Source organism: Enterovibrio norvegicus DSM 15893 (assembly GCF_900115495.1).
Taxonomy (GTDB): Bacteria; Pseudomonadota; Gammaproteobacteria; order Enterobacterales; family Vibrionaceae; genus Enterovibrio; species Enterovibrio norvegicus.
The window spans coordinates 1-41,276 of sequence record NZ_FOWR01000044.1; the positions used below are offsets into that span (position 1 = coordinate 1).

General features: G+C 47.8%; 31 protein-coding genes and 2 pseudogenes. 15 read left to right on the forward strand and 18 right to left on the reverse strand.

Translation table 11 applies throughout. The annotated features are described in order from the left end of the window. Nucleotides 1-332, forward strand: a pseudogene (locus tag BM082_RS20730) (IS4 family transposase); the annotation flags it as partial. A gap of 111 nt (nucleotides 333-443) precedes the next feature. Here the strand turns inward: BM082_RS20730 and hpt are convergent. Next, nucleotides 444-977: a hypoxanthine phosphoribosyltransferase gene (gene hpt, locus BM082_RS20735; protein WP_017014310.1), complete on the reverse strand. Its 534-nt coding sequence runs from the start codon at nucleotides 975-977 to the stop codon at nucleotides 444-446. A 243-nt stretch (nucleotides 978-1,220) separates the two neighbouring features. Here hpt and BM082_RS20740 point away from each other — a divergent pair, with 243 nt between their 5' ends. After that, a complete protein-coding gene (locus tag BM082_RS20740) occupies nucleotides 1,221-1,823 on the forward strand; it encodes a TetR/AcrR family transcriptional regulator (RefSeq protein ID WP_017008082.1) in 603 nt (200 codons plus the stop codon). A 64-nt stretch (nucleotides 1,824-1,887) separates the two neighbouring features. Here BM082_RS20740 and BM082_RS20745 read toward each other — a convergent pair whose 3' ends face one another. The 6 genes from BM082_RS20745 to BM082_RS20770 form a co-directional block, all read right to left on the reverse strand. Beyond that, nucleotides 1,888-2,916, reverse strand: a complete 1,029-nt coding sequence (locus BM082_RS20745) for an ABC transporter ATP-binding protein (protein ID WP_017008081.1) — start codon at nucleotides 2,914-2,916, stop codon at nucleotides 1,888-1,890. Continuing rightward, on the reverse strand, nucleotides 2,913-4,544 hold the full coding sequence (locus BM082_RS20750) for an ABC transporter permease (RefSeq protein ID WP_017008080.1): 1,632 nt from the start codon (nucleotides 4,542-4,544) through the stop codon (nucleotides 2,913-2,915). The genes BM082_RS20745 and BM082_RS20750 overlap by 4 nt, the downstream gene beginning before the upstream one ends. Before the next feature lie 73 nt (nucleotides 4,545-4,617). Beyond that, nucleotides 4,618-5,637, reverse strand: a complete 1,020-nt coding sequence (locus BM082_RS20755; RefSeq protein WP_017014311.1) for a Fe(3+) ABC transporter substrate-binding protein — start codon at nucleotides 5,635-5,637, stop codon at nucleotides 4,618-4,620. Nucleotides 5,638-5,820: 183 nt separating this feature from the next. Beyond that, nucleotides 5,821-7,050: an ammonium transporter gene (locus tag BM082_RS20760; RefSeq protein WP_017014312.1), complete on the reverse strand. Its 1,230-nt coding sequence runs from the start codon at nucleotides 7,048-7,050 to the stop codon at nucleotides 5,821-5,823. A gap of 21 nt (nucleotides 7,051-7,071) precedes the next feature. Beyond that, nucleotides 7,072-7,410: a P-II family nitrogen regulator gene (gene glnK / locus BM082_RS20765; protein WP_017008077.1), complete on the reverse strand. Its 339-nt coding sequence runs from the start codon at nucleotides 7,408-7,410 to the stop codon at nucleotides 7,072-7,074. A 283-nt stretch (nucleotides 7,411-7,693) separates the two neighbouring features. After that, nucleotides 7,694-8,071: a YacL family protein gene (locus tag BM082_RS20770; RefSeq protein ID WP_074928450.1), complete on the reverse strand. Its 378-nt coding sequence runs from the start codon at nucleotides 8,069-8,071 to the stop codon at nucleotides 7,694-7,696. A 150-nt stretch (nucleotides 8,072-8,221) separates the two neighbouring features. Between BM082_RS20770 and BM082_RS20775 the strand changes: the two genes are divergently transcribed. The 3 genes from BM082_RS20775 to BM082_RS20785 all read left to right on the forward strand — a co-directional run bounded on the left by BM082_RS20775 (nucleotide 8,222) and on the right by BM082_RS20785 (nucleotide 12,000). After that, a complete protein-coding gene (locus BM082_RS20775; RefSeq protein WP_244276065.1) occupies nucleotides 8,222-9,370 on the forward strand; it encodes a sugar diacid recognition domain-containing protein in 1,149 nt (382 codons plus the stop codon). A gap of 110 nt (nucleotides 9,371-9,480) precedes the next feature. Then, a complete protein-coding gene (locus BM082_RS20780; protein ID WP_017008074.1) occupies nucleotides 9,481-10,839 on the forward strand; it encodes a GntP family permease in 1,359 nt (452 codons plus the stop codon). Between the two features lie 27 nt (nucleotides 10,840-10,866). Next, complete coding sequence (locus BM082_RS20785) at nucleotides 10,867-12,000, forward strand: glycerate kinase (RefSeq protein ID WP_017016586.1); 1,134 nt, start codon at nucleotides 10,867-10,869, stop codon at nucleotides 11,998-12,000. A 187-nt stretch (nucleotides 12,001-12,187) separates the two neighbouring features. Here BM082_RS20785 and acnB read toward each other — a convergent pair whose 3' ends face one another. Together acnB and BM082_RS20795 are read right to left on the reverse strand one after the other, a co-directional pair. Beyond that, nucleotides 12,188-14,785 carry a bifunctional aconitate hydratase 2/2-methylisocitrate dehydratase gene (gene acnB, locus BM082_RS20790; RefSeq protein ID WP_074928467.1) on the reverse strand — a complete coding sequence of 866 codons (2,598 nt, stop codon included), beginning with the start codon at nucleotides 14,783-14,785 and terminating at the stop codon, nucleotides 12,188-12,190. A 227-nt stretch (nucleotides 14,786-15,012) separates the two neighbouring features. After that, entirely contained in the window at nucleotides 15,013-17,289 is a 2,277-nt protein-coding gene (locus BM082_RS20795) for a patatin-like phospholipase family protein (RefSeq protein WP_074928452.1), read from the reverse strand. An 85-nt stretch (nucleotides 17,290-17,374) separates the two neighbouring features. Between BM082_RS20795 and BM082_RS20800 the strand changes: the two genes are divergently transcribed. After that, nucleotides 17,375-19,279, forward strand: coding sequence for a methyl-accepting chemotaxis protein (locus tag BM082_RS20800; protein WP_074928454.1), 1,905 nt, complete (start codon nucleotides 17,375-17,377; stop codon nucleotides 19,277-19,279). 90 nt (nucleotides 19,280-19,369) lie between these two features. Here the strand turns inward: BM082_RS20800 and BM082_RS20805 are convergent, their stop codons facing one another. The 6 genes from BM082_RS20805 to ampD all read right to left on the reverse strand — a co-directional run bounded on the left by BM082_RS20805 (nucleotide 19,370) and on the right by ampD (nucleotide 29,373). After that, nucleotides 19,370-21,013 carry a methyl-accepting chemotaxis protein gene (locus BM082_RS20805; RefSeq protein ID WP_017014318.1) on the reverse strand — a complete coding sequence of 548 codons (1,644 nt, stop codon included), beginning with the start codon at nucleotides 21,011-21,013 and terminating at the stop codon, nucleotides 19,370-19,372. 377 nt (nucleotides 21,014-21,390) lie between these two features. Continuing rightward, complete coding sequence (gene lpdA, locus BM082_RS20810; protein WP_017009888.1) at nucleotides 21,391-22,821, reverse strand: dihydrolipoyl dehydrogenase; 1,431 nt, start codon at nucleotides 22,819-22,821, stop codon at nucleotides 21,391-21,393. A gap of 218 nt (nucleotides 22,822-23,039) precedes the next feature. Continuing rightward, nucleotides 23,040-24,947 carry a pyruvate dehydrogenase complex dihydrolipoyllysine-residue acetyltransferase gene (gene aceF, locus BM082_RS20815; RefSeq protein WP_074928456.1) on the reverse strand — a complete coding sequence of 636 codons (1,908 nt, stop codon included), beginning with the start codon at nucleotides 24,945-24,947 and terminating at the stop codon, nucleotides 23,040-23,042. 13 nt (nucleotides 24,948-24,960) lie between these two features. Beyond that, nucleotides 24,961-27,624: a pyruvate dehydrogenase (acetyl-transferring), homodimeric type gene (gene aceE / locus BM082_RS20820; RefSeq protein WP_017015885.1), complete on the reverse strand. Its 2,664-nt coding sequence runs from the start codon at nucleotides 27,622-27,624 to the stop codon at nucleotides 24,961-24,963. A 105-nt stretch (nucleotides 27,625-27,729) separates the two neighbouring features. Next, nucleotides 27,730-28,503: a pyruvate dehydrogenase complex transcriptional repressor PdhR gene (gene pdhR / locus BM082_RS20825; protein WP_017008201.1), complete on the reverse strand. Its 774-nt coding sequence runs from the start codon at nucleotides 28,501-28,503 to the stop codon at nucleotides 27,730-27,732. Nucleotides 28,504-28,812: 309 nt separating this feature from the next. Continuing rightward, the gene (gene ampD, locus BM082_RS20830; protein WP_017014322.1) at nucleotides 28,813-29,373 is read right to left on the reverse strand and encodes a 1,6-anhydro-N-acetylmuramyl-L-alanine amidase AmpD; all 561 of its coding nucleotides are present in this window, start codon (nucleotides 29,371-29,373) and stop codon (nucleotides 28,813-28,815) included. Between the two features lie 287 nt (nucleotides 29,374-29,660). Between ampD and nadC the strand changes: the two genes are divergently transcribed. The 8 genes from nadC to yacG all read left to right on the forward strand — a co-directional run bounded on the left by nadC (nucleotide 29,661) and on the right by yacG (nucleotide 36,730). After that, nucleotides 29,661-30,566 (forward strand): carboxylating nicotinate-nucleotide diphosphorylase, encoded by a 906-nt coding sequence (gene nadC / locus BM082_RS20840; RefSeq protein ID WP_074928459.1) that lies wholly within the window; start codon nucleotides 29,661-29,663, stop codon nucleotides 30,564-30,566. Between the two features lie 215 nt (nucleotides 30,567-30,781). Then, the gene (locus BM082_RS20845) at nucleotides 30,782-31,213 is read left to right on the forward strand and encodes a pilin (RefSeq protein ID WP_074928461.1); all 432 of its coding nucleotides are present in this window, start codon (nucleotides 30,782-30,784) and stop codon (nucleotides 31,211-31,213) included. Continuing rightward, nucleotides 31,214-32,908, forward strand: coding sequence for a type IV-A pilus assembly ATPase PilB (gene pilB, locus BM082_RS20850; RefSeq protein WP_074928463.1), 1,695 nt, complete (start codon nucleotides 31,214-31,216; stop codon nucleotides 32,906-32,908). 12 nt (nucleotides 32,909-32,920) lie between these two features. Next, on the forward strand, nucleotides 32,921-34,144 hold the full coding sequence (locus BM082_RS20855) for a type II secretion system F family protein (protein WP_074928465.1): 1,224 nt from the start codon (nucleotides 32,921-32,923) through the stop codon (nucleotides 34,142-34,144). Nucleotides 34,145-34,281: 137 nt separating this feature from the next. Then, nucleotides 34,282-35,151: a prepilin peptidase gene (locus BM082_RS20860; protein WP_017008194.1), complete on the forward strand. Its 870-nt coding sequence runs from the start codon at nucleotides 34,282-34,284 to the stop codon at nucleotides 35,149-35,151. After that, nucleotides 35,152-35,766: a dephospho-CoA kinase gene (gene coaE / locus BM082_RS20865; protein ID WP_017014328.1), complete on the forward strand. Its 615-nt coding sequence runs from the start codon at nucleotides 35,152-35,154 to the stop codon at nucleotides 35,764-35,766. Beyond that, entirely contained in the window at nucleotides 35,763-36,503 is a 741-nt protein-coding gene (zapD, locus tag BM082_RS20870; protein WP_017014329.1) for a cell division protein ZapD, read from the forward strand. Before coaE ends, zapD begins: the two co-directional genes overlap by 4 nt. 29 nt (nucleotides 36,504-36,532) lie before the next feature. After that, nucleotides 36,533-36,730, forward strand: coding sequence for a DNA gyrase inhibitor YacG (gene yacG, locus BM082_RS20875; protein WP_017014330.1), 198 nt, complete (start codon nucleotides 36,533-36,535; stop codon nucleotides 36,728-36,730). 109 nt (nucleotides 36,731-36,839) lie between these two features. Here yacG and mutT read toward each other — a convergent pair whose 3' ends face one another. Continuing rightward, nucleotides 36,840-37,244 (reverse strand): 8-oxo-dGTP diphosphatase MutT, encoded by a 405-nt coding sequence (gene mutT, locus BM082_RS20880; protein ID WP_017015888.1) that lies wholly within the window; start codon nucleotides 37,242-37,244, stop codon nucleotides 36,840-36,842. A gap of 86 nt (nucleotides 37,245-37,330) precedes the next feature. Next, nucleotides 37,331-40,051, reverse strand: coding sequence for a preprotein translocase subunit SecA (gene secA, locus BM082_RS20885; protein WP_017008189.1), 2,721 nt, complete (start codon nucleotides 40,049-40,051; stop codon nucleotides 37,331-37,333). A gap of 474 nt (nucleotides 40,052-40,525) precedes the next feature. Between secA and BM082_RS20890 the strand changes: the two genes are divergently transcribed. After that, entirely contained in the window at nucleotides 40,526-40,990 is a 465-nt protein-coding gene (locus tag BM082_RS20890; RefSeq protein ID WP_026024937.1) for a DUF721 domain-containing protein, read from the forward strand. A gap of 160 nt (nucleotides 40,991-41,150) precedes the next feature. On the opposite strand, the pseudogene lpxC reads toward BM082_RS20890, so the two are convergent. Beyond that, nucleotides 41,151-41,276, reverse strand: a pseudogene (lpxC, locus tag BM082_RS20895) (UDP-3-O-acyl-N-acetylglucosamine deacetylase); the annotation flags it as partial.

Here is a 41,276-nt window from a genome sequence, read left to right on the forward strand (position 1 = left end):
TGAAAAGCGAGGGCATCTATCAGGAGTTGTGGGGGATCCTGACGTCTTACAATATCGTCCGTTTAGAAATGGCAGCGATGGCGAAAGAGCACAAAGTTGAGCCGCTTAGGATAAGCTTCCTCAATGCGCTATATCTCATCCAAGATGAGTTTATCTGGGCGAGTGGCAGAAGTCCTGGTGCAATCCCAAATGCACTAAAAATGCTTAGAGAAAATGGCAAACGGCTGATATTACCTAACAAGAGAAAGAGGAAAGCGTACCCTCGGGCAGTGTTGAAAAGACCCGCAAAATATCCAACCAGAACCAGAGAGAAAAAAGCCACTCGCTCTTAAGCGAGTGGCCTTAACCATGACGGTCGCTTTTTTTGTATCGGCAAGTTTGTCATTCCATCTCTCGTACCCAGTGACTCGAACCGGATACCAACATGTAATAACACACCAGAATCAATCTTCCAGTGGTACAACTTTGCCGATAAATGGCAGGTGACGATACTTCTGCGCGTAATCGATACCCACACCCACAACGAACTCGTCAGGGATTTTGAAACCATACCAATCAACAGGAACGTCAACTTCTCGACGCTCAGGTTTGTCTAGTAAAGTACAAATGCGGATAGAGTTAGGCTCGCGCAGCGATAGAATCTCACGCACTTTGTCCAGTGTATTACCTGTATCGATAATGTCTTCAACCAGCAAGATATCTTTGCCTTTGATATCATCATCCAGATCTTTCAGGATACGCACATCGCGGCTGCTTTCCATCGTATTGCCGTAGCTTGATGCAGTCATAAAGTCGACAGCGTGCGGTAAGTCAATGGCACGACAAAGGTCCGCCATAAACACAAATGAACCACGCAATAGGCCAACCATGACCAAATCATTGGAGTCTTTGTAATGCTCTGTGATTTCAGCGCCCAACGTTTTTACGCGTTGTTGTACTTCTTGCTCTGAAATCATTACTTCTACGGTATGTTTCATTTTCAACCTCGACGGTATTCCCGTCTAACTACCTGTGTCACTGAGGTCTGACATTCTATCACTGAGCAATCTACGATCCTACTCTCGAAAATTGTCAAAATTTCGTCGCATAACGTCGGGGATGACATTGTTAAGCAACCAGTTGCTGTTGTACACTTTACACACACATGTACATTTACATGTGCAAACAAATAAAAAATAAAGCAAAAACACTCAGTTACCGTAAAGTTGGCAGGAGCTAGGATGGCTACTTCAAGTGGACGTACACGTACCCGATTATCGCCCGAACAGCGAAAAGAACAGCTATTAAAGTTCGCCTTAGAATCGTTTTCTAAACGAGGAATTGGCCGAGCTGGACACGCTGATATCGCAGACATGGCGCATGTATCGGTGGCGACCGTCTTTAATTATTTCTCCACCCGCGAAGAGTTGGTTGATGCTGTTCTGAATGAAGCAGAGCGCGAATTTCACCAATTAATTCTCGAAAGCACCAACGCTGAATATCAAGATGTTAGGAGCGTGCTTTCTCACGTTGCTGTGCAACTCATTGATGCCGCTTTGGAAGACAAAGACTGGTTGAAAGTCTGGTTCGAATGGAGCACATCCATTCGTGACGACATTTGGCCAAACTTCGTTCAAGGTAAAAACGTGGTGCTTGATCGCTTCACTGTCTTGTTTGCCCAAGGCATTGAGTCAAAAGAGCTTGAAACGACACATACGCCACTTGAGTTGGCACGTATGTTCGATGGCATTTGCTACATTCTTTATCTGCAAACGCATCAGCAACCAGATAAAGATGCATTGGCGCGCCAAGCTGACGGCTACATCGATATGTTGTGCTCGTAGCTTTCAGTTGAGAAACATAAAAAAACCGGCGAATTCGCCGGTTTTTTCTTCTTCAAATTCAGGGTTATTCAACGCTAAACAAGATGGGAGGATGAGGGCGAATGTCCAGTTTTACTTTGTCACCTGTATCCAGTAATTGATTGGAATACACCATCAAAGTTTGACCGTTCACCTCCACCAAATAACGACAACTGTCGCCCATAAATTGGGCTTCAGATACCACACCATCACCCGTGTCATCAGGAAGGATCGTCAGGTTCTGAGGGCGAATCAACCATTCTAGATCATGGCCATTGGCTTTTTGTTCAACCGGCCAATCACCTAGCGGCGTCGTCATGCTCTCGTTATCATTCAAAGAAACAGGCACGTAAGAACCGTGGCCGAGAAAATCGGCAACGAAACGGCTGCTTGGACAGTAGTAAAGATCTGTGGCGCTACCGTACTGCTCAATCACACCTTGGTTCATCACCGCCAGTTTATCTGCAAAGGCAAACGCCTCTTCACGGCTGTGCGTAACGAAAATTGCAGTAACACCTTGCTGCTTAAAAATCTTACGGATTTCTTGAATTAAGCTGTGACGCACTTGCGTGTCGATGTTCGAAAAAGGCTCGTCCAACAGCAACAGATCTGGCTTACTGGCCAATGCGCGCGCAATCGCAACGCGTTGTTGCTGACCACCTGACAACTGATGAGGATAACGGTTTTCTAGGCCATCAAGCTTTACAAGCGACAGCATCTCTTTCACACGCGCAGTGACGTGGGATTTGTCCCAACCAGTCAGACCAAATGCAACGTTCTCTCCCACGGTAAGGTGCGGAAACAATGCATAGTCTTGGAAAATCATGCCGACATTACGAAGTTCTGGCGGCACATTGCACTTCTCATCAATGATCTTACGACCATTAATCGTCATCTTGCCGCCATCAAGCGGCAGTAAGCCTGCAATCGCTTTTAGTAGCGTCGTTTTACCGCAACCACTCGCCCCAAGAAGACAGACAATTTCGCCTTTTTCAACATCCAGCGACAGATCGCTCAGCACGGCTTGGCCGTTATAACGACAAATCAAATCACTGACGGAAAGCGCATTACTCATGAGTGGCTTTGCTCCAAAGAACGGTTAATCATGATAAGTGGAATCAGCCCCACGACGACCAACAATATAGCAGGCAGCGCCGCGTATTCCAGATGTTCATCAGATGCATAGTTAAAAACATAGGTCGCCAAGGTCTCGAAGTTAAAAGGTCGCAGCAACAATGCCGCATTGAGCTCTTTCATCGATTCGATAAACACCAGTAACATCGCAATCAAACAACCGCGACGAATTAACGGCAATTGCACACGTTTAATGATGCTTTTCGCATTACATCCCATGGTACGGGCTGCCATATCCAGAGACGGTGACACCTTGGCAAGGCTTGATTCAACACTACCAATCGCAACAGCACTGAAGCGCACCACAAATGCTGTCAGCAAGGCAAACATGGTACCTGAGAACAACAACCCCGGCCTTCCCCAATCCATGGCTTTTGCAACATCATTAATGGCATGGTCGATACTGGTCAGTGAGATCAACACGCCAATCGCAAGCACAGTGCCTGGAACGGCATATCCCAATGAAGACATGCGCAAAGGCACATTGCTCGCTGGTGTGGCCGAAAATCGGCGGTAGAAATTCACTAACAGCGCAATCGCCAGTGCAATAACAGCGGCAATTGATGACACATACAAGCTGTTAAAGCTGTATTGGATAAAGTCTTCAATCGAGCTAGACGAGTGATAATCCCACGCATAAATCAACAACTGGCCGAGTGGCGCAAGGAAGGCAATCGCAAAAAGCCCCCAACACCAAACGGTGGCAAGCACCTTGTACTTCCCTTGCAGTGGCGCTTTGGCAATTTTGTCGGCACTGACATTTTGACTAAAGAGTTTTTGTTTGCGGCGACTGTATCGTTCACTGCTGATAAGCAGGAATATCACTACCAGCATGATGGCAGAAATTTTCGCGGCTGCGTTCAGGTTGGAATAGCCAAGCCATGTATCATATACCGCCGTCGTGAGCGTACTGACCGCGAAATAATTCACGGTACCAAAATCCCCTAAGGCTTCCATCGCCACTAACGATGCGCCAACCGCAATCGCAGGTCTTGCCAGTGGAAGCGAAACACGCATGAAGCTTTGCATTGGCGAGCTGCCAAGTAAGCGGGCAGATTGTGTCAGCGTCAGGTTCTGTTCCATGAATGCAGCGCGTGCAAGCAGGTAAACATAAGGGTGCAATACTAACGCCAGAACAAAAGATGCTCCAGGAAGGGTGCGAAGATCGGGGAACCAGTATTGTGCAGCGCTCGTCCAGCCGGTGACATCACGTAAGAAGAGCTGAATGGGTCCCGCATAATCGAACCAATCGGTGTAGATATATCCGACGATGTATCCAGGCATGGCGAGCGGCAGAACAAGCGCCCATTGCAACCAACGGTCACCGGGAATGCAATAATTGGCCATAAGCCAAGCAGAGGGGATCCCCATCAGAAGGGATAAAAAGACGGTACCCGCAACCAGCAGGACAGTATTTAGCGTGTACGTTCCCATCACCGTAGACATCAGGTGACCAAACACATCATCACTTTCGCCGACTGCGGTGTAGAAGATCGCTAAAATCGGCAAAACCAGCAGCAGGGAAAACACCCAGCTACTGGTTTTCAAAAATCGGTTCTGTTCTAACATTGCCTACTACATCATGGCGTCAGATAGCATAAGGGGGAAAGTGATTCCCCCTTACTATTACAGAATGAAACGATTACAGGTCGAACTTCACTTCATCAAGAAGTTTCATCGCCTTGGTGTGATTCTCTGCAACAGTTTCTAGCGGCAAATCGTCTGCGGTGTATTCACCCCAAGAAGCAACAAGCTCAGAGCGTGCAACGCCCGGCTTAACTGGCTCTTCGAAGTTCACTTCCGCGTACATTTGCTGTGCTACGTCTGACGTCAAAAACTCCATCAGTTTTTGCGCGTTGTCTTTGTTCGGCGCGTATTTCGCCATTGCCATGCCGCTGATGTTTACGTGAGTACCGTTCGCGTTTTTGCCCGGGTAGTTCAGGTATACACTGTCAGCCCATGTTTTTTGCTCTTCATCTGCCAGCATCTTACCAAGGTAGTAGCTGTTGCCCAGTGACACGTCACACAGGCCTTCAGAGATTGCTTTCACTTGGCCACGGTCATTGCCTTGCGGCTTACGTGCTAGGTTAGCTTTTACACCTTCCAACCAAGCTTTTGCTTCTGCTTCACCGTGGTTTGCGATAACAGCAGAAACTAACGATACATTGTACGGATGCTTACCAGAGCGTGTACAGATTTTTCCTTTCCACTCAGGCTTTGCAAGATCCATGTAGTCGAAATCGTCGCCCAATTTACCCACACGATCACGTGAAGAGTAAACAGAACGAGAGCGTGTAGTCAGTGCGACCCAACGGTCTTCACTGTCACGGTATTGTGAAGGAACGTTCTCATCAATGATTTTGCTATCAACAGATTGAACCAAATCTTTGTTTACAAGTTCCATCAGACGAGAGATATCAACCGTTAGCAGAACGTCTGCTGGGCTGTATTCACCTTCCTGTTCAACCTTTTCAGCCATGCCTTTTTTCGCAAACTTCACGTTCACTTTAATGCCGGTTTCCTTGGTGAACTCGTTTAGCATCGGTTCAATCAAAAATGGTTGACGGTAAGAGTACACATTCACTTCTTCCGCAGCATTCGCAACACCACTAGTACCTACAACTCCAAGCACCAACGCAGATGCTGACAACAATTTTTTCATTTTCTTCCCTTCCTAAACCGAAACTGTAATGAGAACGTTTATCAGTATCGTTAGTATACATGTTACGGGTTTGTACGCAATACTCGCTTTTTCAGATAGATGAAAAAAGCCCCACATCTCTTCGATGTGGGGCTTTTTAGCTGTCGAAATTTGTAACGGTTTGTGTCTTATAACTGAGTAGTATTATTTCACGCTCACAAACTCAGGGTAAGCATCTACACCACAGTCGTGGAAATCCATGCCTTCCAGCTCTTCTTCCTCGCCTACGCGGATACCCATGGTGGCTTTCAGTACGCCCCATACCAGCAGGCTTGCACCGAATACCCAAGCAAAGATAACCGCCGCACCAAGAAGCTGCGCACCAAACGTTGCATCTGCGTTGCTAAATGGCACTGCCAATAGGCCGAACAAACCACAGGTACCGTGGACTGAAATCGCACCCACCGGATCATCAATCTTCACTTTATCCAGGGCAATAATACTAATAACAACCAAGGCACCTGATAGGCCACCAACAACCAATGCAGCAATCGGTGATGGAGATAATGGGTCAGCAGTAATCGCAACCAAGCCCGCCAACGCACCGTTCAATACCATGGTCAAATCAGCTTTACCCCATGTCGCTTTACAAACAAGTAAGGCAACAATTGCACCAGATGCTGCAGCTGCGTTTGTGTTCAGGAAGATTTGGCCTACCGCTGTGGCATTCTCAAAATCCGACACCATCAACTGTGAGCCGCCGTTGAAACCAAACCAACCAAACCAAAGGATAAACGTACCCAGTGTTGCCAGTGGCATGTTTGAACCTGGAATAGGGTAAATCTGACCGTTTTTACCGTATTTACCTTTACGTGCACCAAGCAAAAGGACACCCGCTAGCGCTGCTGAAGCGCCTGCCATATGAACAATACCTGAACCCGCAAAGTCGCTAAAGCCCGCTTCTGATAGGAAGCCACCACCCCAAGTCCAGTAACCTTCAACCGGGTAGATAACAGCAGTCAGTACGACCGAGAATACCAAGAAGGCCCATAACTTCATGCGCTCCGCAACTGCACCAGACACTACAGACATCGCAGTAGCAACAAAGACGACTTGGAAGAAAAAGTCAGATTCTAAAGAATGATCTGCGCCTTCGGCTTGTGAACCAATAAGGAAACCAATGGACGGTAACCAGCCTGCTTCAGCATTATCGACATACATAATGTTGTAGCCGACCAATAAAAACGTTGTACATGAAATTGCATATAAGCAGACGTTTTTGGTTAGAATTTCAGTGGTGTTCTTTGAACGCACGAGGCCAGCTTCTAGCATGGCAAAGCCCGCAGCCATCCACATGACCAATGCGCCTGACATTAGAAAGAAAAACGTATCGAGTGCGTATCGCAGCTCTGTCACAGTCGTTGTCAATTCCATCTCTATTACTCCCTTAATCCCTTAAATTGCTTCTGAATCCATTTCGCCAGTACGAATACGCACAGCCTGTTGGAGGTCATAAACAAAAATCTTCCCGTCACCAATCTTGCCGGTCTGCGCCGCTTTGCTAATGGCTTCGATAATGTCGTCAACGTTTTCAGAGTGTGCCGCGATTTCTAGTTTTACTTTTGGCAGAAAATCCACTTGGTATTCTGCGCCGCGATATAGCTCAGTGTGTCCCTTTTGACGACCAAAGCCTTTCACTTCAGATACTGTCATTCCATCCACGCCGACTTCTGCTAGTGCTTCACGCACGTCATCGAGCTTAAATGGCTTGATAATCGCATTGATCAATTTCATTCCCGTCTCCTTGAACCAAAAATAAGATGTTCTGAGAAAAGACATAACAATTCACGTGCCAAGTTTTATTTTCCAATAAATTCAATAATATAAGTTAAACAGGCAGGAAATCAAAAAATAGTTCGCACCAAAGTGGTGCGTATTTTCACTATTATTAAGCAGGTTTCATGCAAGGAAAGCGTAGTGCACCAGGATGTGGCGTACAGAAAATAAGACAAAGATTTTAGGCAGAATTAGACATGCGGTATTCCTTCACCGCAACAGGATGAAACAAGGAGAGTTTTTAGCGACCGTAACGACGAATAAAGTCTTGCCACGCCTCAAGAAGCACCATCAAATCTTCAGGCCCACAAAGCGATACACTCTCTTCTTCGTAAGCATGAAAGTCTTGCTCAGGCATTTCTTCATCCGTGCCCTCTAAAAGCGCATTGGCTTGCACAAGTGCTTCTTCTTGTGTGAGCTGAAGATGAAACACTTTGCCGGGGCGATTCCATTCACCACCCTGCTGCATCACGTCTTGTAGATTCCTCAGAACGTTGTCTATTTCAGCATGATCGGTGCCAAGCTCATCCACCAACCAACAACCTAATGCCTCGTGCCCCATGGACAATTCAGCATGAAAACTGTCGTCTAAAGTATTGCGTCGAAATTCATAATCCACGTGGTATCTCCTCAAAATTTTGAGTCTATTGTTTAAATTAAGCCGTAAATTACAATAGCGTTTAGAACTATGACCTTCACATTATCAGCACATTAGCTGCCACTCGATCTCTCCGCGGAGTAAGGTAAATAACATCTCCCATAAAAACACGTGTGGTCATTAGTATTTATGAAGATTACTCCAGAGCTTGCACAAGCCATTGTCCAACGCGCAATAAAAATCATAAATAACGTACTCAATGTTATGGATGAGCAAGGCTACATCATTGCGTCAACAGATTCTTCTCGTTTACATCAACGACATGAAGGTGCAATTTTAGCGATGTCTGAGCGACGCATCATTGAAATCAACAGTGACATGCAAAACAACATGCATGGTGTTAAACCAGGTGTAAACCTGCCAATATTTTTCAAAGAAAAAGCGATTGGTGTGATTGGTATTTCAGGCCAACTTGACGAAGTCAGACAATACGGTGAATTAGTTCGAATGGCAGCAGAAATGACAGTTGAGCATGCCTTCGAACTAGAGCAGCTTCAGTGGAGCGAGATGAGAAAAGAAGAACTCGTGCTTCAGTGGCTGCAATATAAACCTGATGCGCAACACCTCAGTGCCATTGCAACAAGACTCAAGGTTAACATTCAACAAACATTCGGTGTGGCCCTCTGCCATCATGACCTATCGGTCGACCAACATAAATTGATTAAGACATTAAAAAAGGATAACGACAATATTCTTACCGCTCGATTTAGTGAGTCATTATTGGTTGTTCTTATTCCACTAAAAGGGAAAAAGTCAGAATCAATTTGTCACTTTTGGGCTAATCAACAAGAAAAGCTAATCAGTCATTCTGCTCCATTCTCATCAAACCGCTGGGTCTTTAGCCAACCAGCATATTACCCGAATAGCGTAGCAACAGAATTTAGTGCCACTTGCTCATTGCTTAACGGCCTACCCAATGAGGTGCGCTCTGCTAATACTGAAGCACTTCGTTTTGCAGCGCTATTAAACCCCATATCAGAGCAGTGGCAGCAAGAGCATATTCAGAAAGTCCTAACGCCTTTATTTGCTAAAGGTGAAAATCTCCGCTCAACACTCGTATCATGGTTTGAACATAACTGTGATGCCGATAAAACCGCCATTGCGCTTTTTGTTCATCCCAATACTGTACGTTATCGACTGCGTCTTGCAGAGGAATGCACCGGCCTGACACTGAGCCATTTTCAAGATCGGGGCTTACTTTATGCCGCTTTGACAATAAGACCCTCATCACAGTGGATTGTTCAGAGAAACAAAAAATAATCAAAAACAAGGTTATTTTTTGTCTATCAAACCATAGAAGCGGAGAGATTAACGCTACAAAATAAACATGATGACAACATCCACTCACCCATTATCATGGAGAAGCAAACATGGAACTCGTTATCGTGCTTATTTTGGCTATAGCCTTTGTCGTGCTATCCACCTCAGTCTTCAAGATACACCCTTTCCTAGCACTTTTAGGCGCAGCCTTCATCACAGCATTGCTGTCTGGTCTCCCACTAGATGGCATTGCAAAAACAATCAGCGGCGGTTTTGGTGGTATCTTAGGATACATCGGCCTCGTTATTATGCTTGGTACCATCATTGGTGTTATTTTAGAGCGCTCTGGTGCTGCCATTACCATGGCCGATGCAATCATCAGGCTGCTAGGAGACCGTTTTCCACACCTCACCATGTCACTCATTGGTTATCTTGTTTCTATCCCCGTTTTTTGTGATTCTGGCTATGTCATTCTTAATTCTTTAAAACGTTCACTTACCAAGCGGATGAACATATCCGCAGTAGGTATGAGCGTAGCGCTTGCCACCGGCCTCTATGCTACTCACACATTTGTTCCTCCGACACCAGGTCCAATAGCGGCGGCTGGTAATTTGGGACTCACGAACAACCTTGGCCTCGTGATAGGTGTCGGTCTTTTTGTCGCTGCCGTCACAGCACTAGCTGGACTTGCTTGGGCAAGCTTTGCTGCTAAGCGCTATGAATGCGGTGAAGATGATGAAGTCACCCAAAGCTATCAAGATTTGAAGGAGCGTTACGGAACTTTGCCTTCAACGGCACAAGCATTCTCGCCAATACTGGTTCCTATCATCCTGATCTGCTTTGGCTCTGTCGCTAACTACCCTGATGCACCTTTTGGAGAAGGGATATTAAAAAGCATTCTGGCTTTCCTCGGTTCGCCATTAGTCGCACTTACTATCGGTTTATTTATTGCTTTTCCTTTGGTCAAAACTAATGAACAACACCCAAGTAAAGGAGAGGCATTAACGGCCCAAGTGACTGATGCAATAAAAACAGCAGCGCCTATTTTGCTGATCACTGGCGCAGGTGGGGCATTTGGCGCTGTGTTAAAAGCCACAGGTGTAGGCCCTCAATTAGGGGAAACCCTTTCAACGCTGGGTATTGGCTTATTTATGCCTTTTATCGTCGCAGCAGCGTTGAAGACAGCACAAGGCTCATCCACCGTCGCTTTGGTTACAACATCGGCATTGCTCGCACCAATGTTAGGAGATTTAGGCTTAGCATCTGAAATGGGACGCGTACTAACAGTAATGGCTATCGGCGCAGGTGCAATGACTGTTTCACATGCCAACGACAGCTTTTTCTGGGTTGTTACTCAATTCAGCAAAATGTCAGTGAGCACTGCGTACAGGGCACAAACTGCAGCGACCTTTGTGCAAGGCATCACAGGGATCATTACGGTGTATATCTTGAGCCTGTTTCTTTTATAAATACCATCATCTACTTGGAGCCCATAAATGTTAGTGGTTATCGCACCTGACTCATTTAAAGAAAGCCTCTCGGCCATGGAGGTTGCAACTGCAATCGAAACGGGCTTTAAACACATCATGCCAGATGCTCTCTACGTCAAACTTCCAATGGCAGATGGCGGTGAAGGCACCGTTCAATCCATGATTGATGCCACAAGTGGTCGACTGGTTGATGTGACAGTGACAGGTCCATTAGGTACACCGGTAGAAGGCTTCTTTGGCCTACTCGGTGATGGCGAAACCGCAGTCATTGAAATGGCGGCAGCATCAGGCCTTCAACTTGTTCCAACAGCATCGCGTAATCCATTACTCACCACCAGCTTCGGCACCGGTGAGCTCATCAAAGCCGCACTGGATTTAGGCGTGAAACACCTAATTGTCGGCATTGGTGGCAGTGCGACTAACGACGGCGGCGCTGGTATGGCGCAGGCATTGGGTGTAAAACTGCAAGACGAAGCAGGCAACCCTATCGCATTTGGTGGTGGCGCGCTGAGTACCCTACACACCATTGATACCTCTGACATTGACCCACGCCTTGCTCACGTTAAGTTGGAAGTGGCTTGTGATGTTGATAACCCGCTATGTGGTGAGAAGGGAGCATCTGCAGTGTTCGGCCCTCAAAAAGGTGCAACGCCAGAAATGGTAAGCACCTTGGACAGCAACCTCGCACACTACGCTCAGATCATGAAATCTCAGCTTAACATTGATGTGAGAAACCGAGCGGGCGTAGGCGCGGCTGGTGGTATGGGCGCTGCGCTATTAGGTTTGTTTGATGCAGACTTACGCTCAGGCATCGATATCGTGATGGATGCGGTGAACCTATCTCAGCATTTGAAAGAGGCCAATCTAGTGATCACCGGAGAAGGTCGTATAGACAGCCAAACCATTCACGGCAAAACCCCTATTGGTGTCGCACGTTGCGCGAAAACATTTGGCCTGCCAGTGATTGGTATTGCAGGCAGCATTACCCAAGACAGTGTCGTGGTGTACGACCACGGCATTGATGCCTTGTTTAGCGTGGTATCCGGCGCATGTACGCTGGAAGAGGCGCTTGCAAATGCGAAAGAGAACGTTGAACTGACTGCCCAGAACGTAGCGAGAACGATTAAGCTAGGGTGCTAGGAAAGCAGGTTCTGGTACCTAGGAAAAGCCCAAGAGCAATGAAAAATCTAGGCATTGCCTCAAAGCCCTAGGACCCAGGACCCAGGACCCATTTTCCTTAGATATAAAAAAGCCTCCAAATTTGGAGGCTTTCTCGTCTTTCAAGCTCTTATCTCGAAACTCAATGCTCGAGACTCGCTTCTAAGGCTTAAACCGCGGCTTGGATGATCACATCGTCCGCTTTCTTGGTGTACTGATCCATGCGGTGGAAGTTCAGGTAGCGATACGTATCGGCTGCTGTTGCATCGATTTGTTTCGCAAACTCTAAGTACTCTTCAACCGTTGGGATACGACCAATGATCGCGCCGACCGATGCCAGTTCCGCAGAAGACAGGTAAACGTTCGCACCTGTACCTAGGCGGTTCGGGAAGTTACGGGTAGAGGTAGACATTACGGTCGCTTTATCAGCAACGCGCGCTTGGTTACCCATACACAGTGAACACCCTGGCGTTTCGATACGCACACCTGCACGTCCGAAGATACTGTAGTAACCTTCTTCCGTTAGCTGGTCACGGTCCATTTTCGTTGGAGGGGCAACCCACAGACGTGTTTCTAGCGTACCACCAAATTTCTCAAGCAGTTTACCCGCAGCACGGAAGTGACCAATGTTGGTCATACAGCTGCCGATAAAGACTTCGTCAACCTTGTCGCCCGCAACATCAGAAAGCAGACGTGCATCATCAGGGTCATTTGGTGCACACAGAATTGGCTCTTTAATGTCAGCCAAATCGATTTCGATCACTTCTGCGTATTCTGCATCTTTGTCCGCTTCCATCAGTTCTGGATTCGCTAACCACGCTTCCATCGCTGAAATACGACGCTCGATGGTACGGCGGTCGCCATAGCCTTCGCTGATCATCCACTTCAACATCACGATGTTAGAGCTTAGGTATTCAGACACAGACTCTTGAGACAGCTTAACCGTACAACCTGCCGCTGAACGCTCTGCCGATGCATCTGACAATTCGAACGCTTGCTCAACCGTTAAGTGCTCAACACCTTCGATTTCAAGTACACGGCCAGAGAATGCGTTGATCTTACCCGCTTTCTCTACCGTTAGAAGGCCTTGTTTGATGCCGTAGTAAGGGATCGCATGTACCAAATCACGTAGCGTGATTCCCGGCTGCATTTCACCTTTAAAGCGCACCAAAATAGATTCAGGCATGTCCAACGGCATCACGCCTGTCGCTGCTGCAAACGCAACCAGACCAGAACCTGCAGGGAACGAAATACCTAGCGGGAAACGCGTATGTGAGTCACCACCAGTACCGACGGTATCAGGCAGTAGCATACGGTTTAGCCATGAGTGGATAACACCATCACCCGGACGCAGTGCAACACCGCCACGGTTTTGAATGAAATCAGGCAATGTGTGGTGAGTCACCACATCGACAGGTTTCGGGTATGCAGACGTGTGACAGAAAGACTGCATCGTCAAATCGGCTGAGAAGCCAAGACACGCAAGATCTTTTAGCTCATCACGGGTCATAGGGCCAGTGGTGTCCTGAGAACCGACGGTAGTCATCTTAGGCTCACAGTATGTGCCCGGACGAATACCTTCAACGCCACATGCTTTACCGACCATTTTCTGTGCCAGCGTAAAGCCTTTACCTGAATCGGCAACCGCTTGTGGACGGCGGAAGACATCAGAAGGCTCAAGGTTCAACGCTTCACGTGCACGATCCGTCAAACCACGACCGATGATCAATGGAATACGGCCACCTGCGCGCACTTCATCATAAAGCACGTCAGTTTTCAGAGAGAAGGTAGACAGCACTTCGTCTGATGCGTTGCTGCGTACTTCACCTTTGAATGGGTACACATCAATCACATCGCCCATGCCCAGCTTAGAGACGTCCAATTCGATTGGCAGCGCACCTGCATCTTCCATTGTGTTGAAGAAGATTGGTGCAATTTTACCACCGAGGCAGTAACCACCTGCACGCTTGTTCGGTACATTAGGGATATCATCACCCATGAACCAAAGCACGGAGTTAGTTGCAGACTTACGAGAAGACCCCGTACCCACAACATCACCCACATAAACAAGCTGGTGACCTTTTTCTTTCAGCGCTTCAATTTGCTTGATAGAGCCAATCACACCCGGTTGGTCAGGTTCGATACCATCGCGAGCATTCTTCAACATCGCCAGTGCGTGCAGAGGAATATCAGGGCGAGACCATGCATCAGGTGCTGGTGACAAGTCATCGGTATTGGTTTCACCAGTAACTTTAAATACGGTTAGCGTGACTTTTTCTGGCACGTTTGGCTTAGACAGGAACCATTCAGCATCTGCCCAAGATTGCATGATTTGCTTCGCGTGGACATTGCCCGCTTTTGCTTTCTCTTCCACATCATAGAAAGAATCAAACATCAACAGCGTATGGGACAACGCTTTTGCAGCAATTGGCGCTAGTGCTTCGTCTTCCAGCAAACCAATCAGCGATTCGATGTTGTAGCCACCTTGCATGGTGCCTAGCAATTCGACAGCTTTCTCTTTGCTAACCAGTGGAGAGCTCGCTTCACCTTTGGCAACCGCGGCCAAAAAACAAGCTTTAACATATGCAGCTTCATCAACACCTGGAGGGATGCGATTCTCTAGCAAATCAATCAGGATTTCTTCTTCACCAGCAGGCGGGTTCTTGAGCAGTTCGACAAGACTTGCGGCTTGTTCCGCGTCAAGCGGTTTAGGGACAATCCCCTGAGCAGCACGTTCTTCGACGTGTTTACGGTAGGCTTCAAGCACGACGTGTTTCCTCATATTGCGGTCCAACCATCACGGCCAGACATCCTTGGAATAAAGCTCAGCGTGCGGACACAAGATGACGTGTAGGGATGCGTTATCTTCCAGAGTGCCCTGCATGACGAGGCGGTTATGTTATCACTTTTTAACCAAATTTTAAATTACGGCCATGGGATGAAACATCAACTTCATAAACAAGATGCGGCCTGTGACCGCGTCTGGTTAACATTTTAAAAGGGCGATCCGACAATTAGGTACACTGCGTCATGGTCACTTTCCGTACGGCCATACGCGGCGATAATAGGCCCCAATGGGGAGTCGATCCCAGCAAATATACTTCCCGCAGCATAAAGCGGTACATTTTTGAGTGAAAAATCTGGGTCATTCCACACTCCGCCGTATTCCAATGAGGCGCCGATATATACAGGCGATTGGAACAGGCCAAAATCGTTATCAAGCAATCGGTAGCGATACACCATGGCACCAAAGGCCAAGTTATTACCAGACAGCGAATTCTTCGGTACACCAGAAAGGTTCAAGAAGCCACCGAGCTCCTTGGGTGCAATAACGAATCCATCAATTTCATGGTGCAATTCGCCATAACGCAATTTGCCATAGACCGTGTGTTTCCCCCAACTCGACGCATGCAATGCTTCGATATCAAATTGCGTTGAATGAGCTTTCTGCTCATCAAACGATCCGGACGTTTTATTGATGGCAGTGTCTCTGTTAAAACCAAAGGAGGTTTCAAAGAAGCTGCCAGAGCTTGGAAAAACATGGTTATCCAAGGTATCTAACGTCACTGACACATACGGAATGGATCGCGTATACGCCGTTTCATTGAAGTTGCCGAGTAAGTTCTCTTCCCCATCGACATACTGATAGCCGACTTTAAACTCACTCCACAATTGAGGCTGCCAACCGAACGAGACTTCCCCCTGCCATTCACTTCGTCTGACATTGGCACGGATACCTGAATTTTCAATGGTAGGCTCACCGCCGAAGCTCACACGATCTCTCACTTCATACGCGCCGCGTAACGTGGTAAAGAATTGTTGGTCTGCGGTATACGGCAGGTACAACTCCGATTGCACTAATCGGTCATTACCACCTTCAATGGTTGTACGCAGTTCTGCACCGTAATCAGATATACCCGTGGTATTAATACTCAACCCCACCGACATGTCAGTTTGAGAGTCAAAGTTATCTTCAATGGCAAAGCGGAAATCGATGAAGTTTGGCCCCCAGCTTTTCTCTTTCACATCCACAACCAGCACGGTTTCTTTACCAATGCTTTCTAGGTGGTAGCGCACGGTTTCAAAGCGATCTAACGCATAGAGATTTTGCACCGATTGCTCAAGCAGTTTGGAATCCATTTGCCCAGGTTCAAGCGCGAGGCGTTTCTCTAGCACTTCATCCGCAAAACTGGTGTCGTTATTGAGGATGATACGGTCTACTGCCATCTGATCACCGTAGCGCAGTGTGCGACGGCGAAGCTGTTTTTGCTCGATGTATTCTTGGTATTCGCCAGAAGTCATCACCAAGCCTGCAAGCTTGTCTTTTGACTGGAGCGTAATGGAGTAACCTTCATCAAATGCTTCAGGCATTCGGTCAAATTCAGTGGTCTCCATGTCACCAACATCAGGGGTCAGCAACACATCATCATCCGACATATTGGCGATCTGTTGGCGGGTACTGTTACGCACCATGAAGTTCACCAACTGATTCATCACCGATAAATACGACCCCAGCTCTTCTGCTGGGCTGTAATCGGTACTGATATCGACGGCAATGACAATGTCAGCGCCCAATGCTTTAGCAACATCGACGGGCATGTTGTTCACGGCACCGCCATCAACCAAGAATGCCCCGTTAAGCTCAACAGGGGGCAGCGCGCCAGGCACAGACATACTGGCAAGCATGGCTTCGGTTAACTGGCCATCACCAATCACCACGGGCACCAATTGCTCAATGTCTGTCGCCACCGCGCGAAAAGGGATCACAAGGTTATCAAAGGTAGAAAATGCGGGCATGTTCCCCGTGGAATCACGAAGAATGCGGATCATGTTTTGGCCTTGCACGATCCCTTGTGGCGTTTTGAGGCTTTTAAAGTCAAACCCAAGGTTGGTGGAAATGTTGTATTTGTCTTCGTGCGCTTTTTCTCTCACGCGACGATCACCACGATAAACGCGATCTTGATAGCCCGCGTTCCAATCAATGGATTCCATCATGGCTTCAATTTCGCCCGCACTCATGCCCGCGGCATACAGGCCACCTACATACGCGCCCATACTGGTTCCCGCGATGTAATCGACAGGAATTTTCATGTCTTCCAGTGCTTTAAGTACACCAACATGGGCAGCGCCTTTTGCACCGCCGCCGCCAAGCACCAATCCAACGGTTGGTCGAGAAGACTTTTCTTGTGCGATCACTAAAGAACTGGACAGTACTGCCGACACAACCAGTACTGCAGTTACCAACCTGCCTGCAATAAGCCTTATTAACATTTCTGCTGCCTTGCAAATTTGATGTTTTAAGCGCAAAAGTCACATCCGCAACAATCAGCGGCGCAACGGAAGAAGTACGAACTCCATGCAGTTAACCATTAAACAAAAGCTCATCATGGCGATGATCACCGCAGTTATCGCTTCCACGGCCATCATCAGTTATCAAAGCTTGACCAAAGCACACGCAATGGTAGAGCACCGCTTACTCGACAATGAACTTCCTATTCTGCTCTCAAACATCCGAAATGAAGTAGAACAATCTGTTCAACAACTTACATCAGCAGCAGAACAATTAGCAAACAATCCACTCACGATTGCTGCCGTCACAGAAGATGCAGAACCACAAAGCAAGCAAGAAATCGTCGCAACACTCGTGGCATTAAAACGACAATACCAGCTCACGGATGCGTCATTGGCGAACCGCAAAACAGGCGACTACTGGAACCAAGATGGTTTTTTACGCCAATTAAAGCCCGAAGACAGTTCCTGGTTTTTCAAACTCGTGAATAGCGGAAAAGCCCGTACAACCAGTGTTTACAGAGAAGACAACGGTGACCTGAAGCTTTTCGTGAACTACCAAGATCTTAGCGGTGCGACGCTTGCGGGCTTATCACGCTCAATGGACAACATGGTGCAGTTTCTCAACCAGTTTAAAATTGAACAAAGCGGCTTTGTCTACATGGTGTCGCCAGATGGAAAAGTCCAACTCCATCGAAACGCACAACACATGGGTGGCACTAACCTCTCACAAATGTATCAAGGAAATATCCAATCCTTGTTAAATCAACGTGATTTCAACTTGGTGTTCACCAAAACAAAAGAACGTGATGTGTTGCTGGCCTCTAGCTACATTCCTTCTCTTAATTGGTTTGTTGTCGCAGAAGTGCCATCAGGTGAGGTGTACGACGAACTCACCAATACCGCGCAGCAACTCATCATTATCTCCATCATTGTTTGTGCGCTATTTGCAGTTGGCGCTGTGTTTCTTGCCTCCACCATCACCCGTCCTATTTCAGATCTTGCGAAAGTATTCCGCGCTCTCGGTGATGGTGATGGCGATCTACGTCAGCGCCTGGATGCCTCTAGCCAGGATGAAATCGGTCAATTAGCACAAGGCTTTAACGGTTTTGTCAGCAAGATCCACAGCGTTGTGAGCGACGTTGCAACCACCAGTGATTCGCTCAGTCATTCAGCGAATTCCGTTGCTGAACATGCAAAAACCACGCAAGACAATAGCCTTTCTCAGCGCGACAGAACCTTGCAAGTTGTTGCCGCCATTAACCAAATGGGAGCGACCGTTAATGAGATAGCGGGCAATGCGGCACACGCAGCCGATTCTGCAAACCATGCAGCTAACGAAACAGCGGTTGGCCAAGACGTGGTGGCATCAGCCCATCGCACCATTAATCAACTCGCGACAGACATGAACGGCATGGCAGAGATCATCCGCAGCCTTGCCGATAATACTCAGCACATTGGCGGTATTTTGGATGTGATCCGTGGTGTGTCCGAGCAGACAAACTTATTGGCGTTAAACGCGGCCATTGAAGCGGCTCGCGCGGGTGAGCAAGGTCGAGGCTTTGCGGTTGTTGCCGATGAAGTGCGCAGCCTTGCTAGCCGCACAGCGGAATCAACCAATGAGATCCAAACCATGATCGACAAGCTTCAACAAGAAGCGCAAAACGCCGTCGACGCGATGGAAACCAGCCAATCTCTCACGGTTGAAGGCGCACATGCGTCTGAAAACGCCTCTGCCGCCTTAGCGCAGATCAACGATCAGATCGTGCGGATTTCCGACATCAACACGCAAGTCGCGACCGCAACCGAAGAACAATCCACCGTGGTGGCAGACATCAACCGCAACATTGAAGACATTAACGAGACCACCCAAAACACCGCTGACACCGCCGAACACATGGCGCGCGCCAGTGCTGAATTGCGTGAGTTGTCCAATGCCCTTGATACCTTGGTCAAACGCTTTACGCTATAAATACCGCGCCTGGGTATACACGTTTAATGAAACGAAAAAACGCCTCTATAGAGGCGTTTTTTTATGTCTACTGGACAGTCCATTTCCACGCTATACGCGGAAACCACTCACGACTTGGTCAAGCTGACGACTCTTCGCTGCCAGCTCCTGACAGGCATGTTGAACGCTGCCAAGGTTTTGGAAAATGCTTGCGCCGTTCTCCACAATACCGTGGATGTTACGGTTAATTTCTTCCGAGACCGTATTCTGTTGCGAGGATGCCGCTGCAATCTGGGTGTTCATGTCATTAATGGTAATGATCATGTTCGACACCCCATCGAGGTATTCAGACGTTTGCTGAACGCGAACCACGGTTTCATTGCTCGCCTCTGTGCTTTCATTCATCGACAACACTGCTTTTTGCGTTCCTTCTTCTAAACGCGCAATCATGTCTTGGATTTCTTCTGTGCTCTGTTGCGTCTTATTGGCTAATACACGCACTTCATCAGCAACCACGGCGAAACCTCTGCCTTGTTCACCCGCACGCGCAGCTTCAATGGCCGCATTCAGCGCCAACAAATTGGTTTGCTCTGCAATGCCGCGAATAACACCAATGATTGACGCGATACGCTCTACATCCTTGTTTAACGCAGTGATCATATCTTGGGATTGGTCGATACGCGTACGCAAGCCTGACATCGCCCCCACGGTATCAGCGATGCTATTTTGTGCAGAGCTCACTTCTTTCGTCGCACTCTTCGTAGCATTGGCAGCATCACCCGCGTTTTGGCTCACTTGCATGCTACTCGCACTCATTTCCTGCACCGCGGTGGCAATCAAATCACTCTCACGTTGCTGGCCTTCAGAATCTGACACGCTGTTGCGGATGGCTGATTCAATTTGCTCTGTTTGAAGGCGTAGATGATTTGCAGCGTCAACAACACCTTTAATGCTGGTTTGGATTTTGTCGACAAACAAATTAAAGGAATACCCCAACTGGCCAATTTCATCGTCAGAACGAACAGTTAAACGCTGTGTTAAATCACCATCTCCAGACGCGATATCATTCAGCGCATTCCCCATTTCATTGATCGGTGCTAACAGAAAACGTACTAAGATCAGGCTACCAAAAACAGCCAACAACACCGCAACGATGGAACCGCCAACAATCAAGCGTTCAGCGCGGATTGTTGACGCTTTAATGTCTGCAGATACCGTTTCTGATGAACTATTGATGGCTTTCGTCAGTGTCTTAATGTCTTTTCTCAGCACACCAAAATCACGTTCTAATGAACCATATTGAGACTTATAAACTTGAACAGCAGTACTCGGCGTCAAAATGATAGATTCAATATCATCAATCCAAGCCTGAGTGTTATTGGTCAAACGATTCAGATCCATTTGAAAGCGTTGATCAACAAGGTTAGCGTCAATCAGTGTTTGGAATGATTGCATTCTTGGCAGCGCTTTAGGTGCATTGTCATAGAATTCAAATTGCTGTTTTTCAACAATCTCTGCGGTAACGCCTTTTGCCAGCAAACCTTCTAAGCTCCCCAACACTTGATAAAGATCGCGGTAAGCATCTTCGACGTTCTCTAATGTTGGGCGAATTTTCGCGTTAAGCGTTTCATTGAGCATAACTTGACGCTCAAATGTCTGATAAGACAATGCCAAAACAGCAATGAATACCGTGCAGACAAAAGTGAGTGGTAAAAATAGTTTTGTTCGAAATGACAATTGATTAAGCAAGCGCATGACTTCCCTCATATGCGATTGAAAGATAATTCAGAAAAAGACAGAAAAACGGAGTCGAGAAGAGGTTCTTACAAGAAACGCTTTCACCACGAATGAATGGCGGTTGTTCGTATTTTCAGGCTCGGCACCAGAAAAACATTCATGCAGCAAAAATAAAATCAGATGCATATTGCCCGCAAAATAAAGATGTCAGGAAACATCGATAAATCCTCTGTATTTACGCTTATTTCTCGCCTTAAAGTCAAAAAGAACGATGTATTTTATTGATCTGGATTCCTACTTATTCAAACGTTTCGCCCTGGAACAATTCCTTACCTTTCAGACATAAAAAAACGCCTCTAAAAAGAGGCGCTTTTCATACTAAACAGTCAGAAGAATTACTTTTTCTTCTTCATCGCTTTTGCGTTTGGTAGGTCAGTAATTGAACCTTCAAACACTTCAGCAGCAAGACCTACTGATTCGTGCAGCGTTGGGTGAGCGTGGATAGTCAATGCGATATCTTCCGCATCACAACCCATCTCGATAGCTAGACCGATTTCACCTAGCAGTTCACCACCGTTAGTACCGACAACCGCACCACCGATTACGCGGTGAGTGTCTTTGTCGAAAATCATCTTCGTCATACCGTCTGAACAGTCAGAAGCGATTGCACGACCAGAAGCAGCCCACGGGAAGGTAGCAACTTCGTAGTTAAGGCCTTCTGCTTTCGCTTCTTTCTCGGTCTTACCAACCCAGGCAACTTCTGGCTCAGTGTACGCAATTGAAGGAATCACTTTAGGATCGAAGTAGTGTTTCTTACCAGAAATCACTTCTGCCGCTACGTGACCTTCATGCACACCTTTGTGCGCAAGCATTGGTTGACCAACAACGTCGCCAATCGCGTGGATGTGAGCAACGTTAGTACGCAGTTGTTTATCAACGTTGATAAAGCCACGCTCATCAACTTCAACGCCTGCTTTTTCTGCATCCAGAAGCTTACCGTTTGGTACACGACCAATCGCAACCAGTACTGCATCGTAACGTGTTGGCTCAGCAGGTGCTTTTTTGCCTTCCATCGTTACGTAGATGCCGTCTTCTTTCGCTTCAACCGCAGTCACTTTGGTTTCAAGCATCAAGTTAAACTTCTTGCTGATACGCTTAGTGAAGACTTTTACAATGTCTTTGTCGGCTGCTGGGATAACTTGGTCAAACATTTCAACCACGTCGATTTGTGAACCCAGTGCGTCATATACGGTAGCCATTTCTAGGCCGATAATACCGCCGCCCATTACCAACAGCTTCTCTGGAACTTCTTTCAGCTCTAGTGCGTCAGTTGAATCCCAGATGCGTGGATCTTCATGCGGGATGAATGGCAATTCGATTGGACGAGAACCCGCCGCAATGATTGCATTGTCAAAGGTGATGGTTGTTGGGCCATCAGCGCCTTCAACAACGATGGTGTTCGGGCCAGTAAATTTACCGTAACCGTTAACCACACTCACTTTACGCATCTTAGCCATACCGCCAAGACCGCCAGTAAGTTGGGTGACAACTTTGTCTTTCCAAACACGAATCTTATCGATGTCTGTTGTTGGCTCGCCAAAGACAACACCGTGTTCAGCCATTGCTTTAGCTTCTTCAATCACTTTAGCAACGTGGAGTAGGGCTTTCGATGGGATACAGCCCACGTTTAGGCATACACCGCCTAGCGTGCTGTATTTTTCTACCAGAACAGTTTCCAGACCCAAGTCTGCGCAACGGAAAGCGGCTGAATAACCAGCGGGACCTGAACCCAGTACCACGACTTGGGTTTTGATTTCTTTACTCATTCTGACCTCGTTGTAGTCTTATATCCCTGACAGGCTAAGAGTTTATTTTTATAGCGGAACAATAGTGTTTCACGATATGTCTCCCCTTAGGGAGTCACATTATTGGTCTGACATTTTACAACTGTGTTAACAAGCTGAAAAATAAAAACCCATAGCCTGTGAGCTATACATCAAATCAGTACCTGCCATATGCAGGCAGGCACTGACTGGGTGTCGTCTTACAGTACTAGACGGCGAATGTCAGAAAGACACTCGTTCAAGTAAGTAATAAAACGTGCGCCTTCTGCACCATCAACAACACGGTGGTCGTATGACAATGACAGCGGCAACATAAGGCGAGGAACGAAGTCCTTACCATTCCAAACCGGTTTCATTTCCGATTTAGATACGCCCAAGATGCCAACTTCTGGAGCATTAACAATTGGGGTAAACGCAGTACCACCCAAGCCACCTAGGCTAGAGATAGTAAAGCAGCCGCCCTGCATATCAGATGCTGTTAGCTTGCCTGAACGTGCCTTCTTAGACACTTCCATTAGCTCAGCCGACAACTCGTAGATGCCTTTCTTGTTAACGTCACGGAATACAGGAACAACCAAGCCATTTGGTGTATCCACCGCGATACCGATGTTCACGTATTTCTTCAAGATCAAGCTCTCACCGTCATCCGACAGAGAAGAGTTGAATGAAGGGAATGCTTCAAGTGCTTTTGCAGCGGCTTTCATGATGAACACCAATGGGGTGATCTTCATGCCAGTGTCTTTCTTCGCTTCAACCGCATTTTGCTCTTTACGGAAAGCTTCAAGCTCAGTGATGTCTGCGTTATCCCACTGTGTAACATGCGGGATCATTACCCAGTTACGGTGCAGGTTAGCGCCAGAAATCTTCTTGATGCGAGATAGCGGCTTGGTTTCAGTCTCACCAAACTTACTGAAATCAACTTTCGGCCAAGGTAGCAAACCAAGTGCTGCGCCATCGCCTTTGCCTGAAGCAGACGCTGCTGCGCCAGACTCAAGACGCTTAAGCGCTTCTTTCACGTAGTTTTGAACGTCTTCTTTCTGGATACGGCTCTTACGACCAGAACCCTTCACCTTAGAGAGGTTAACGCCAAACTCACGCGCCAGACGACGAACGACTGGAGATGCATGTGCATATTCGTTGTTTTCAACGAAATCAGCGGCGGCAGGTGCAGCTTGAGCCGCTGGTGCAGGAGTCGCTGCTTTTGCTGGCGCTGCTGCTGGAGCAGGTGCCGCAGCAACAGGAGCAGCCGGTGCTGCACCCGCAACAGGCGTGCCTGCCACTTCGAAGACCATGATCAAAGAGCCCGTAGACACTTTGTCGCCAGCAGCGATTTTGATTTCTTTCAGTACGCCAGCAAACGGTGCAGGCACTTCCATGGACGCCTTATCACCTTCAACAGTGATCAAAGATTGCTCTTCTTCAATGCTATCGCCAACCGCAACCATGATTTCAGTGACTTCTACTTCGTCGCCGCCGATATCAGGAACGTGCACTTCTTTCGCAGCAGACGCTGCTGGTGCCGCCGCAGGTGCTTGAGCTGCAGGAGCTGCAGCTACAGGCGCAGCGCCAGAACCCGCGATTTCGAAGACCATGATCAATGAGCCCGTCGATACTTTATCGCCCGCTGCTACTTTGATTTCTTTCAATACGCCAGCAAACGGTGCAGGCACTTCCATTGACGCTTTGTCGCCTTCAACGGTCAGAAGAGATTGCTCTTCTTCAATGCTGTCGCCAACCGCAACCATGATTTCGGTAACTTCAACTTCGTCACCACCGATATCAGGAACGTGAACTTCTTTCAGTTCAGCGGCCGCAGGTGCAGCAGCCGGCGCCGCTGCAGCAGGTGCTTCTGCCACTGGTGCTGGAGCAGCTGCGCCTTCCGCTTCAAAGATCATGATCAGAGAGCCAGTAGAAACCGTGTCGCCTTCAGCGATTTTGATTTCTTTCACCACACCCGCTTGTGATGCGGGTACTTCCATTGACGCTTTGTCACCTTCAACGGTGATCAGCGACTGCTCTTCTTCAACTTTGTCACCAACGCTGACGAGGATTTCTGTTACTTCAACCTCATCGGCACCGATGTCTGGAACATTAATTTCGATTGCCATTGATTTCTGCCTCTTACGCGTACAGTGGGTTCACTTTCTGAGTATCGATATCGAATTTCTGAATCGCTTCAACCACGACAGATTTCTCGATATCACCACGTTTTGCTAGCTCGCTTAGTGCAGCAACAACAACGTAGCCTGCGTTCACTTCGAAGTGACGACGCAGATTCTCACGGCTGTCTGAACGACCGAAGCCATCAGTACCCAGCACTTTGAAAGACTCAGAAGGCATGAACGCACGCACTTGTTCTGCGTAGTTCTTCATGTAGTCAGTCGCAGCGATTGCTGGTTCAGAACCCATCACTTGCGTGATGTAAGGCACTTTTGCCTCTGCTGCTGGGTTCAACATGTTGAAACGCTCAGCATCTTGACCTTCACGTGTTAGCTCGTTGAACGAGGTCACAGAGTAAACATCAGACGCCACGCCGTATTCCTCACTCAGAATTTGAGCGGCTTTACGCACTTCGTTCATGATGGTACCCGAGCTCATCAACTGAACTTTGTTCGCACCAGCGTAAGACTCAAGTTTGTAGATACCCTTACGAATGCCTTCTTCAGCGCCTTCTGGCATTGCTGGCATTGCGTAATTCTCATTCATCAGAGTTAGGTAGTAGAACACGTTCTCTTGTTCTGGACCGTACATGCGACGGATACCGTCTTGCATGATTACCGCCAACTCGTACGCGAACGTCGGGTCGTAAGAAATACAGTTAGGGACAGTGTTTGCCTGAATGTGACTGTGACCATCTTCGTGCTGTAGACCTTCACCGTTCAGGGTTGTACGGCCTGCCGTTGCACCCAACAGGAAGCCACGTGCTTGTTGGTCACCCGCCATCCACGCCATGTCGCCCACACGTTGGAAGCCGAACATTGAGTAGTAGATGTAGAACGGGATCATCGGCAAGTTGTTAGTGCTGTAAGAAGTAGCAGCTGCAACCCAAGACGACATTGCGCCCAGTTCGTTGATACCTTCTTGCAGTACCTGACCTGACGTTGCTTCTTTGTAGTAAGAAACAACACCACGGTCTTCTGGGGTGTAGTTCTGGCCATGAGGACAGTAGATACCGATTTGACGGAACAAACCTTCCATACCGAAAGTACGTGCTTCGTCCGCAATGATAGGAACGATGTTCTTACCAATGCCCTTATTCTTAAGCAAGATGTTCAGCGTACGAACAAACGCCATGGTGGTAGAGATGTCACGCTTTTGCTCATCAAGCAGAGGCTTAAACTCTTCCACTTCAGGAATAGCCAATTCTTCGGTGAACTTAGGCAGACGCTGTGGCGTGTAGCCATGCAGAGCGTTACGACGCGCGTGCATGTAATTGTATTCAGGTGAACCTTCTTCCAATTTCAAATATGGAAGTGCTTTCATTTCTTCGTCAGAAACAAGATCTTGCAGGCCAAGACGATCACGCAGGTGCTGAACATGCGTCATGTCCATTTTCTTCACCTGGTGCGCAATGTTTTTACCTTCCGCCGCTTCACCCATGCCGTAACCTTTTACAGTTTTCGCTAGGATCACCGTTGGACGGTCTTGAGTGTCTTGTGCATTTTTGAATGCGGCAAACAGTTTAGAAGACTCGTGACCACCGCGTTTCAGCGCGAAGATCTCTTCGTCAGTCATGTCTGCAACAAGTGCTGCTGTTTCTGGGTACTTACCAAAGAAGTGCTCACGCACGTAAGCGCCATCTTTAGATTTGAATGTTTGGTAGTCACCGTCGATAGTTTCGTTCATTAGCTGAAGAAGTTTACCTGTGGTGTCTTTTGCCAGAAGTTTATCCCAGCCACTGCCCCAAACCACTTTCACAACATTCCAGCCAGCACCTTTGAACAGACCTTCCAACTCTTGGATGATCTTGCCGTTACCCATTACTGGGCCATCTAGACGCTGAAGGTTACAGTTGATGAGGAAACAGAGGTTGCTCAGTTTTTCACGTGCAGCGAAAGAAATCGCACCACGTGATTCTGGCTCATCCATTTCACCGTCGCCCAAGAACGCGTAAACGCGTTGCGCGCCAGTTTCTTTCATGCCACGGCCTTCCAGGTATTTCAGGAAGCGAGCTTGATAGATAGCAGAGATAGGACCCAGACCCATAGAAACGGTAGGGAACTGCCAGAATTCAGGCATCAATTTAGGGTGTGGGTATGAAGGAATACCTTTGCCATCGACTTCTTGGCGGAAGTTATCCAGTTGCTCTTCAGTCAAGCGACCTTCAACAAACGCACGCGAGTAAATACCCGGAGAGATGTGGCCTTGGTAGTAAACCAAATCACCGCCATCCACCTCGTTAGGTGCGCGGAAGAAATGGTTAAAACAAACTTCATAGAAAGCAGATGCAGACTGGTATGACGCCATGTGGCCACCCAGATCCAAATCTTTCTTAGAGGCGCGCAACACGATCATGATCGCGTTCCAACGAATGATAGAACGAATGCGACGTTCCAGGTTTACATCACCAGGGTATGCAGGTTCTTTATCCGCAGGGATGGTATTTACGTAGTTGGTGGTGATGCCTGTTGGCATATCAACACCATCAAGACGCGCCTTTTCCATCACTTCTTCAAGTAGGAACTGGGCACGCTCTACACCTTCTTCACGGACGACTGATGCAAGAGCGTCTAACCACTCTTGAGTTTCAAGTGCGTCCACGTCATTTTTCATGACTTCAGACATGGCGATCTATCCTTTCGTTGATTGATTCGTACAAAACTAATGTTGTCGCAGCTGAAAAAAACGCATCCTGACAGCTCTAATACGTAAATGAGCTGTCAGGAAGCGTTATTCCAACTCGTCCTTGCGTTGCTGAATTCGGCGAAGCGAGCGCTCTCGGCGGCTGGCCTCTCGACCCAAATCTAGCAAAGTTTCCTCAATAAAAGCTAAATGCGCATGTGATGCCTGACGGGCCTGTTCAGGTTCCCCAGCAGTTATCGCCTGCACAATGTTAGCTCTGTGTTTACTCACCTTCTCAACCACATCTACACGACGATTGAGTAATTCAAAGTTTTGTAAAATATTTTGCTCAAGCAAGGGGGCCAAACTGCGCATAATGTGCAGCAGAACCACGTTGTGTGATGCCTCAGTCACCGCAATCAAATACTTCATGACGGCACTGGCTTCGGCTTCTATATCACCCAGTTGCTGAGCTTCTCGAATGTTATCGTGACACTTGCACACTCGAGTTAAATCTTCATCTGTGCCCCGTAGCGCCGCGAAGTAGGAAGAAATGCCTTCCAACGCGTGACGAGACTCCAGTAAATCCAATTGGGATTCAGGGTGCTCCGCGAGCAATTCAATCAAAGGTTCAGAAAAACGTTGCCATAAACGCTCGCTAACAAAGGTGCCTCCACCTTGTTTGCGGTTCAGCAGTTTCTTGGCTTCTAAACGCTGAATAGCTTCACGAACTGACGGGCGGGAAACATCAAATTGTTTTGCTAACTCTCTTTCAGGGGGCAGTTTTTGTCCCGGAGATAGCGTCCCTTCCAAAATCAAGCTCTCAAGCTCTTTCTCGATAACATCTGATAGTTTGGGTTGACGGATCCGTTGTATAGCCATTGTTATTCTTTATTTTGTGGCGCCGGAATTCCTGCGCGTCCTGTCCCAAATATTGGTCTTTGTAAATTGGTAAGACCAATAACCAAACACCTAAAAGTTTACCGTTAAGTGACTCAAGTGTCTACCGTAAACTTGATTTGCGTCATAGAAATTACAGTCAGATGTTGGGCGCATTAAAAGCGTGCGGGGTCGCAATGGTCAGACCATTTAATTTAATCACATTTTTATCACGAAGGGAAAACCTTCGAGGCACATTCTTCTCGGAAAGAAATCACGATTGCAACCATACATATCAGTACGTTACAAGAATTACGATGTTTTAAGTGGACTGACCAGCGCTCTGAATTTAGACCAATTAAACGCACGTCCAGGGTCGGTTTTTCTCCCCGGTGCAATCTCATCATGGCCCGCAATTCTTGCCATATTGATGGCGGGATAAGCCTGGATAATCGCGTCCGTCACCGCACTCAGTGTTTGGTATTGCGCATCGGTGTAAGGAAGATCATCTGTCCCTTCAAGTTCAATACCAATCGAAAAATCGTTGCACTGCTCGCGCCCTTCAAAACAAGACACACCCGCATGCCATGCCCTTTTATCAAAAGGGACAAATTGAATCACACTGCCATCCCTTCGGATCAAGCAATGCGCAGACACTTGCATACCGCGAATTTCGTCGAAAAATGGATGCGCCTTTGAGGTTAGCTCACCTTGAAAAAATTGTGTGATGTAAGGGCCACCAAACTCACCTGGCGGCAAACTAATGTTGTGAATAACCAACAATGAAACATCATTACATTCGGGACGCTCATTACAGTGAGGAGAAGGAAGAAAGGTTGCACCGTCAATGCGGTGATCTGAAATCGTCAGCATAGCGTTTATCGTTTTGTAATCACGAGGATGCGATTATGTTAGCCGATTTCTTGCCGTTCCCCCATGACAAAGGCCACGATCTCTTTTCTAAAAACGCCAACCGACAATCTTTCCTTCAAGCCTTGTTCACACCTGCATATCTGCCAGCGCATCTAATAAAGAGAGAAATGGCTAAAAGATCTGCATCTGCCTCTCCTCGCATTCTTGATCTGTGCCATGTAAACTTGCAGCCAATTGCGTCAGGCATTGCCTGAACACACTTTGACTCAAACCGTGATGGAACCACCATGTCTGAACACCAGAACACACCGCATATCCACGATAGCCACGCACGTCTCTCTCTATTAAAAGAACATTTGAAACATGATGTTGTGCGTTGTGTGAGCGATGCACTAAAAGAAGACCTTGGTGGCGTATTGGATGCAGACCAAGACATTACCGCCAGCTTGATCCCAGCAAATTCAATGGCAACCGCCACCATCATCACGCGCGAGCATGGCGTTTTCTGTGGTCAGTTGTTTGCTGACGAGGTGTTCCGTCAATTGGGCAATCAGGTGTCTATTTCATGGAAAGTGAAAGATGGCGACAAGGTTGCACCTAACCAAGTCTTGTGTGAATTAGACGGCCCTGCCCGTACGCTGCTCACAGGTGAGCGCAACGCCATGAACTTCATCCAAACCCTCTCGGGTTGTGCGACAGAAACAGCAACCTATGTCGAAAAGCTCGTCGGCACAAAGACACGCCTGTTAGATACACGCAAAACCATTCCTGGCCTGCGCAACGCGCTGAAATATGCCGTGTCATGCGGCGGTGGCTACAACCACCGTATCGGTGTTTATGATGCGTACTTAATAAAAGAGAACCACATCATTGCCTGTGGCGGTATTCAACAAGCCGTGCAAACCGCAAAACAGCTTAACCCAGGAAAGCCTGTGGAAGTTGAAACCGAGAGCTTAGACGAATTGCAGCAAGCGATTGATGCGGGTGCAGACATTGTGATGTTGGATAATTTCACCACAGACATGATGCGCGACGCCGTGGCGCTCAACCAAGGCCGCATTGCATTGGAAGTATCCGGCAACGTAACGCTAGACACACTGAGAGAATACGCTGAAACGGGTGTCGATTTCATTTCCGTCGGTGCACTCACCAAACATATCCGTGCGATGGACCTCTCAATGCGTTTGAAGTAGCGCCTTGAATTAAAGGCATTTCTTATTGATAGAGCAGGCATTTGCCTGCTTTTTTTGACCCTAAAATCACAGGAATTGCAAGAGTTTACAGTACTGTTGCATGTAAACTGAACCTTTACTCGAAACTCGCTCACCTCCCTCTATCCCCCTGTTTTTATTAGTCGTATTTTGACACCACTCAAACGCACCTAGATGCATAACGAAGAGGATTCAAAATGAAAAAGCAAAAAGGCTTTAGCTTGATCGAGCTATTGATTGTTGTAGGGATTATTGGTGCACTAACAGCGATTGCTGTGCCGGCGTATCAAAACTACCAAACCAAAAGCGAAACCATCGCCACGATTGCTAGTTTAAAAAACATGCGCACCATTGTTGAAGTGCATATTCAAGAAGGCAATGACTTCCCGACTGCTGCCACATTTGCAACGTTAGGTGATGCGCCAGAAATCACTTCAACTCCAGTTGCAGATTCAACAGGTGGTGCGTTAACCATTACACTTGGTGACGATCCTGACGCGGACCCAGTAGTAGCTGGAGATGTATTTTCATTAACTCGAAATGCAGATACAGGTGTATGGACATGCTTGAACCCAAGAAATGCGGACGTAGAAGTTGAAGGCTGTCAAGGCCCTGCAGCTGAAGGCTAAATGAACACTAACCTCCTTCCCATTCTGTTCCGCGCTGACTATCTCAGTAAGGTACAGATGGAAGCGGTAACCCGTGAGCTGGCGCAGAATCAAATGTCTGCGCCAACTGCACTCATGACTGCTAATATTTTTACCAGTGAAGAGCTGCTAACCATCCTGAGTAAATTATTTGCGGAACCTGTTTCATCGATACACAACTTCCAGTATGAAACCACCTGTGAATCAATAAACAACTCAGACCTCATTCTTCGCCATCAAGCGCTGCCTCTTGAAATCAATAATGCTGTTCTTTCACTGGCAATTAGCGACCCTACAGATTTAGATCTGCAAGACGACTTCCGCTTCGCCACAGGTTATCAAATAAAGCCCGTTCTCGTTGACCACCAGCAACTCACCGGTGCCATTCGCAAGCTTTATGGCAAACACATCTCCAGCAATCAATCCGATTCGCAATCCGTCTCTGATGATGATTTGGCCTCCCTTGCGGTGCTTGATGACAACGAAGAATCAGATGCTGCGCTTAATGACGACGCACCTGTCAGCCGTTACATCCAGCAAGTGTTGTTAGATGCCGTGCGTAAACAAGCGTCGGATATTCACTTCGAACCCTTTGAGCACAGCTACCAAATTCGCTTTCGACTTGATGGCATATTGCAACTGCACAGTTCACCGCCTGCGGGTATCTCTCGCCGACTCTCTACGCGTTTAAAGATTCTGGCTAAGCTCAACATCGCAGAGCGTCGTATTCCGCTGGATGGCCGCATGAAACTCACCTTGGGCGACGGACGTTCGATTGATATGCGTGTCTCGACGCTGCCGACGCTGTTTGGTGAAAAAGTCGTGCTTCGAATTTTGGATGGGGGCAGCGTCGCGCTAGACATCGAAGCACTTGGTTATAATGAACAGCAAAAACGCGATTACCTGACCGCGCTGGATAGACCTCAGGGCATGATCTTGATGACGGGGCCAACAGGCAGTGGGAAAACCGTGTCCCTGTATACAGGTTTGAAGTACCTCAATACGCCAGAGCGCAATATCTCCACCGCCGAAGACCCAGTAGAAATTAACCTTCCCGGCATTAACCAAGTCAGCGTAAACAATGACATTAGCCTGTCGTTCGCGACCGCATTACGGGCATTTCTTCGTCAAGATCCTGATGTGGTCATGGTGGGGGAAATTCGCGATTTAGAAACCGCAGAAATAGGCATTAAAGCCTCTCAAACTGGCCACTTGGTGCTTTCAACCTTGCACACCAACTCTGCAGCGGAAAGCATCACGCGCTTGGCCAACATGGGGGTGGCAACCTATAACCTTGCTTCGTCGTTGTCGCTTATTATTGCGCAGCGCTTGGCTCGACGACTTTGCCAACATTGTAAAATGCCCCATGACAATGACGATCACCGCCTGCTCAGCCTTGCGCAGCACTACCCCTCACTGAAAGCGGATCAGGTATTCGATGCGCGCCCTGAAGGGTGTGACCATTGCAACCACGGCTACATAGGGCGTGTCGGTATTTATGAAGTCATGCCCATCACACGCCAGATTGCCGAAGCGATTGGCAGAGGAGCGAGTTCATCCGAATTGGAAAACCTTGCCGTCGAAAACGGCATGTCGACGCTTCAAACCTCAGGCATTGAAAAGCTCAATACGGGTGTGACGAGCTTACGTGAATTACAACGCGTTATCAGCATATAAGAAGGACAGTTGATGGCCGAGAAAGCCGCGCAGCTTCGCGCCTACCATTGGCGTGGATACACAAGCAAAGGCGCAAAAGTCAAAGGGCAGTTATTGGCGTATCGTGAAGACGAAGCGCGAAACATGCTTGCTGCACAACAAATTCGCATCGAAAAAATCAAGCAGCGTGCGCCGTCATCTTGGGTAAAACGTCGTAATACGGCCAACCATAAAGACATCACCTTGTTTACCCGCCAAATGGCGACCATGTTGGAAACGGGTGTGCCACTCACCGAAACCCTGAAGCTGCTGAAATCGAGCGCCAAGAAAGCAGAATTAGGGCTGATCATCAATCAGATCTACCAGCACATCGAGGCAGGTTCATCGCTCTCTCAGGCGATGAAAAACAGTTCACCGCTGTTTGATCAGTTCTATTGTGATCTTGTAGCAACGGGCGAGCAAACCGGCCGCTTAGAGCAAATATTTGCACGAATCTGCGTTTATCGAGAGAAAAGCGAAGCCACGCGCGCCAAAGTGGTCAAAGCCATGATCTATCCCGGTATCGTTTCCGTGATTGCGCTGCTGGTGACCATTGGCATGTTGGTATTCGTTATTCCGCAATTTAAAGATGTATTCTCATCCTTCAATGCCGAGCTGCCTTGGTTTACGTTGAAAGTCCTCAGCGTGTCTGATGGGCTTCAGAACTATGGTCATTACCTCTTTCTTGCCATAGTGTTGTCATTGCTGGCATTCAAAGCCAGTTACAACAAGAGCGACGCGTTTAAACTGAAAGTCAGTAAGTTCTCGCTGCATATTCCCGTTATTGGTGATGTGTTGACCAAGGCGACCTTGTCGCGGTTTACCCGCACACTTGCAACCACCTTTAGCGCGGGTATTCCCCTCCTAAGCGGGCTGGCCGCCGCGGGGAAAACAACCAACAACGTCTATTTCACTCATATTATCGAACATGTTCACCAACAAACCGCAGGCGGACGCCCTCTGCACCGCGCCATCAAAGAAACAAACGCCTTTCCGGACATGATGATTCAAATGGTCATGATCGGGGAAGAATCGGGGGCATTGGATGACATGCTCAACAAAGTGGCGGTGATCTACGAAGCGGATGTGGACAACACCGTCGATAATCTCGGAAAAATCCTCGAACCGTTAATCATCGTGACATTGGGGTTATTGATCGGCTCTTTGGTCATTGCCATGTATTTACCTATGTTCGATCTCATGAACGTCATGGGCTAAACCTTCTCTCCTGCTGTCCTCTTATTCACGTAAACGCTACAAGCATTCGATAGATGTTTAAATTCAGTGAATAAGAGGATAGAGACAGGCCGCACAACCCGTTATCATATCGTCATAAACTCACATTGGATTTCAAGATGGATTGGCTGTTCGACTCCCCGAGTCTGTATGTATTTCTCGCGTCTGTATTTGGACTTATCGTTGGCAGCTTTCTCAACGTAGTGATTTATCGCTTTCCGATCATGCTTGAGCGTCAGTGGAAAGAAGAATGTCATGAGTGCTTTCCTGAATTTCCCAAGCCAGAAAAATTAGCACCGTTTAATCTCAGCATTCCGCGCTCCCACTGCCCATCATGTAAGCAGCCAGTGAAAGCAATTGATAACGTACCGCTAGTAAGCTGGTTAGTCTTAGGGGGGAAGTGTCGACATTGTAAAACCAAGATCAGCGCACGTTACCCATTCGTTGAGTTGCTTACCGCGGTCATAGTGGGCTTGACCGCTTACTTCATTCCGGGGTCGTATTGGTCTCTTGCAGCGATAGGTTTCACCTTTGTGCTTATCGCGTTGTGCTTTATCGATATCGATACCATGTTACTGCCTGATCAAATGACACTGCCGTTAATGTGGGCAGGCTTACTGGCTGCCCTTGTTGGCATTTCCCCTCTCTCATTAGAAGAAGCCGTGATTGGCGCAATGGCGGGCTATTTGTCGCTGTGGAGCGTGTTTCAGCTCTTTAAGCTTCTTACGGGCAAAGAAGGGATGGGATACGGTGACTTTAAATTACTCGCCGCATTGGGCGCGTGGTTGGGCTGGCAACAACTGCCTTTCGTTATTCTTGTCGCGTCTTTTACTGGCGCAATTGCAGGCCTGATTCTGATGCGCGTGAAAGGCACAGGAAAAGAAACACCTTTCTCATTTGGCCCTTACCTTGCCATTGCGGGCTGGATTAGTCTGCTTTGGGGCAATAGTATTGTGGATTGGTATCTGACTTCGTATCTAGGGATGTAAATGGCTTTCGTTATCGGGCTTACGGGCGGCATCGGGAGTGGGAAAACCACGGTAGCAAACCTGTTTGCTGACAGAGGCATTGATGTGATCGATGCTGACATCATTGCACGACAAGTCGTCGAGCCGGGCACAGAAGGCTTAGCGGCCATTGTCGATAAGTTCGGCGCTGACATTCTCGATGCACAAGGCATGCTGGATCGCGCCAAGCTCAGAGCCTACATCTTCTCGACGCCAGACGCGAAAGAGTGGCTAAATGCATTACTGCATCCCACCATCCGTCTAGAGATGCTACGACAAACTCAGCAAGCCACTTCTCCGTATTGCATGCTTGTGGTGCCATTGCTTATCGAAAATGGTCTGCAAAGCCTTTGTGACCGTGTTTTGGTTGTGGATGTATCAGAGCAAACACAGATCGAACGCACGACACAAAGAGATAACGTCGATGAGACTCAAGTAAAAAATATCCTAAAAGCACAAGCATCCCGAAAAGAACGCCTTTCTTTTGCTGACGACGTCGTTGAAAATGAGTGCAGCAATGAGGAACTCAACGCACAGGTTGCTGCCTTACACAGTCAATACGTTGCGTTAGCAGGGAAACAACGAGAATCATCATGACCAGCGATACCCTTTACGAGCATCCCTTAAATGAACAGGTTCGCGTCTATTTGCGCCTAGAACAGCTCTTACTTCAAATATCTCAATCTGAATCTTTCACTGAAAGCGGCCATTCGACGCTGTTCTTCAAAAGTATTTTCGATTTGATGGAGATCCTCGAACAAGTTCAGGTCAAAGCCGATCTTGCCAAAGATCTTGAAAAACAGCGCGCCAAACTCCAAACATGGCTAGATGTACCCGCGGTTGATAAAGATCAGCTGATGGCACTACTGAGCGAGAGCCGTCAATTCCAGCAAACCCTGTTGCAAGCGCCACGCTTGGGACAAAAGCTGCGAGAAGATAAATTTCTCTCATCGATTCGCCAGCGCTTTTCTATTCCAGGCGGCACATGCAGTTTTGACTTACCCGCACTTCACCATTGGCTGAACTTGCCATTGGCACACTGCCAAGCTGACGCCATTGAATGGCAATCGTCGTTAAAGCCTTTGAGTAATGCATTGTCATTTTGGCTACGATTGACCCGCGGCGGTTCTGCAATGCAATCACTGACCGTGAAAAACGGCTTCCTTCAACAAGACGTGGAAGGCGCGAGCCTTTTGCGTATTAAGATTTCACCAGACTATAATGCCTTCCCATTAATCTCAGGCCATAAATCGCGGTTCGCCATCCGCTTTATGCCGTTTGATGAGAGCCAGAACGTCGCAGATAACATGTCGCTGTCTCTGGCAGTCTGTTAAACACAATCAACCATGCTTTGAGGTAACTTGTGAAGCAAGAAAACCCTACCATCGTAAAATGCCCTCAGTGCAAACTGCCTGTTGTCTGGGGTGACGTAAGCCCTTACCGCCCGTTTTGCAGCAAGCGCTGTCAGCTGATTGATTTAGGCGAGTGGGCCGAAGAAGAGAAGCGTATTGCAGGTGCACCTGATATGTCTGACAGCGATGGCTGGTCAGAGAATCAGTAAAAGCAGGGAAAGCAGGGAAAGCAGAATGAGAGAATCGAGTGGCGAGAAAGAGCAATGTACATCTTCGCTCGCACCTTGAATGGATTAATACCTCTTGGAAAGTATCGCGTTACCCCAACACTTCTAAGATCTTCGCTAACACAGGTTCGTTCGCTTCAGGAAAGGTAAAGTTCGACAGCTCGCTGATCGCAACCCATTGCCCGGGTTGGCCTTCTTTTCCAAAAGGCTCACCGGTGAACCCATTGATCAAAAAGAAATCAAACGTCAGCGCTTTGTCTGGGTAGTCATGCGCTAATGAGCAAAGCAACGCAAGATCTGTTGTTGCGATCCCGACTTCTTCTTCCAGCTCACGCACAACCGCTTGCTCTGCCGTTTCACCTTGTTCAACCTGACCACCCGCAAATTCCCAAAAGCCGCCTTTGTGCGCTTTTGCTGGACGCTGAGTGATGAATATCTTACTGCGGTCTTGATTCAGAATGATACCTGCCGCGATGTGAATGCGTTTTTTATCCATGTTATGCCTAATCTTATTCCATGAAAAAGGCCGCAGCAGCGGCCTTTCTTATTTTGGGTAAACCCCAACAATACCTCAATCAGTGGTTAGCTGATCTTACCGTGGCACTGTTTGAATTTCTTGCCTGAACCACAAGGACACGGCTCGTTACGACCCACTTTGCGATCACCGCGAACCACAGTATCAGATTCTGGCTCATGGCTGTCATCCAATTGGTTTTCCGCATCAGCATGGCTGACTTGTTGGTGACGAGCAGCGGCTTCAGCTTGCGCACGACGTTGCTCTTCCATGCGATCCACTTCTTCAGGCTGTTGAACGCGCACACGGCTAAGTGTGGTCACAACGTCTGATTTCAATGCGTCTAGCATGCCTTCAAACAGTTCAAACGACTCACGCTTGTACTCTTGTTTCGGGTTCTTCTGCGCATAGCCACGCAAGTGGATACCTTGGCGAAGGTGATCCATGGCTGCCAAGTGTTCTTTCCAAAGCGTATCCAGCGTTTGCAACATGACCGCTTTTTCAAAGTTACGCAGGGTTTCTTCACCCACTGCCGCTTCTTTGGATTTGTACACATCAACGATGGTGTTAAGAATACGCTCACGAAGCTGCTCTTCGTAGAGCTTGTCGTCGTTATCTAGCCAGTCTTGAAGTGCCATTTCCACATCAAAGTCTGCTTTCAAACGCGCTTCAAGACCCGCAACGTCCCACATTTCGTCTAGCGATTGAGGTGGAATGTATTGGTCAATCACATCGTTAATCACGTCTTCGCGGTTTTGCTCGATCATGTCGCTGATGTCATTGGTATTCATCAACTCATCACGCAGTTCATACACCACTTTACGTTGGTCATTGGCAACGTCATCGAATTCCAGAAGCTGTTTACGGATATCGAAGTTACGGCCTTCAACTTTACGTTGGGCGTTTTCAATGGCCTTGTTCACCCATGGGTGCTCAATGGCTTCGCCTTCTTCCATACCCAGTTTCTTCATCATGTTAGACACACGTTCAGACGCGAAGATACGCATCAGTGAATCTTCCATTGATAGGTAGAAACGGCTTGAGCCAGGGTCACCCTGACGGCCTGAACGACCACGAAGCTGGTTATCGATGCGACGAGATTCATGACGCTCTGTACCGATGATGTGAAGACCACCCGCCGCTTTAACAGCATCGTGAGATTCACGCCACTTGGTTTTGATCTCTTCGATTTGTTGCTCTGTTGGGTTGTCCAACTTAGCAACATCCGTCTGCCAGCTACCGCCCAATACGATGTCCGTACCACGGCCTGCCATGTTCGTTGCAATGGTAACCGCACCAGCAGAACCCGCTTCAGCAATGATGTCTGCTTCATGCGCGTGGAATTTGGCGTTCAATACGGCGTGTTTTACGCCCGCTTCGGTCAGTGCATTTGACAGCAATTCTGATTTTTCAATCGACACAGTACCAACAAGCGAAGGCTGACCTTTCTCGCTGCGTGTTTTGATGTCTTCAATAATGGCGTTGAACTTCTCGCGCTCAGTCATGTAGACCTGATCTGCCATGTCATCACGAACCATTGGTTTGTTGGTTGGGATAACAACGGTATCTAGACCATAGATTGACTGGAATTCGAAGGCTTCAGTATCAGCAGTACCTGTCATGCCTGACAGTTTGTCGTAGAGACGGAAGTAGTTCTGGAAGGTGATAGAAGCCAGCGTTTGGTTTTCGTTCTGAATCTTCGTGCCTTCTTTGGCTTCAACCGCTTGGTGTAGGCCTTCAGACCAACGACGCCCCGGCATCGTACGGCCAGTGTGTTCATCAACGATGATGACTTCGTCGTCTTTAACGATGTAATCAACGTCTTTTTCGAACAGTACGTGAGCACGAAGTGCTGCATTAATATGGTGCAGCAAAGAAATGTTGGCTGGAGAGTACAGGGTATCGTTCTCTTCCATCAGGCCATTTTTCTTCAGAAGATCTTCAACAAACTCTTGGCCCGTTTCGGTCAAGTGCGCTTGTTTGGATTTCTCATCAACGGTGAAGTGGCCGTCACCACGATATTCTTCGCTGTCTTCTTTGTCTTGACGAACCAGTTGAGGAATCAATGCGTTAATGCGCGCATACATTTCAGAACTGTCTTCTGCAGGGCCTGAAATGATCAGCGGCGTGCGCGCTTCATCGATCAAGATGGAGTCAACTTCATCCACCACGGCAAAGTAACGCTCGCGTTGCACACGGTCTTCTGCACGGAATGCCATGTTGTCGCGAAGGTAATCGAAACCAAATTCGTTGTTCGTTCCGTAAAGGATATCGGCTTGGTAGGCAGCTTTTTTCTCTGGCGGCGCCATGTTGGGTACGTTAGTACCGACGGTCATGTCGAGAAATTCAAATAGCGGACGGTTTGTTTCTGCATCACGCTTAGCCAAGTAGTCATTCACGGTAACAACGTGAACACCTTTACCTGTCAGTGCATGCAAATAAGCAGGGAGCGTTGCGGTCAGTGTTTTACCTTCACCAGTACGCATCTCTGCAATCTGACCATTGTTCAAGACCATACCACCGACCATTTGCATGTCGAAGTGGCGCATACCATAGACACGTTTAGACGCTTCGCGAACCGTTGCAAACGCTTCTGGCAGGATGACATCAAGGTCTTCGCCTTGCGCGATACGTTGACGGAATTCAGCGGTCTTCGCTTTTAGCTCATCGTCACCATACGCTTCAAACTGTGGCTCAAGCTTGTTGATTTCATTGACAACTTTGCGAAGACGGCGCAGTGTGCGGTCATTGCGGCTTCCGATTACTTTAGTAATTAATTTCGATAACATGGCTTTGCCGTTTCTCTCATATTTTTTACGCTTTAGCGTCAGAGCCAAAGCCGGGATGCTGCGCGGCAGAGAAAGGTCAGCAACGTCCTCTGCCAGAACTCTTTGTCGGATATCTTTGTCGAAAAAGAAACCGTATTTGTAGCGATGATCTTGTGCCTTCAGGAAAGTATTTCAAGGCCTATTAATAATTTAATCACGCAACGAGATCGTGATGATCGATCGCGGGGAATAATCATAAGCCATATCGACACGTCATCCCACCTGTAATGCGGGTCGTACCCTTTTTGATACTAAAAATTAGAACCTGTTCATTTCCTGCATCATTCATCGTGCAGTTTCTATGCAATTCAAGCAGAGAAAGACGTGCTTACTTCAAGTAAAGACCCGTGAAAAGGGCATAAAACTTCACAAACATGGTGTCTATTTCGTTCCCCTGATACCCTTAAAGAAGAAAAAGCAGATATCAAGATGGTTATGCGAGATCACAGACCGAAATCCACATTAGATTTGCTGGAAAACAACGCCTCAGGGCAAGTGCGTCAGCGCGCCCTCGCGCTCGCAAAACTCAATGAGCAGATCAAAGATCTGTTACCCGCTCAGTCGGCAAAACATTGCCGCGTTGCAAACTATCGCGACGGTACCTTGATCCTTGAGTGCGGATCGTCATCTTGGGCAACACGTTTGAATTACGACAGGCAAATGCTGCTTTCTGCATTGCGCAGAGAAGCATTACCCACCCTGTCGACCATAGAGATAAAGGTAAACCCCGATCTCGCCAAATCAGACATTCGAATAGCAGCAGAGAAAAAGAAAGCGGAACCACGAACACTGAGCCCTATCGCTGCCGAATATTTAAAAGCCGTCGCGGAAATGGTGCCCGATAAGCTGAAAAAGCGCTTAGAAGCGATTGCAGCGTTATCTAATAAGGGTGAGCAGTAAGCGAGAAGCGAGAAGCGAGAAGCGAGAAGCGAGAAGCGAGAAGCGAGAAGCGAGAAGCGAGAAGCGAGAAGCGAGACAATTGTCAGGGGTTGCCGAAAAGAAACACACATAAAAAAACCGAAGCCAAGGCTTCGGTTTTTTTTTGTATTCGCTTAGGTTGTTACGCCAATACCATTCCTGGCTCAGCAAACCTAACTGGCAATGTCTGTGCGTCTTCGAAGGTCGCCCATTCCCACGCTTCTTGGTCAGCAAGCACTGCACGAAGAAGTTGGTTGTTCAAAGCATG

Bases quoted from the DNA above. Each gene is read 5' to 3' on its own strand.
- hpt (WP_017014310.1), bottom strand. From the start codon at position 977: ATGAAACATACCGTAGAAGTAATGATTTCAGAGCAAGAAGTACAACAA.
- BM082_RS20740 (WP_017008082.1), top strand. From the start codon at position 1,221: ATGGCTACTTCAAGTGGACGTACACGTACCCGATTATCGCCCGAACAG.
- BM082_RS20745 (WP_017008081.1), bottom strand. From the start codon at position 2,916: ATGAGTAATGCGCTTTCCGTCAGTGATTTGATTTGTCGTTATAACGGC.
- BM082_RS20750 (WP_017008080.1), bottom strand. From the start codon at position 4,544: ATGTTAGAACAGAACCGATTTTTGAAAACCAGTAGCTGGGTGTTTTCC.
- BM082_RS20755 (WP_017014311.1), bottom strand. From the start codon at position 5,637: ATGAAAAAATTGTTGTCAGCATCTGCGTTGGTGCTTGGAGTTGTAGGT.
- BM082_RS20760 (WP_017014312.1), bottom strand. From the start codon at position 7,050: ATGGAATTGACAACGACTGTGACAGAGCTGCGATACGCACTCGATACG.
- glnK (WP_017008077.1), bottom strand. From the start codon at position 7,410: ATGAAATTGATCAATGCGATTATCAAGCCATTTAAGCTCGATGACGTG.
- BM082_RS20780 (WP_017008074.1), top strand. From the start codon at position 9,481: ATGGAACTCGTTATCGTGCTTATTTTGGCTATAGCCTTTGTCGTGCTA.
- BM082_RS20785 (WP_017016586.1), top strand. From the start codon at position 10,867: ATGTTAGTGGTTATCGCACCTGACTCATTTAAAGAAAGCCTCTCGGCC.
- BM082_RS20795 (WP_074928452.1), bottom strand. From the start codon at position 17,289: ATGTTAATAAGGCTTATTGCAGGCAGGTTGGTAACTGCAGTACTGGTT.
- BM082_RS20800 (WP_074928454.1), top strand. From the start codon at position 17,375: ATGCAGTTAACCATTAAACAAAAGCTCATCATGGCGATGATCACCGCA.
- BM082_RS20805 (WP_017014318.1), bottom strand. From the start codon at position 21,013: ATGCGCTTGCTTAATCAATTGTCATTTCGAACAAAACTATTTTTACCA.
- lpdA (WP_017009888.1), bottom strand. From the start codon at position 22,821: ATGAGTAAAGAAATCAAAACCCAAGTCGTGGTACTGGGTTCAGGTCCC.
- aceF (WP_074928456.1), bottom strand. From the start codon at position 24,947: ATGGCAATCGAAATTAATGTTCCAGACATCGGTGCCGATGAGGTTGAA.
- aceE (WP_017015885.1), bottom strand. From the start codon at position 27,624: ATGTCTGAAGTCATGAAAAATGACGTGGACGCACTTGAAACTCAAGAG.
- pdhR (WP_017008201.1), bottom strand. From the start codon at position 28,503: ATGGCTATACAACGGATCCGTCAACCCAAACTATCAGATGTTATCGAG.
- ampD (WP_017014322.1), bottom strand. From the start codon at position 29,373: ATGCTGACGATTTCAGATCACCGCATTGACGGTGCAACCTTTCTTCCT.
- nadC (WP_074928459.1), top strand. From the start codon at position 29,661: ATGTCTGAACACCAGAACACACCGCATATCCACGATAGCCACGCACGT.
- BM082_RS20845 (WP_074928461.1), top strand. From the start codon at position 30,782: ATGAAAAAGCAAAAAGGCTTTAGCTTGATCGAGCTATTGATTGTTGTA.
- pilB (WP_074928463.1), top strand. From the start codon at position 31,214: ATGAACACTAACCTCCTTCCCATTCTGTTCCGCGCTGACTATCTCAGT.
- BM082_RS20855 (WP_074928465.1), top strand. From the start codon at position 32,921: ATGGCCGAGAAAGCCGCGCAGCTTCGCGCCTACCATTGGCGTGGATAC.
- BM082_RS20860 (WP_017008194.1), top strand. From the start codon at position 34,282: ATGGATTGGCTGTTCGACTCCCCGAGTCTGTATGTATTTCTCGCGTCT.
- coaE (WP_017014328.1), top strand. From the start codon at position 35,152: ATGGCTTTCGTTATCGGGCTTACGGGCGGCATCGGGAGTGGGAAAACC.
- zapD (WP_017014329.1), top strand. From the start codon at position 35,763: ATGACCAGCGATACCCTTTACGAGCATCCCTTAAATGAACAGGTTCGC.
- mutT (WP_017015888.1), bottom strand. From the start codon at position 37,244: ATGGATAAAAAACGCATTCACATCGCGGCAGGTATCATTCTGAATCAA.
- secA (WP_017008189.1), bottom strand. From the start codon at position 40,051: ATGTTATCGAAATTAATTACTAAAGTAATCGGAAGCCGCAATGACCGC.
- BM082_RS20890 (WP_026024937.1), top strand. From the start codon at position 40,526: ATGCGAGATCACAGACCGAAATCCACATTAGATTTGCTGGAAAACAAC.